The 57,671-nt window shown below is 43.7% G+C and carries 55 protein-coding genes (2 of these 55 cut by a window edge); 10 read left to right on the forward strand and 45 right to left on the reverse strand.

The window, feature by feature from the left end; all coding sequences use genetic code 11:
- From DW015_RS04935 to thrH, 12 genes are all read right to left on the reverse strand, one after another.
- Nucleotides 1–673, reverse strand: the start of a protein-coding gene (locus tag DW015_RS04935; protein ID WP_117904622.1) for an ABC transporter permease. Its footprint begins 1,586 nt before the window's first position; only the first 673 of its 2,259 coding nucleotides appear in the window; it begins with the start codon at nucleotides 671–673; its stop codon lies beyond the left edge, outside the window.
- 11 nt (nucleotides 674–684) lie between these two features.
- Nucleotides 685–1,383, reverse strand: a complete 699-nt coding sequence (locus DW015_RS04940; protein WP_117865143.1) for an ABC transporter ATP-binding protein — start codon at nucleotides 1,381–1,383, stop codon at nucleotides 685–687.
- A gap of 177 nt (nucleotides 1,384–1,560) precedes the next feature.
- A complete protein-coding gene (locus DW015_RS04945) occupies nucleotides 1,561–1,938 on the reverse strand; it encodes a metal-dependent transcriptional regulator (RefSeq protein WP_117877934.1) in 378 nt (125 codons plus the stop codon).
- A gap of 34 nt (nucleotides 1,939–1,972) precedes the next feature.
- Complete coding sequence (locus DW015_RS04950) at nucleotides 1,973–2,131, reverse strand: FeoB-associated Cys-rich membrane protein (protein ID WP_117904624.1); 159 nt, start codon at nucleotides 2,129–2,131, stop codon at nucleotides 1,973–1,975.
- 53 nt (nucleotides 2,132–2,184) lie between these two features.
- The gene (locus DW015_RS04955) at nucleotides 2,185–4,674 is read right to left on the reverse strand and encodes a ferrous iron transporter B (protein ID WP_117904626.1); all 2,490 of its coding nucleotides are present in this window, start codon (nucleotides 4,672–4,674) and stop codon (nucleotides 2,185–2,187) included.
- Between the two features lie 104 nt (nucleotides 4,675–4,778).
- A complete protein-coding gene (locus DW015_RS04960) occupies nucleotides 4,779–5,000 on the reverse strand; it encodes a ferrous iron transport protein A (protein WP_022288589.1) in 222 nt (73 codons plus the stop codon).
- 69 nt (nucleotides 5,001–5,069) lie between these two features.
- Nucleotides 5,070–5,282, reverse strand: a complete 213-nt coding sequence (locus DW015_RS04965) for a FeoA family protein (protein WP_022288590.1) — start codon at nucleotides 5,280–5,282, stop codon at nucleotides 5,070–5,072.
- Between the two features lie 296 nt (nucleotides 5,283–5,578).
- Nucleotides 5,579–5,986: a flavodoxin gene (locus DW015_RS04970; protein ID WP_038671242.1), complete on the reverse strand. Its 408-nt coding sequence runs from the start codon at nucleotides 5,984–5,986 to the stop codon at nucleotides 5,579–5,581.
- Between the two features lie 12 nt (nucleotides 5,987–5,998).
- Entirely contained in the window at nucleotides 5,999–6,571 is a 573-nt protein-coding gene (locus tag DW015_RS04975; RefSeq protein WP_117904628.1) for a DUF3793 family protein, read from the reverse strand.
- Nucleotides 6,572–6,614: 43 nt separating this feature from the next.
- Nucleotides 6,615–6,914, reverse strand: a complete 300-nt coding sequence (locus DW015_RS04980) for a DUF2325 domain-containing protein (RefSeq protein WP_022288593.1) — start codon at nucleotides 6,912–6,914, stop codon at nucleotides 6,615–6,617.
- 252 nt (nucleotides 6,915–7,166) lie between these two features.
- Nucleotides 7,167–8,411: an SGNH/GDSL hydrolase family protein gene (locus DW015_RS04985; protein WP_117904630.1), complete on the reverse strand. Its 1,245-nt coding sequence runs from the start codon at nucleotides 8,409–8,411 to the stop codon at nucleotides 7,167–7,169.
- 26 nt (nucleotides 8,412–8,437) lie between these two features.
- Complete coding sequence (thrH, locus tag DW015_RS04990; protein ID WP_117904714.1) at nucleotides 8,438–9,040, reverse strand: bifunctional phosphoserine phosphatase/homoserine phosphotransferase ThrH; 603 nt, start codon at nucleotides 9,038–9,040, stop codon at nucleotides 8,438–8,440.
- 241 nt (nucleotides 9,041–9,281) lie between these two features.
- On the opposite strand from thrH, the gene DW015_RS04995 reads away from it, so the two are divergent.
- From DW015_RS04995 to DW015_RS05010, 4 genes are all read left to right on the forward strand, one after another.
- Nucleotides 9,282–10,001, forward strand: a complete 720-nt coding sequence (locus DW015_RS04995) for a TetR/AcrR family transcriptional regulator (RefSeq protein ID WP_242993217.1) — start codon at nucleotides 9,282–9,284, stop codon at nucleotides 9,999–10,001.
- A 35-nt stretch (nucleotides 10,002–10,036) separates the two neighbouring features.
- Nucleotides 10,037–14,524, forward strand: a complete 4,488-nt coding sequence (locus DW015_RS05000) for an NPXTG-anchored protein (protein ID WP_207659357.1) — start codon at nucleotides 10,037–10,039, stop codon at nucleotides 14,522–14,524.
- A gap of 164 nt (nucleotides 14,525–14,688) precedes the next feature.
- Nucleotides 14,689–15,264: a phosphate propanoyltransferase gene (locus tag DW015_RS05005; protein WP_038671236.1), complete on the forward strand. Its 576-nt coding sequence runs from the start codon at nucleotides 14,689–14,691 to the stop codon at nucleotides 15,262–15,264.
- Nucleotides 15,265–15,520: 256 nt separating this feature from the next.
- Nucleotides 15,521–16,537, forward strand: a complete 1,017-nt coding sequence (locus DW015_RS05010; RefSeq protein WP_117904634.1) for a CPBP family intramembrane glutamic endopeptidase — start codon at nucleotides 15,521–15,523, stop codon at nucleotides 16,535–16,537.
- A gap of 64 nt (nucleotides 16,538–16,601) precedes the next feature.
- On the opposite strand, the gene DW015_RS05015 is transcribed toward DW015_RS05010, so the two are convergent.
- A complete protein-coding gene (locus tag DW015_RS05015; RefSeq protein ID WP_181979838.1) occupies nucleotides 16,602–18,020 on the reverse strand; it encodes an extracellular solute-binding protein in 1,419 nt (472 codons plus the stop codon).
- Between the two features lie 447 nt (nucleotides 18,021–18,467).
- On the opposite strand from DW015_RS05015, the gene DW015_RS05020 reads away from it, so the two are divergent.
- Together DW015_RS05020 and nrdR are read left to right on the forward strand one after the other, a co-directional pair.
- Complete coding sequence (locus DW015_RS05020; RefSeq protein WP_117904638.1) at nucleotides 18,468–19,643, forward strand: glycosidase; 1,176 nt, start codon at nucleotides 18,468–18,470, stop codon at nucleotides 19,641–19,643.
- 420 nt (nucleotides 19,644–20,063) lie between these two features.
- A complete protein-coding gene (nrdR, locus tag DW015_RS05025) occupies nucleotides 20,064–20,516 on the forward strand; it encodes a transcriptional regulator NrdR (RefSeq protein WP_022288601.1) in 453 nt (150 codons plus the stop codon).
- An 87-nt stretch (nucleotides 20,517–20,603) separates the two neighbouring features.
- On the opposite strand, the gene DW015_RS05030 is transcribed toward nrdR, so the two are convergent.
- From DW015_RS05030 to DW015_RS05035, 3 genes are all read right to left on the reverse strand, one after another.
- Entirely contained in the window at nucleotides 20,604–21,923 is a 1,320-nt protein-coding gene (locus DW015_RS05030) for an aspartate kinase (RefSeq protein WP_117904640.1), read from the reverse strand.
- Nucleotides 21,924–22,121: 198 nt separating this feature from the next.
- Entirely contained in the window at nucleotides 22,122–22,268 is a 147-nt protein-coding gene (locus tag DW015_RS13395; RefSeq protein ID WP_158455080.1) for a hypothetical protein, read from the reverse strand.
- A 131-nt stretch (nucleotides 22,269–22,399) separates the two neighbouring features.
- The gene (locus DW015_RS05035) at nucleotides 22,400–24,319 is read right to left on the reverse strand and encodes a bifunctional diguanylate cyclase/phosphodiesterase (protein ID WP_117904642.1); all 1,920 of its coding nucleotides are present in this window, start codon (nucleotides 24,317–24,319) and stop codon (nucleotides 22,400–22,402) included.
- Nucleotides 24,320–24,792: 473 nt separating this feature from the next.
- On the opposite strand from DW015_RS05035, the gene DW015_RS05040 reads away from it, so the two are divergent.
- Both DW015_RS05040 and DW015_RS05045 read left to right on the forward strand, forming a co-directional pair.
- On the forward strand, nucleotides 24,793–25,041 hold the full coding sequence (locus tag DW015_RS05040; RefSeq protein ID WP_117896486.1) for a DUF1490 domain-containing protein: 249 nt from the start codon (nucleotides 24,793–24,795) through the stop codon (nucleotides 25,039–25,041).
- Nucleotides 25,041–27,140, forward strand: a complete 2,100-nt coding sequence (locus DW015_RS05045) for a heavy metal translocating P-type ATPase (protein ID WP_117904643.1) — start codon at nucleotides 25,041–25,043, stop codon at nucleotides 27,138–27,140. The genes DW015_RS05040 and DW015_RS05045 overlap by 1 nt, the downstream gene beginning before the upstream one ends.
- Before the next feature lie 77 nt (nucleotides 27,141–27,217).
- Here DW015_RS05045 and DW015_RS05050 read toward each other — a convergent pair whose 3' ends face one another.
- The 23 genes from DW015_RS05050 to DW015_RS05160 form a co-directional block, all read right to left on the reverse strand.
- Nucleotides 27,218–31,186, reverse strand: a complete 3,969-nt coding sequence (locus DW015_RS05050; protein ID WP_181979839.1) for a X2-like carbohydrate binding domain-containing protein — start codon at nucleotides 31,184–31,186, stop codon at nucleotides 27,218–27,220.
- A gap of 420 nt (nucleotides 31,187–31,606) precedes the next feature.
- Nucleotides 31,607–32,389, reverse strand: a complete 783-nt coding sequence (locus tag DW015_RS05055; RefSeq protein ID WP_117904647.1) for a ZIP family metal transporter — start codon at nucleotides 32,387–32,389, stop codon at nucleotides 31,607–31,609.
- Entirely contained in the window at nucleotides 32,386–32,760 is a 375-nt protein-coding gene (locus DW015_RS05060; RefSeq protein WP_117904649.1) for a metal-dependent transcriptional regulator, read from the reverse strand. Before DW015_RS05060 ends, DW015_RS05055 begins: the two co-directional genes overlap by 4 nt.
- Before the next feature lie 269 nt (nucleotides 32,761–33,029).
- Entirely contained in the window at nucleotides 33,030–33,284 is a 255-nt protein-coding gene (locus DW015_RS05065; protein WP_022288609.1) for a heavy-metal-associated domain-containing protein, read from the reverse strand.
- A 92-nt stretch (nucleotides 33,285–33,376) separates the two neighbouring features.
- On the reverse strand, nucleotides 33,377–34,831 hold the full coding sequence (locus DW015_RS05070) for a nicotinate phosphoribosyltransferase (protein ID WP_117904651.1): 1,455 nt from the start codon (nucleotides 34,829–34,831) through the stop codon (nucleotides 33,377–33,379).
- Between the two features lie 95 nt (nucleotides 34,832–34,926).
- A complete protein-coding gene (locus DW015_RS05075; RefSeq protein ID WP_046439686.1) occupies nucleotides 34,927–36,705 on the reverse strand; it encodes a Na/Pi cotransporter family protein in 1,779 nt (592 codons plus the stop codon).
- A gap of 156 nt (nucleotides 36,706–36,861) precedes the next feature.
- Entirely contained in the window at nucleotides 36,862–37,263 is a 402-nt protein-coding gene (gene atpC, locus DW015_RS05080; protein WP_022288612.1) for an ATP synthase F1 subunit epsilon, read from the reverse strand.
- A 116-nt stretch (nucleotides 37,264–37,379) separates the two neighbouring features.
- Nucleotides 37,380–38,789 (reverse strand): F0F1 ATP synthase subunit beta, encoded by a 1,410-nt coding sequence (gene atpD, locus DW015_RS05085; RefSeq protein ID WP_117904653.1) that lies wholly within the window; start codon nucleotides 38,787–38,789, stop codon nucleotides 37,380–37,382.
- A gap of 153 nt (nucleotides 38,790–38,942) precedes the next feature.
- Entirely contained in the window at nucleotides 38,943–39,806 is an 864-nt protein-coding gene (gene atpG, locus DW015_RS05090; protein ID WP_117904655.1) for an ATP synthase F1 subunit gamma, read from the reverse strand.
- 13 nt (nucleotides 39,807–39,819) lie between these two features.
- Nucleotides 39,820–41,334, reverse strand: a complete 1,515-nt coding sequence (gene atpA, locus DW015_RS05095; protein ID WP_022288615.1) for a F0F1 ATP synthase subunit alpha — start codon at nucleotides 41,332–41,334, stop codon at nucleotides 39,820–39,822.
- 20 nt (nucleotides 41,335–41,354) lie between these two features.
- A complete protein-coding gene (gene atpH / locus DW015_RS05100; protein WP_117904657.1) occupies nucleotides 41,355–41,903 on the reverse strand; it encodes an ATP synthase F1 subunit delta in 549 nt (182 codons plus the stop codon).
- Entirely contained in the window at nucleotides 41,903–42,418 is a 516-nt protein-coding gene (gene atpF, locus DW015_RS05105; protein WP_038671185.1) for a F0F1 ATP synthase subunit B, read from the reverse strand. The genes atpH and atpF overlap by 1 nt, the downstream gene beginning before the upstream one ends.
- A 55-nt stretch (nucleotides 42,419–42,473) precedes the next feature.
- On the reverse strand, nucleotides 42,474–42,728 hold the full coding sequence (atpE, locus tag DW015_RS05110; RefSeq protein ID WP_022288618.1) for an ATP synthase F0 subunit C: 255 nt from the start codon (nucleotides 42,726–42,728) through the stop codon (nucleotides 42,474–42,476).
- 59 nt (nucleotides 42,729–42,787) lie between these two features.
- The gene (locus DW015_RS05115; protein WP_117904659.1) at nucleotides 42,788–43,516 is read right to left on the reverse strand and encodes a FoF1 ATP synthase subunit a; all 729 of its coding nucleotides are present in this window, start codon (nucleotides 43,514–43,516) and stop codon (nucleotides 42,788–42,790) included.
- Nucleotides 43,517–43,900, reverse strand: a complete 384-nt coding sequence (locus DW015_RS05120) for a hypothetical protein (protein ID WP_117904661.1) — start codon at nucleotides 43,898–43,900, stop codon at nucleotides 43,517–43,519.
- Nucleotides 43,901–44,236: 336 nt separating this feature from the next.
- A complete protein-coding gene (locus DW015_RS05125; RefSeq protein ID WP_117904663.1) occupies nucleotides 44,237–44,509 on the reverse strand; it encodes a hypothetical protein in 273 nt (90 codons plus the stop codon).
- Nucleotides 44,510–44,639: 130 nt separating this feature from the next.
- Nucleotides 44,640–45,614, reverse strand: a complete 975-nt coding sequence (locus DW015_RS05130; RefSeq protein ID WP_117904665.1) for a hypothetical protein — start codon at nucleotides 45,612–45,614, stop codon at nucleotides 44,640–44,642.
- A 270-nt stretch (nucleotides 45,615–45,884) separates the two neighbouring features.
- A complete protein-coding gene (locus DW015_RS05135; protein ID WP_117904668.1) occupies nucleotides 45,885–46,736 on the reverse strand; it encodes a hypothetical protein in 852 nt (283 codons plus the stop codon).
- A 132-nt stretch (nucleotides 46,737–46,868) separates the two neighbouring features.
- Nucleotides 46,869–47,867 (reverse strand): efflux RND transporter periplasmic adaptor subunit, encoded by a 999-nt coding sequence (locus DW015_RS05140; RefSeq protein WP_117896506.1) that lies wholly within the window; start codon nucleotides 47,865–47,867, stop codon nucleotides 46,869–46,871.
- A gap of 150 nt (nucleotides 47,868–48,017) precedes the next feature.
- Nucleotides 48,018–49,115, reverse strand: a complete 1,098-nt coding sequence (gene hemW / locus DW015_RS05145; protein WP_117904670.1) for a radical SAM family heme chaperone HemW — start codon at nucleotides 49,113–49,115, stop codon at nucleotides 48,018–48,020.
- The gene (locus tag DW015_RS05150) at nucleotides 49,112–49,585 is read right to left on the reverse strand and encodes a hypothetical protein (protein ID WP_242993218.1); all 474 of its coding nucleotides are present in this window, start codon (nucleotides 49,583–49,585) and stop codon (nucleotides 49,112–49,114) included. The genes hemW and DW015_RS05150 overlap by 4 nt, the downstream gene beginning before the upstream one ends.
- 199 nt (nucleotides 49,586–49,784) lie before the next feature.
- Nucleotides 49,785–51,587, reverse strand: a complete 1,803-nt coding sequence (gene lepA, locus DW015_RS05155; RefSeq protein ID WP_117858531.1) for a translation elongation factor 4 — start codon at nucleotides 51,585–51,587, stop codon at nucleotides 49,785–49,787.
- A 128-nt stretch (nucleotides 51,588–51,715) separates the two neighbouring features.
- The gene (locus tag DW015_RS05160; protein WP_117904671.1) at nucleotides 51,716–52,573 is read right to left on the reverse strand and encodes a hypothetical protein; all 858 of its coding nucleotides are present in this window, start codon (nucleotides 52,571–52,573) and stop codon (nucleotides 51,716–51,718) included.
- Between the two features lie 203 nt (nucleotides 52,574–52,776).
- Between DW015_RS05160 and DW015_RS05165 the strand changes: the two genes are divergently transcribed.
- Both DW015_RS05165 and DW015_RS05170 read left to right on the forward strand, forming a co-directional pair.
- Complete coding sequence (locus tag DW015_RS05165) at nucleotides 52,777–52,998, forward strand: helix-turn-helix transcriptional regulator (RefSeq protein WP_022288629.1); 222 nt, start codon at nucleotides 52,777–52,779, stop codon at nucleotides 52,996–52,998.
- A gap of 179 nt (nucleotides 52,999–53,177) precedes the next feature.
- On the forward strand, nucleotides 53,178–53,681 hold the full coding sequence (locus DW015_RS05170; protein WP_181979840.1) for a CarD family transcriptional regulator: 504 nt from the start codon (nucleotides 53,178–53,180) through the stop codon (nucleotides 53,679–53,681).
- A gap of 91 nt (nucleotides 53,682–53,772) precedes the next feature.
- On the opposite strand, the gene DW015_RS05175 is transcribed toward DW015_RS05170, so the two are convergent.
- The 6 genes from DW015_RS05175 to rimM all read right to left on the reverse strand — a co-directional run.
- Nucleotides 53,773–54,087: a hypothetical protein gene (locus DW015_RS05175; protein ID WP_022288631.1), complete on the reverse strand. Its 315-nt coding sequence runs from the start codon at nucleotides 54,085–54,087 to the stop codon at nucleotides 53,773–53,775.
- Between the two features lie 160 nt (nucleotides 54,088–54,247).
- The gene (locus tag DW015_RS05180; protein WP_117904719.1) at nucleotides 54,248–54,982 is read right to left on the reverse strand and encodes a 16S rRNA (uracil(1498)-N(3))-methyltransferase; all 735 of its coding nucleotides are present in this window, start codon (nucleotides 54,980–54,982) and stop codon (nucleotides 54,248–54,250) included.
- 472 nt (nucleotides 54,983–55,454) lie between these two features.
- Nucleotides 55,455–55,727 carry an HPr family phosphocarrier protein gene (locus DW015_RS05185; protein WP_022288633.1) on the reverse strand — a complete coding sequence of 91 codons (273 nt, stop codon included), beginning with the start codon at nucleotides 55,725–55,727 and terminating at the stop codon, nucleotides 55,455–55,457.
- Between the two features lie 283 nt (nucleotides 55,728–56,010).
- Nucleotides 56,011–56,751: a tRNA (guanosine(37)-N1)-methyltransferase TrmD gene (gene trmD, locus DW015_RS05190; protein WP_117859593.1), complete on the reverse strand. Its 741-nt coding sequence runs from the start codon at nucleotides 56,749–56,751 to the stop codon at nucleotides 56,011–56,013.
- Between the two features lies 1 nt (nucleotide 56,752).
- Nucleotides 56,753–57,256 carry a hypothetical protein gene (locus tag DW015_RS05195; RefSeq protein WP_117904674.1) on the reverse strand — a complete coding sequence of 168 codons (504 nt, stop codon included), beginning with the start codon at nucleotides 57,254–57,256 and terminating at the stop codon, nucleotides 56,753–56,755.
- Nucleotides 57,256–57,671, reverse strand: the 3' portion of a protein-coding gene (rimM, locus tag DW015_RS05200) for a ribosome maturation factor RimM (RefSeq protein WP_117904676.1). Its footprint extends 91 nt past the window's final position; the window shows 416 of its 507 coding nt (coding positions 92–507); the start codon falls outside the window, past its right edge; it ends in the stop codon at nucleotides 57,256–57,258. Before rimM ends, DW015_RS05195 begins: the two co-directional genes overlap by 1 nt.

Raw genomic sequence — 57,671 nt, forward strand, 5'->3', positions numbered from 1 at the left:
TGACCTTCTCAGCCATATCCTGAGCTTCCTCGTCGTCTGCCGGGGTTTTATCATATTTCCACGAGTAGCTGTAATGAAGATCAGCCTCACCATAATCGTCAAAAAGCGTATCGGTAACGATTGCTACACCGAACTTCAAAGCGTCAAACATCATATCAGATGGATTAGAATACAGTGCGCTGTAATCTGAAAGTGCAACAAGACCTGTTATCTTAAGCTTCTTTCCGCCGACCGTCAGGCTGTCGCCGACTTTAAGCTTGTTATTGTCAGCATACATTCTGTCAATAGCGATCTCGTCATCAGCAGAAGGAAGCTCACCGTCCATTATACATATCTTGTCAATATCCTTACGATTTTTGAAAAGCCTGATAGTGCTGTCAACTTCTTTTGTTTCTTTGTCAAGATAAAAATTTTCGTATACCTTTATCTTCTCCTCACCGTCCTCTATCTTCTTGATAGCATCATCATCGGCTTTTTGAAGAAGTTCAAAATTTCCGCTTTCGATATTGTATTTCTCAAAGCTTTCGTCATAAGCAACAGACATACTGCCTGCCGCAACAAGAAAGCCTGATACTATGCCTATCATCATTGTGATGAACAAAAATAGAACGATGTATTTTCCTATTTCGCCCTTAAGCTCTCTGGGCAAACGCTTGATAAGAGGGTTTTTCATGCTGCCCCTCCTTACCAATCAAGCTCTGCGGCTGTGAGCTTAGTTTCATTAAGATAATTCTTTCTTATCATACCATCTCTAAGCTTTACAACTCTGTCAGCCATTTGCTTGATAGCGTCATTATGTGTTACCATTATGATAGTGTTGCCATACTTCTTGTTTACGTCCTCTATAAGCTGTAATATCTCCTTGGAGGTATTGTAGTCAAGCGCGCCTGTAGGCTCGTCGCAGAGCAGGATATCAGGGTTCTTTACGATAGCTCTGCCGATAGCAGTTCTCTGCTGCTGACCTCCAGAAAGCTGATTAGGAAGCTTGTGACGATGTTCGTAAAGCCCAAGGGTTTTAAGCAGGTCGTCAACGTCAAGAGGGTTGTCGCTAAGATATGCGCCTACCTCGATATTCTCCTTGATATTCAGGTTAGGTATAAGGTTGTACATCTGGAAGATATAACCCAAGTGCTTTCTTCTGTAAAGGGTCAATGCCTTTTCGTTCATGTCGGCTGTTTTTTCGCCGTTTATTGAGATATACCCCTCGTCAGCGGCGTCAATTCCTCCTATAATGTTCAGAAGTGTTGATTTACCTGAGCCTGACGGTCCGAGAAGCACGCAGAACTCTCCTTTTTCTATTTCGATATCAATGCCCTTAAGCACTTCAACTCTGCTCTCGCCCTCGCCAAAATGCTTTTTTATGTTCTTTATTTCAAGAAACACATTCATTCCCCTTTCCAACTATTTATTTTAATAATGTATCTTTGCCGTCTTTAAACGTCATATTATACATATTTGTATGTCATAACTTACTTCACATTGTGGTTAATCACAGCTAACCGATATATCTGATAAATCCCGCCGAAAAAGGCGGGATCTAACGATATAAATATTACTGATTTAGCCGTTTGTCGTGCTTTGCAAAGCAAAGCTTACAAGCTTGTCGAGAGCGTCCTCAGATATCTGAGAAACAATAGCCACCGAGTCATTCTCGGCATTTTTTCTCTCAACGCCCACACGGTTTTCAAGAAAATCCTGAAGTATCACACTTGGAGTATAAAGCTCATTAGCTGCCTTTATGCCCTCAGATGTCAGTGTGATCTCACGGTAAGGCTCTTTGATTATATAGCCCTCGTCTATAAGCTTCTGAGTCATCTTGACGGTGCTTGCCTTTGTCACGCCCAGAACAGAAGCTACCTCTGTGGATTTGACAGGTCTGCCGTTCTGACCCAGTCTGTATATGGCAAATAAATACCTTTTCTGTGATTTAGTCAGCATTCAGATGACCTCCCCGAAGTTTATTACTGTTTTATCACGATTTGTGACAGCGAGAAGAATTTGGACAACAGCCACAGCTGCCTCCACAGGAGCTTTTGCCCTGCTTCTTATCCTTTACGAGCTTGTAAATTATAGCTGCCACGATAACAGCAAGTATAACTGCAATCAGAATCGTACCGACTACTGTGTCCATAATTATCCTCCCAACTGTTTATGCAAGATCAGTGATGATGAAATTTTCTTTTATTAAGCCTTAGCTCCTACCTTGACTTCCTTTTCAAGCTTTGTGCTTTCCTTATAAGGTCTAACGAGCATATAGATGATAAGGGCGATAAGAGCTATTGCAAAGATAAGACCGATAACATTTACCTTACCTGTGAAAAGACCGCCAAGCTGATTTACGATAAGTGCGATAACATAAGCAAAACCACACTCGTAGCCAATAGCGAACCAGAACCACTTTCTGCTGTTCATCTCACGCTTGATAGCTCCCATTGCTGCGAAGCAAGGCGCACAGAGAAGGTTGAAGATAAGGAATGACATACCTGTGATGCCAGTGAATGCAGCACCGATAGCAGAGTAAACTGAACCATCTCCGCCGCCGTAAAGGATACCCATTGTACCAACGATGTTCTCCTTAGCAACAAGACCTGTAACAGCTGCAACAGTTGCCTGCCAGTTGCCCCAGCCAAGAGGTGCGAAGATCCAGCAGATAGCCTTACCAATGTGAGCCAGGATACTGTATTCCATCTGGTCTTCTGTGAGCATACCGAATGAACCGTCTACCCAGCCGAAGTATGAAGTGAACCATACGAAGATAGTTGACAGTGTGATGATAGTACCAGCCTTCTTGATGAATGACCAGCCACGCTCCCACATTGATCTGAGTACGTTGCCCACTGTAGGAATATGGTAAGCAGGAAGCTCCATAACGAATGGTGCAGGATCTCCTGCGAACATCTTTGTCTTTTTCAGCATGATACCTGAAATGATGATAGCTGCGATACCGATGAAGTATGCGCCTGTTGCTACCCAAGCAGAACCGCCGAAGATAGCGCCTGCGATCATTGCAATAAATGGTGTCTTAGCACCGCAAGGAATAAATGTTGTTGTCATGACAGTCATACGTCTGTCACGCTCGTTCTCGATGGTTCTTGAAGCCATGATACCAGGGATACCGCAACCTGTACCAATAAGGATCGGAATAAATGACTTTCCTGAAAGGCCGAACTTTCTGAAGATCCTGTCCATTACGAATGCAATACGAGCCATGTAACCGCAAGCCTCAAGGATAGCAAGGAGAATGAAAAGTACGAGCATCTGTGGTACAAATCCGAGAACCGCACCAACACCGGCAACGATACCGTCAAGGATAAGACCCTTGAGCCAATCTGCGCAGTTTACTGCGTCAAGACCGCTTTCGATAAGTACAGGGATACCAGGTACCCATACGCCGTAATCAGCAGGATCCGGATCAGCGAAGTTATACTTCTCAGCGGCTGCAACTGCAGCTTCCAGATCAGCATACTTAGCTGTTTTTGTTGTTTCTTCTAGTGTTTCCTCGTCCTCTACTGTATAATCAGCAGTTGCGGACTTATCTACTGTAGCAAGCAGGTTGTCTGCTGTTGTCTTTGCAGCGGCAACATCAAAGTCATCAGCTTCGTTGTCGATAGCCTCGCCGCCCTGCTGCTCGATGAATGCGTTGATTATGTCAAGCGAGCTGCCATATTCGTCAGCAGCGTCCTCAGCGTCAGATGAACCGATGCCGAACAGATGCCAACCGTCACCAAAGAGTCCGTCGTTTGCCCAGTCAGTTGCGGCTGAACCTACTGTTACCATTGAGATATAGTAAACAAGGAACATAACCACTGCAAAGATAGGAAGACCGAGCCAACGGTTCGTTACGATCTTATCAATCTTATCTGATGTTGTAAGACCGCCCTGATTTTTCTTTTTATAGCAATCCTTGATTATTGAAGCTATGTAAATGTATCTCTCGTTTGTGATGATACTCTCTGAGTCGTCGTCCATTTCTTTTTCAGCGGCACAGATATCCTTTTCGATATGAGCCTTTACCTGCTCAGACATACCGAGCTGTTCGATGACCTTCTCATCTCTCTCGAATATCTTTATAGCGTACCATCTCTGCTGTTCTTCAGCAACATCATGGAGAAATGCTTCCTCAATATGAGCAATAGCGTGTTCAACAACGCCGTTGAATGAATGCTGAGGTACCATTGGAACTTTTGACTCAGCAGCCTTTACTGCAAGCTCAGCAGCTTCCTTGATACCGGTGCCTTTAAGTGCGGATATCTCGCAGACCTGACAGCCAAGCTCCTTAGCAAGCTGATCTGTATTTATCTTATCGCCATTCTTTTTAACAACGTCCATCATGTTGATAGCAACAACAACAGGGATACCAAGCTCAACAAGCTGTGTTGTAAGATAAAGGTTTCTTTCGAGGTTTGTACCGTCGATGATATTGAGGATAGCGTCCGGACGCTCGCTTATAAGATAGTTTCTTGCAACTACTTCCTCAAGTGTGTAAGGCGAAAGTGAGTAGATACCAGGAAGGTCCATGATAACTACGTCCTTATGACCCTTGAGCTTACCCTCTTTCTTTTCAACTGTTACGCCCGGCCAGTTACCTACGAACTGGTTTGAACCTGTAAGAGCGTTGAAAAGAGTTGTTTTACCGCAGTTAGGGTTACCTGCGAGAGCAATTTTGATCTCCATACAATTCGATCCTTTCAGAATTTCGGCACTCTGATATGTCCTCATCTTCTAAGCACACATCAGCTCTGCCGATGAATTTTTTTGCTGTTTGCCTGAACTATGTATCAGACCGTTTCGATCATCTCAGCGTCAGCCTTTCTGAGCGAAAGCTCATAGCCTCTGACCGTTACTTCGATAGGGTCACCCAAAGGTGCAACCTTTCTTACATGAACCTCAACACCCTTTGTGATGCCCATATCCATGATCCTTCTCTTTACAGCACCAGTGCCGTTGAGCTTCTTCACGGTAACTGTTGAACCGATCTTAGCTTCTTTCAATGTTGCCATAACCTGATCCTCCTAACTATACAAAATATCTTCAAACATATTTATCATGGCTTGACCGCCAAATGTTTTCTATACCATTATCTTCGCAGCCATTTCCTTTGAAACAGCTACTCTTGATTCTTTGACCTTAACGATAACGTTTCCTCCGATAGTGCTTACTACCGTTACCGTTCCACCTGCGACAAAACCCAGATTTTCAAGAAACTTTCTTGTTTCAGGTTTTCCGCCTACTTTCTTTATCATGTTTTCTTCCCCTACGTTTGCAAATGTCAGCGGCATCATTCAGACCCTCCTGTTCTTTTGTCAGTATCAAAAGTTAGATTAGTCTAACTTTCAGGCTTATTTAAAGGGTTAGCATTTTCTAACCCGTAATATAGTTTAGCACGGCTAACCGAATTTGTCAAGACTAAATGTGCCACTTTTTCAATTTTGTAAGCTTGCACAAAATCTCAAGTTAGTTTCAGGTAACTTTAGTTAGTTTTTAATAACCCGATTACTGCACAAACGCAGACAGAAAAGCAAAACTGCCTTTTTCCGCCTGCGTTTGCAGTTTACATTATTACATTAGAGATATATGCTTACTTAGCAAGAGCCTCGCCCAAAGCCTTGCAGCTTGCAAGAGCGTCGTCGTCAGGAGTTTCGTTTACAATAAGTCCCTCGCCATTTACAAGCGTTGCACCGTCGCCCGTAACTCTGTCCTGCCACTGACGCATCCACTCGCCGTCACCCCAGCCGTACGAACCGAAGAGTGCTATCTTCTTGCCTGAGAGCTTGCCCTCTATGCCTGCGAAAAATGGCTCGAACTCGCTGTCCTCAAGCTCCTCTGCACCCATTGCAGGGCATCCAAGAGCTATTGCGTCATAATCCTCAACATTGCCGCTGAACTCAGAAACTGCGAAGCACTCTGCGCCTGCACCCTCTGCAACTGCCTTTGCCATAGCCTCTGTGTTGCCTGTACCGCTCCAATAAATTACTGCTGTTTTCATTATGATTACCTCCTAAGAAATTTTCAGGGCTTGGTAAATGCTTTCGCCCTGAGCAAGTTTATTACACAGATAATTTCTGCACTTGTCATAATTGCTGAAAATACGTCTTGCTCTGTTTTCGTCAGAGTAGACTTTCCAATATCCGCAAAGAAGATAGTTTCTTCCCTTGTTCTGTATGAACCCTGTAACATCGTCAACAGGATAGCCAAGAAACAAACCTATCTCATGAGGAAAATCCTCACTTGCGGATATTCTTCCAGACAGCCTTTCAAGCTGCTGTTCAAGGGTCATACGGCTGTCATAGCCAAAGCTTTCAAGAAGCTTTCTTACTCTGTTGTTTGCAAGTCTGTCAGACAACAGCTTTTCGTTATAGAGAAAAAGCAGCTTTCTGCTTTTGCACTCGCAAAGCACTGTTAGCTTCATGCCCTTTGTATATGCCATGCTGTTAAAAAGCTCGACATTCTCTTCAAGCCCGTCCTTGTTTTTTTCCATTGACATAAGACAGGCAGGCTTTATTCCAAGCATTGCAGGGGCAAGATGATAAGCCATGCTTTTTTCAAAATTTCTCAGCTCAGACTGTGACATAGTCCCTCCTTTGGTTAGAAATCCCTAACCTATACATATAGATCTATGCGTTTACAACGCCTTTAGTACAATATTTTTCAAGCACGTTCTTCAAAGCCGAACAGCTTGATGAATGGCATATAGCCACGGGAAAATCAAGTTTGCTTGCTCTTTGGTTAAGACCATTGAGCATTTTATGTGACACTGTATCAGTAAACACCACTGCCAGATCAGGACTGCCTATCTTCTTATCAAAACCTGTAGGATATTTGATGAACACCTTAGCCTTGCAATCATATGATTTGCAGATATCCTTATAGCGTGTTGCCATACGGTCATTTCCGCCTACTATTATAACGCTCATACTTTTCTTAACTCCTCCTTTACAATAATTTAGGTTAGTATTTACTAACCATATTCATATTAGCATAAACTAACCACGTTTGTCAAGGGAAACTTATGTCAGAAGTATAAACTTTTCATATGATAAAATATTCACGGCAAAAGCGAAGATACTATATATAATATGCGTTAAATATCGCAGATTATGTTTGGTATTATTTTGCCAAAAAAAACGGCGAAGTGTCAAAAGACACAACGCCGTAAAAAACAAATATTATTTGCCTAAAAGCTCAGCGAACTGTTTCATGAATGCCTTGCATACTGCCTCGCCGCCCTCGCCGTTTGGGTGACCGCCGTAAAGTGCAGCTGACGGATCATCAGTCGGAGAAAGCAGTGACGCAAAATCAAAATACTCTGCGCCGTATTTCTCAGCCGTCTGCTTTTCAGTATCGTTAAGTGCTGTTCTCACCGCTTCGTGTTCCTCGTCATAATCCTGTGGAGGAGCATTGAAAAGTATGGTCTTGCAGTCTGCTGCCTGAGTTTGCTCAAGAATGGTGCTTATATAGCCGTTCACCTCGTCAGCATTGTTTCCGCCATCTCCACCGTATTCGCCTGAAACTATGTCGTTCGTTCCGAAAGCAACTATCATGATGTCACTGTTGAGCGCTCTTCCGAGCCAATTGCCTTTCTGTGCGCAATCGCTCGCTCTCGCCCAGCCAAGACCGCAGTTCCAGAAAGCATAATCAGAACCAAGCTCTTTTGCAATGCGTGCCGCCCAGAACTCATACGCCATGAAGTCTGTCATACAGCCCTGTGTGATAGAGTCGCCGATAGCCGTAACACGATATTTCACATCACGCTTTGCTCCTATAAGAAGCGGCAGTGGCACATCGTCACAATAAGTGAAATCGCTGCCGTTTTTCGATGATGTGGTAGACGTGAGGTTTGACATCTTGTTGCATGGGATATCTCTTCCCGTCACCGTCCACTCCCACACAAGATAATGATCCTCAGGGATATTCAGCGTAACAGGGTCGCTCCAAAAAGTTTCCGCAGGTGCGACTTTCTTTGAGCCTGTACCGTCAAATGTTACCTCAGTGCGTGAGGTTATCTCGTCATCCGGACCTGTTCCACCGTCGCAGACATAAGCCGAGGAAATCTCATACTCTCCGCCCTCTTTGCCTGCAAAAGCCTGCTTGCCGTCAGCGTTGTATGTAGAATCCACAGTATTTGAAAAATAGAAAGCATATTCAAGCTCTCCGTATTCCTCCAGTGGAAAATAAGCTCTGTATGTTACCTCATTAGCTTTCTTTACCACAAAATTGTTTCCCGTGGCAACGTAAGTATTCGACACATATGTATCGAACTTATCATCAGCTATCTTACAGCTCTCCACAGCAGGCTTTTCATCAGCCTTTGAGCTTGACTTATCAGCCACGCTGCTGTCAGAGCTTTGACCGCAGGCTACCGCAGACAGTGACAAAGCCGCTGCCATTATAAGTGATATTACCTTTTTCATCTATGTTTTCCTCTGTCTAAAGACTATTAGTCCATAGCAGCCTTTATTGCAGCCATAAGCTCATCATATGTTTCATAAGCAGGAAGCTCAGGATATTCAGCCTTTATGCTGTCGGTACTTCTGAAAAGGAAGCCGGCCTTGCTTGCCTGAATCATACCGAGGTCATTGTGGCTGTCGCCGCTTGCGATAGTTTCAAAACCGATAGACTGGAGAGCCTTTACAGTTGTGAGCTTTGACTTGTCACATCTCATCTTGAAGCCTGTTATCTCGCCGTTGTCAGCAACTTCAAGTGTGTTGCAGAAGATAGTAGGATAACCAAGCTTCTTCATAAGAGGACCTGCAAACTGTGAGAAAGTATCGCTGATGATTATTACCTGTGTGAAGCTTCTCAGCTCGTCAAGGAACTCCTTTGCGCCCGGCATTGGGTCGATAGTTGCGATAGTATCCTGGATCTCTTTCAGACCAAGACCATGCTCCTTAAGAATGTTGATACGGTATTTCATAAGCTTGTCATAGTCAGGCTCATCTCTTGTTGTTCTTTTAAGCTCAGGGATACCTGTAGCTTCAGCAAAAGCTATCCATATCTCAGGAACGAGAACTCCCTCAAGGTCAAGACAAGTGATATACATACTCATAATTATTTCCTCCTTAAAAATATACAATAAAATTCGTAATTTGATTATACCATACTTTTTATAATAATACAAGAGTTTTGCTTTAAATCATTAAGGCAAAAATAATACAAAAAATCGTTGCCCATTGTAAAATTTCGCTGTTACCCCTTTCTGATACTTGACAATTTGTGTTATATATGTTATAACTAATACACATACTAATTTATAAATCATTATTAATAAATAATGAAAAGAGGTGATACATATTTCTACAAGAAAAGACGGTATCGAAACGAAAAAAAAGATACTCACTGTATGCGTCCAACTGTTTCTGGAACAGGGGTATAAACAGACAACTATCTCACAGATAGTGAAAAAAGCTGGCGTTGCAAGAGGAAGCTTTCAGAACTTATTCTCCACAAAAGACGCTATTCTGATGGAACTTGTGGGCACGATGTTCAGCGGACAATTTGGAGTGGCAAAGAACATTGTTGGTGATAATATGTCGCCGATATACACATATGCAGTGGAAACTGCCATACAGATAACCCTCACTGAGCTGAATGAAAATCTCCGAGAGATCTACATTGAAGCTTACACTATGCCTGAAACGGCTGAGTATATCTATGTCCACACTACGGCGGAACTGAAACAGATATTCGGCTCGAATTTTCCGGGCTATACCGAAAGCGATTTCTATGAAATGGAAATCGGAACATCAGGAATAATGCGCAACTATATGGCAAGAAAATGCGATATCCATTTCCCGCTTGACCACAAGCTTAGACGTTTTCTGACGGCGGCAATGCGAGTGTATAAAGTACCAGAGGAAGAACAGGCAAAAGTGCTTGCATTTATCAGATCGCTTGATATTAGAGCTATCGCCACTGAGGTCATGTATAAGCTGTTTGCAATGTTGGAAATGACATTCGATTTTAAACTTTTAAAAGACGACGAAATGGGGGAAACAAGGTGAAAAAACGGTTATTGAGCATCATACTTACTCTATGTATGGTAATGTCCATTACACCATTGAACGCATTTGCGGTCACAGAATATGGCATATGGATAGGCGAAGAACAGGTAACATCTGATAAAACATGGAGCAAACAGGGCTGGAAATACGATATACAAAGCAAGACCCTGACGCTTCTTGGTTACAATATGGCGACTATAGGCAAACGCATAAACGGCAACAGCGAAAGACCCAGCCGATTTGGTCTTATATACGTTGAAGGCGAACAAGATCTGAACATAAAGCTTGTCGGCAGCATTGATCTTGGCGACAGCCCATTTTCAAGCCAAGCCGCAACCAAATACAATGAGAGCTACAGCGGAATTTATGCTCCTGACAGTAATATCACTATCATTGGCAGCGGAACGTTTTCAGCAGTAACACATGACGCAGCAATATACTGCTCAAATCTTACTATCGGCGACGGTACTGAACAAAACGCTACTAATGTATCGTGCGAAAGCTTCGGCGCTTGCATTATCGTAAAGTATAATATGATAGTTAATGACTACAGCACTGTCTGGGCTTGCGCAAACGGATCAACTGTGGGCATGAACGGCATTTATGTCGAGGGGTCGCTTTATGTAAACGGCACTAATACCACCGTAGAGGGTCGTGCTACATACAGACCTGTTAAGGGAGAGTGCACCAATTACACACACTACAGACCAAAAAATCTCACTTCAGGCGGATATTTAAACAATGCCGGTTCGACTATTGCAGGAATAATGGTATATGGAATTTTGACAGTTGACGGCAGTAAGGTCGAGGGTAACGTCTTTAAAGAGATATACAGACCACAAGAGCATGATGCAGAAAATACCTCAGGCCTTGAAGCAGGCGGTATCGTAATAAAGAACAACGCTACAGTAGAAGGCAGAAACATTAATCCGTCCACGCCGGGATACATGGAATATGGCGTAAGAGTTCACTATCACGCAATAAAATTTTTAGGCAGAGGACGTGTCCGTGCCGGAACGCAGTATGTGAATTATCAAAGCGTCAATCGTGGTTTTCTTAAACCAAGCAGCGGCATAATAACATTTTCAGGACGGCTGAAACTCTATGAAAGCCATACTTGTCCCGCTGACTTCAAGAAGTTTGCGCAGTATGGCTTCGGAGGGTATACAGAATATTATACAGAAAACATGGATGACATCTATATAAAAGATGATAATGGCCGTGGTAAAATGTCATATTTCAAGGATATGCATGATTATGAAACATTTAATTTAGCAAGCGGAATAGATCTAAAAGATATATATGAAATGGATCTGGACACCAAAGTTCCATTTGATGTAAACATACTTTCAGGCGATATCAAAATGAACATAGATATCAAAAGCGGTTTTGAGCTTCCGAAGATCATTGTCTATGACGGCGCAACTTTAAAATTAAAGACCTCCCCTGATAAAACATATAATTTCACTTATCCTATCGAGCTGAAAGGCGGCACGATAGAATTTACAAACAGTGCGATCGTGCGAGGACTTAACATTGTAGGAGAGGGCAAGGTCATCATTGATAGCGGAAACTACTCTGGAACGCTTGGCGACAACGTGGTCTTGCAGATATCAGGCGGAAGCGCTGACTTCAATGACAACGGCAAGGCTGTGGACGCAAAAGGAAACTCGGTACACAAGTACACCTATGTTGCAAGGGGTGCAGATGGCAATGAGTTTATAGGCAGTGCTAACACACGTCAGCCGCCATATGACGATTTTTATGGCTATAACCGCTCAGAAATATTCCATGACGGAAACAAGCTTCATCTCTGGCTCAAGTCACAGGATTCCATTTATGGCGTGAATGCTTTTAAAATAAAAGCTGACGGCACTCTTGAAGATGAGAACACCTATTTTAATCTGCGTTATGGAACGAATATCTTAGAGCATAGGATACCTTTTGATCCTATAACATTAAAATACTTTGTTGTGAAAAAGAACGACGTCGTTACGCTGAAAACAATGGAAAACGAGCCGTCCTCACTGCAAGACAGTGATATCCGAGTAGAATGGTACAGTGTTGAAAACGACAAGCGCACAAAAATAAATGCCCATGGCACAAGCATGTATGTGGGGCGTATGGGCAACAGTGACAATGGTACGCATTATCAGGCAGATGTATATTATTTAGGCTGGGATTCCAAGCTCAATCATTCATATACCTATGACGCATATATCTTCATTGACGAGCCGGTATTTACTGCTCCTGACAAATTCCACTTGGATAAAAAGGCAAAATTCGAGGTCACAAACAATACACCAAATGGCGCAGTACGGCTGAATTACCTATGGGAAGTGAGCAAGGACGGCGGAAAGACTTTCACCGCCATTGACGGAGAAACTTCTTCTGTTTACGAGCCTACTATAGAAAGCCAAATGAACGGCTGGCAGATAAGATGCAAAACATGGGTATCAACAGGCGACGGACAAAAAACTGAGCCGACCGTTTTCGGCCCTGTTACGATAAACTTCTCCGAAAAAGCACCGGTCATAGTAAAACACCCGCAAAGCGGTGCAACAAACGCTCCTAGCCAGCCTAAACCTGTTAAGCCCGGAGAAATAACTATCGTAATTGAACGTTACTATTTCTTCAATGTAGAAGCAACAGGCAGTGAACCGCTCCAATATCAGTGGCAGGAAAGCAGCGATAACGGAGAAACTTTCGTTGATATCCCATATACCAACGACAATTCACATTCATTAAAAGTGCGAAAAGAAAACAACGGAAAGCTTGTGCGCTGTGTTGTATCAAATGAATACGGCTCTGTAGTTTCAAATGCGGCAAAGCTTACAATATATTATTCTCCTGAGTTTACAGCCTCACTCGGCAATAAGACCATAAACAGCGGAGAAAAGGCTACGTTCACACTTCCTATCGCTCAGGGAAATCCTTACGGAGCTGAGGTGATATGGCAGGTGAGCAAGGACGATGGAAAGACTTTTGCAGACGTTACCGAAGCTGACGGAACGTTCTCTCTTGATTCAAAAGTCGTGGACGGCAAAGAAAAATGGTCGACTACATTCACCACCTGTGCAACGAACATAAGCTTTAACGGATATATGTACCGATGTACGGTCAAGAACGCTGAAAATGCGGACTATGTGGGTACTTGGGTATCAGAAAAAGCAACGCTTACAGTAATAAGAAACTGCGCAGTAGACGGACATATATTTGACGAGGGAACGATAATCTCCGAGCCGACTTGCATCAATAAGGGTGTGAAGAGGTTTAATTGCTCCGAATGTTCACAGTACAAAGATGAGCCTATAAACCCATTGGGACATGATTGGAAAGAAGCGACCTGCACAGCTCCAAAGACCTGCAAACGCTGTCAGGCTACTGAGGGCGAGCCTATCGAACACAACTTCGGCGATTATATATCCGACGAAAACGGACATTGGAAGCAGTGCAGTGAGTGCGGAACTGACAGCCAAAAGGAACTTCACGCCTACAAGTGGAATACGGAAGACGGCGAATATTGGCAGAAATGTACAATTTGCGGATATGAAACGAAAAAATCAACTATTTTGAAGATATCCATAAACGGAACTGACGAGACCTGTCCTTTAGGTGATTATGAATTTACATTTGCTCTGCCTGAGGGCTGTACTGACGTGACAGCAGGCTTCAGATTTGCAGGCGACGGTACGGAATTGGCGTTTACCGAAAAAGACGATCTTTACACCGCAAAGGTAAGTGCGTCAGATCTTGAGAGCGGAACAATGACGGTTTATGCTTCGGCAAAACTCAAAGACGGTTTTGTCATCACAGGTGAAAAAGAAGTAACCATGCTCGAAAACCATGTGGGCGGCACTGCGACTTGTATTGAAAAAGCAAAGTGCAAATTCTGTAATAAAGAATACGGCGACCTTGACTCGACAAATCACACAGGCAAACCTGTTTGGGACTTTGACAGCAAAGAACACGAGAAAAAATATGATTGCTGCGGCGAGGTGACTATCGAGAGAGAACCCCACGAATGGAACGCAGGCGAATGTACAGAGTGTGGATACAAGTGTACACATTCCGGCGGCAAGGCGACCTGCACAAAGAAAGCAACCTGCGATATCTGCGGCAGTGAATACGGCGATATCGACCCGAACAATCATGGAAAGCTCACACATATAGATAAAGTTGACGCAACACATGACAAAGAGGGAAATATCGAGTATTGGTACTGCGAAGAATGCGGCAAGTATTTCGGTGACGAGGACGGCACAAAGGAGATACAAAAGGCAGACACTATTACAGATAAGCTGAAAGACACTCCAAGTGATGACAAAAAAGATAACTCAAAGCCAGATAAGCCGAAAAACGATTCAAGCGAAATCAAGGCAGACAGCTCCACGGCTGATAAGCCTAAGAGCGAGCAGAAAAATCCACAGACCGGAAGCGGCAGTGGTATGAGCCTTTGGCTTGCAATGCTGTTGATAAGCGGCGGTGCGGCAATGGGAATAAAGAAAAAACACAAGAAATAACTGATCTCTTAACTGCACACAGCGGTTGTCTCAAACGGCAGCCGCTGTTTTTTTGATCAACATGACAAAAAATTTGTTACCCAAAGTTAAATTACCCCTTGACCTGTGGCGAAAATAGTAGTAAAATAGAAATGTAAATACAATAATTGAAAGGAATGTTCATCATGCCAAAGTTTATCGTTGAAACATCTGCACGTCACGTTCACGTTACTCAGGAAACTCTTGAAACGCTGTTCGGAAAGGGTGCAACACTTACAAAGAAGAAAGATCTTTCACAGCCTGGTCAGTTTGCTTGTGAGGAGAGAGTTACAGTTGTAGGTCCTAAGAAAGAGCTTGCAAATGTTTCTATCCTCGGTCCTGTAAGAAAAGCAGACCAGATCGAGCTTTCAGCTACAGACGCACGTTCTATCGGTGTTGCCGCTCCTATCAGAGAGTCAGGCGACACAGCAGGCTCAGGCGCTTGCAAGCTTGTTGGCCCATGTGGCGAAGTAGAGTGTTCTGAGGGCGTTATCGTTGCTAAAAGACATATCCATATGACACCTGCTGACGCTGAAACATTCGGCGTAAAGGATAAGGATATCGTTGCAGTAAAGATAGAGTCTGCAGAAAGAACAGCTATCCTCTGCGACACTGTTATCAGAGTAAGCGATAAGTTCGCTCTTGCTATGCACATTGATACAGACGAGTCAAACGCTGTAGGCGCAGGCAGAGAGCAGTACGGCGAGATAGTAAAGCTCTAATATCGCAGTACATACAACTGTTGATTTGTAGGGGCGAACAGTGTTCGTCCACCTTTTAAAAACTTTCAACCAAAAGACCGCTCATCAAAAAGCGGTCTTTTTTCATACAAAAAATACATCGCCGCAGGCGATACCATAATTCCTCACTCCTCACTCCTCATTCCTCACTAGTAGTACAACGTTTCGATTGACACAAAACTCCACCTGTGATATAATTTTCTTGTAAAACACATAACGCAAATATGGAGATCATAAAATGAATAACGATACAATAAAACTTATACGAAAAACCTCAAACGTAAATTCACTTATGGTGATAATTTTCTATATGCTTGATATCGCACTTATAAGACTTGGCGACTTAGTGGTGTACCATATCGCAGGAAAGTCCGCCTACTATGATGATATCGCTCAGCTTGTGAGCTACTGCATACAGTATCTCGTGGTTGTGCCAATAGTTCTTGTTGTATTCAGACTTGTGAGTGGCAAAAAAGAGGGGCTTAAAATAACAGCCTGTTTCAGAAAGCCCTCAATGCCTGCAAAATGGGTCGCAAAATGGATCGTCATATCATTCGGGCTTATCTACGCCGCAAATTATATCAACACATTTATTTTCTCATATGTTCAGAAAGCTTCGGGAACGAGCCTTAAAGGCGTTGACTTCACCTCAAGCGGCACTGCTCTGGGCGGCGTAACGAGCGTGCTGGCAATGTCAGTGCTCGCACCGTTTTTTGAGGAGCTTATGTTTAGAGGTACGCTTTTCAGAAATGCTGAAAAATGCGGACAGCTCACATGCATTATAATGGTGGGGTTGACATTCGGACTTTGGCATGGAAGCTATCAGCAGATACTCTATGCGGCTGTTATGGGAATGTGTGCCTGCTTTATGGTTGCAAAAACAGGGTCTATCTTCCCGTCTCTGATACTTCACTTCACCATGAACACTATCGGAGCAATTCAGAGCGTCGCACTTGGTTCCATAGACTTTGACAAGTTTGCCGCAGATCTTGAAAAAGGTCAGATCACAGGCACAGCACCAATGATAATAATTGCTGTCGCTCTTCTCTCTTTCGGTCTTATGATAGTAGGACTTGTGCTTTTCGTAAAAGAGCTTAGATATCATCGTGACAGCTTCAGGCTCATAAACTTCTGCCCTGACGTTTCACAAGGCAAAAAGATAGTCATCTATCTCACCGCTCCTGTTACCATACTCGCCTTTGCCGGGCTTATCTTCATCACAGTCCGCACAGCTTTAGGTCTTGGGATATTATAAAATACGCATAAAAATAACGCAGACTTTTTACAGCCTGCGTTATTTTTTTATCAGGAGTTATTTATTATGATTTAAGGCTTGCGATCTTCTGGTTGAGTTCCTTGATCTCGGAATCTACAGTTGCAGAATACTTCTCACGAACCTGCGTCCATGTGGACTGTACACCCTCTTCATTAACATTTGAAGCATCACTGTAGAGTGCGTCAACAAGGCACTGGTTTCCGTCAAACTGCTTTCTGTCACCGAGAGCGGAAGATATACCGTAAGCATAGTCGAAGAGCATAAGGTAATCGTCAGAAACAACGTCCATTTTCACATCATACATCTCGTCTGTCCAATTAGGGTTGTTCTCCATGAACTTGTCCTTGTTTGTCTGCTCATACTTAGGATCTGTCTTTGAAGCTCTTACGCACTCGAACCAGCACTTAACAGCTTCGCTTCTTGTTGAGCCTTTTACCCACATGAAAGCTGTCATATCAGAAGTTGTTATCTTCTGCTGATTATCGTCATACTGAGGGATAGGAACAACGCCCCAGTTCTCGCCCTCCTTTGGAGTCTGGTTGCCTGTGTAAGCCCACTCGCCCATTGCATAGAACAAGCAGTTCTGATTGAAGCAATCTCTTGCAGAGCCTACCCAGCCGTTGAGGATAAGTCCATCCTTCATCATATTATAAAGGAAGTTCTGAGCCTTTTCGATATCAGGGTCGTTAAGATTGCTTGAAAACTCGTTTGTTGCAGGATCATAGTTTACAAGACGCTTGCCTGTCTGCTGAACAACGTGCGCTCTAAAGAAGCCGTTTACACCGTAACGCTCAGTATCAGCCGGTGCGTTGCCAACATATGAGGACATGATATCCTCCCAATTTTTCCAAGTCCACTCATTGTTTACATAAAGCTCATATGGATCGTCAAGACCCTCTGCGTCAATGATATCCTTATCATAGCAGAGCATAGCAGAAGCAGAATAGCCAAGAGGTGCAACATAATGCTTTCCATTGAGCATGAACTGATCTGCTGTATCCTTTGTTGCAGACCACAAAGGCTGGCTGAAATCAACTATGCTGTCGATAGGCTGATACATATCCTTTACTACCTGTGAAGGGAATGCAAGCCACTCATACTTGAATATATCAGGAATATCCTTGTTAGCTGTGATAGCAGCGGCAAGATTATCAAACCTGTCCTCATTTGAAGTCTGCTGGAATCTTATCTTTCCGCCCTTGCTCTCAAAAAGCTGAAGCTCTGTACTCTTCTCAGGGTTGCCCTTAGTAGGGTTAAGGTCGCCCTCACCGAGATAAAGTATCTCTTTTTCAGCACCCTCAGGGATAGCCTCGATAGATTCCGTGTCAGCTACCGCAACGTTCTCTGTTGCAGAAAAATCGTCCTCCGCCTTGCTTGAAGAGTTTGATGAGCTTCCGCAACCCGCTACTCCTGTTGCCATTGACAAAGCCATTACAGCCGCTATGTACTTTTTGTAATTCATAAAATATTCCTCCATAATTCAATATTTTAGCATTATAGCTACCCATATGTAGTTAATGAGTTCATATATTAAATCTTGCTATAATTATACAACACATATAAAGCTATTGTCAATCACCATTATAGCACAATTATCAGCAATTTCATTGTACACTTTGCACAATAAAATCCATATGTATTGTTAAAGCGCAATATTACAATCAGTATCGTTTAAAATATGCGCATAAAGTTCAAATATTCAATATGCCCGTTTTGAATGAATATAAAACAGATACAAGAGCTTTTTGTAGAAAACATTAACCAAAACAGCAAAATATGTACAGCATTTATGCAGTTCGTAAAACTTTTTTCATGTAATCGTTTGATGTTTTCAGTGGTACTTGTAATTGGCGAATTATTATAGTATACTTGTTTAAGAAGATTTTTTACCGAAAGGAAATTGCTTGATATGACAGATTTTGAAAGAAACAAAACAATGGTGACAGCCAAATATGAGGCTCTCATCAACAGAAAAAACATTGTGTCAGACAGCTACAACGGAATTTATGACAGATACGTTTACCCTGTTCTGACAGCCGCACACGCACCTATTATCTGGAAATATGACATGAACCCTGAGACAAATCCATACTTCATGGAGAGATTGGGCATAAACGCAGTACTGAACTCTGGCGCTATTTATCTCAACGGCAAGTATTATCTTGTTGCAAGAGTTGAGGGCAATGACAGAAAGTCATTTTTTGCAGTAGCAGAGAGCGACAGCCCTGTTGACGGCTTCCGTTTCTGGGACTTCCCTGTTCAGCTTCCTGACACTGAACCGGAGGAAACAAACGTATACGATATGAGACTTACTCAGCATGAGGACGGCTGGATATACGGTGTATTCTGCTCAGAGAGCAAGGACAAGACTTCAAACGATCTTTCTGCCGCTACAGCTCAGGCTGGAATCGTAAGGACAAAGGATCTTAAGACATGGGAAAGACTTCCTAATCTCAAGTCCAAGTCACCACAGCAGAGAAACGTTGTACTTCACCCTGAGTTCGTTGACGGAAAGTACGCATTCTACACACGTCCACAGGACGATTTTATCGAAACCGGCTCAGGCGGAGGAGTATGCTTCGGTCTTTGCGAAGACATCACAAACCCTGTTATCTGCACAGACGAAGTTGTTATCTCACCAAGGCAGTATCACACAATCACAGAGGTAAAGAACGGTGCAGGCGCAGTGCCTATCAAGACACCAAAGGGTTGGATACACATTGCACATGGCGTAAGAAACACAGCCGCCGGTCTTAGATATGTAATTTATGTATTCGCAACTGACCTTAAAGACCCTTCTAAGCTAATCGCTTCGCCGTCAGGACTTTTCATTGCACCACACGGCAGTGAAAGAGTGGGTGACGTATCAAACGTTGCGTTCACAAACGGCGCGATCGTTCGTGAAAACGGTGACGTGTATATTTACTACGCTTCATCAGACACAAGACTTCACGTTGCGGCAACAACGATCGACAAGCTTATGGATTACACATTCAACACACCGTCAGACCCACTGCGTTCTGTTGACTGCGTAAAGCAGAGATGCGAGCTTATCAAAAAAAATCTCGAATATCTTAACAAGTAATATATCAAACACAAACAGACGGCTTCTGCTGTCTGTTTTTTTGTACACTAAAACTTTCTTTAAGTCTGCCATATCCGTGCATAAATATTGCACTACCCATGTAGGGGACGTCGTTTCGACGTCCCGTGGTTGTTTGCCCGACGAACTATACGTTATCCGCACAACGTTTTCCGCACGGCATGTCTACACAAATCTGTGAAAAAGCCAAAACTTTGACACTTCCAGAAACGGGACGTCGAGGGCGCCATCCCCTACAATTATGCTATGGTTTGTCTGCCGCAAAATTGCTGAGTCCCTTTACCGCAACTTTTTTATATACCCTCTTGCAATCATCCACAATCTATGGTATAATTAATCAATAAAAGCACAATATATGCAATATCACGCACAAAATTTTCTCTTAACTAAGGAGTGTTTATAATGAGATGTCCTTTTTGCAACTATGAAGATACAAGAGTAATAGATTCACGTCCAAGCGAGGGAAAAAAGCGTCGCCGCCGTGAGTGTCCGAAATGCGGAAAGCGTTTCACTACTTATGAGGTGGTGGAAAAGCCACAGCTTATGGTATACAAGCGTGACGGCTCGTTTGAGCCTTTTGACAGACAGAAGCTTATAAAAGGCATTCAGAACGCTATCAAAAAGCGTCCAGTCAGTGTTGATGATATGAAAAACCTTGTTGACGATATAGAGAACACCTTTGCAAACAAAATGCAGACTGAGACCACCACCAGCGAAATAGGCGATATGGTGCTTATGGGTCTTAAAAAGCTTGACCACGTTGCATATGTGCGTTTTGCTTCCGTTTACAAGGACTTCTCTGACGTTGATTCGTTCATTCAGATAATCACTGAGCTTTCTGACAAGAAGAAATAAATAAGAGCGTTCCGATAATTTTCGGGACGCTTTTTTGCACAAAAAAAGCGGACAGCCAAAGCCGTCCGCCATATTTTTCATATTGTATTAAAGCTGTGTATCAACAAAAATTGTATAGATAGCCTTCATTGCAGATTCAAAATCAGCCTCGTTTACACCGATGATGATGTTAAGCTCGCTAGAGCCCTGATCTATCATCTTTACGTTTACATGAGCGTGTGCAAGGGCTGAGAATATTCTGCCTGCTGTACCTCTGTTTGACTTCATTGCACGTCCCACAACTGCAATAAGCGCAAGGTCTGTTTCAATATCAATTGTATCAGGGTGACAGTTTCTGTGCAGACCTGACATTATCTCCTGCTCCTTTGGAGCAAACTCTGCCTGATGAACAACGACAGACATTGTGTCGATACCCGATGGCATATGCTCAAAGCAGATTCCGTTCTTCTCGAATACTTCAAGCACTCTTCTGCCGAAACCAAGCTCTGCGTTCATCATATCCTTTTCGATATTAACTACAGTAAAGCCCTTCTTTCCTGCTATACCTGTGATCGTGAATGCAGGCTTCTGAGATGTGGACTCAACGATCATTGTACCCATATCCTCAGGCTTGTTTGTGTTCTTGATGTTTATTGGGATACCTGCTTTTCTTACAGGGAAAATAGCGTCCTCATGAAGTACGCCTGCACCCATGTAAGAAAGCTCTCTCAGTTCCTTATATGTTATGGTAGTTATAGGCTGTGGGTTGTCGATAATTCTAGGGTCGCATACCAGGAAGCCTGATACGTCTGTCCAGTTCTCATAAAGATCAGCGTTTACTGCTGCGGCAACGATAGAACCTGTTACGTCAGAACCGCCTCTTGAAAATGTCTTGATAGTATCGTTTGGCATTGAGCCGTAAAAACCGGGGATCACCGCATTGTCAAGTGTAGCAAGTCTTTGAGGAAGCACCTCGTTGGTTCTTGCAGAATCAAACTGACCCTGATCGTTAAAATAGATAACATCGGCAGCGTCAATAAAGTTATATCCAAGATATTTAGCAAGAACGATACCGTTAAGATACTCGCCACGGGAAGCCGCATAGTCACGTCCTGCCTTTCCGATAAAGCAAGCCTTGATAGTTTCAAACTCCTTTTCAAGAGAAAGGTCAAGACCCAGATCATTGATTATGCCGTAATATCTTTCCTTGATAGCGTCGAACTCGCTGCTGAAATCCTTGCCCTTTGCAGCAAGATCATAGCAGCCGTAAAGCATATCAGTTACCTTTGTATCGTTTGAAAATCTTTTACCAGGAGCAGACGGCACAACAAATCTTCTTGAGCTTTCCGCTGTGATTATCTCCTTTACCTTTTTGAACTGCTCAGCACTTGCAAGAGAGCTTCCACCGAATTTTACAACCTTTGTCATTTCACAAACCCCTTATAAACTATAGAATTATTCCTGTCTGCGTACTTTTCCCACGCTGACGTTACAATAAATAGTATACCGAATTTGCGTGATTAAGTCAATGTATAAATGGACTAATTTTTATAGTTTTTTTGGTGTATGTTTGTGAAATACGCTTGTATTTGTATGGCGGACAACTCATACTTATCTGTCTGCCTATTATCTGTAATGTTCGTCTATCCACTTATCATGTTTTCGTGAAAGAAAACCCCAGCGTTCTTCAACACAAAATGCAGCAGATAAAACAAGCGGCAAAGAAAGCAGCACAGCCGCAATAATAAGAATAGCCATATTACTTACGTTCACAAGAACGCCTCCCGTCTCGGTTTTGTTATGACTATATTATAGCGTTCCTCACTTAAACAGACCTTAATGCAAAGTGAAAACCATGTGAAAAAAAGCCCCGTCCGAAGTCAGGGCTTTTTTCATCAGACTGCTTAAACCGTCACAGCCTGAGTATTATTCTTTTTAAGCACCTCAATAAAATCTTTTTCAGGAACAGGCTTTGAGAAGTAGTATCCCTGAATGAAATCACAGCCCATGCCAAGAAGCGTGTCGAGCTGATGCTTGTCCTCGATACCCTCGGCGACTATCTGCATATTGAGCTTCTTTATCATCGCCACTGTACTCTCAATGGCGATATGCGCCTTTTCGCTCTTGAAACATTCCCAGACTATTTCCTTTTCAAGCTTGATAAACCTGAAAGGCAGGCTGAGAAGATATGTCATATTTGAATATCCCGTACCATAATCGTCAAGTGCAAACTTCACACCATAATCGGAAAGGGTCTTGATGTTTTTCTCCATAATGTGCGGAGTATACACCGCCGCAGTTTCCGTTACTTCAAGACAAATAGACGATGGGTCTACCTTGTATCTGTCCATAATGCTGAGAAGCTGCTCTACAAGGTCAGATTGCATACACTGGACTACCGACAGGTTTACCTGCACATATTCGATACCAAGTGAAGTTCCCACGCCTTTCTTTATAAAACGGCAGGCTTCCTCGAAAACATATTTGCCTATTTTGAGTATCTTGCCGTTTTCCTCAGCTATAGGAATAAATTCCTGTGGAGGGATAAATCCAAGCTTTTCATCCTTAAGCCTAACAAGGGCTTCACAGGAAACTATCTTGTTTCTTGAACTTGAATATATCGGCTGATAGTATACCTCAAAGCCACGATTATCCAGAGCCTTGTCTATTGCATTCTCTACCTCGCTTCGACGTTTGCTGTCATAAAAGTTTATGTCAGTTGCATGAAGAAGTCTTTCCGTTTCAGGTTCACGATGCTTGAACTGCTCGATAAAGTCCACCAGCATATCTGCATTGTCAACGTCCTCAGGGCAGTCGATACGCATAAAGCAGGCTGTTATCAAAGTATCAACAGTACCTATATTCCAGTTTTCAGACAGCTTTTTCCTTATCGCACGATAGGTTTCCCCCACCTTTTCAGAATCCTTCGGGAACATAAGAGCAAAGCATTCGTCCTCCAAATAAAAACCATCGCCCAGATTAACAAAGTTATAAAGATAGTCGGAAAAGCTTCTTAACAGAGAGTTGGAAAAACGTCCGCCAAAGGTTTTCATAAGCATTTTGAAATCCGGTATCCTTATGAGCAATAATGTAAAATCAGAAGCTGAGGCATATTTTATGGAACACCTATTGACAAAGCTGCTCCAGTTGAGCATTTTTGTTCCCTGGTCTATCATATCGTCCTGACTTTGCAAAGTGAACATTATTAGAAGCATACATACAGACGCCGCAAAGCACTCCACAAGAAGATGTTTATTGATCATCTGAACAATCACTGCCACTACCGTCATTGAGATAAAGGCTGTTATAGAAGTGACCACCTGTCTTGAGAGCATACTTCTATTACCCATTGCGTAAACGATGCCAAATATAAGATAATAAATCGCCACAATGTATGTAAATGGCTGAAGAGTGCCGCGATGATAACCGCCTTGACTATCCACATAGATGATAAAATGTGTTGCAGGCGTCGTAATTACCAACAAAAGATCAACGATCATCGGTGTATATAAAAAGCTTTTGAAAAGTGCCGACATCTCTTTAAAGCCGTCCGTCAGGAAAAGTATATAGATCACAAATAGAAACGGAATAAGATTATGTGTAAAATAATAAGCCGTATGGAAGAAGGTTTTAAGCCCTATGCCCCATTCACCGGTAGACAACACGCTTAAAATATCCAACACAGTTGACAAAGCCGAGTCGCCCACGAGAATGCCAAAGACCTTATTCTTACTGCACGGAATACGCTTTTTGAAATAGAATACCACTCCTGTGATAGCATATATCACAAGGGCACATATATCATAATGGATAACATAACCCACAACGCAGACCTCCCCATATTATTATGATAATATTTTAACATAACTCTGTTATGGCTTCAACCGATTTAACAAAAAGTTATATTTTTTTTGTTTGTGTGCATAACTTACATATAAATAGAAGTCCGAATTTATAGGTTTTGTCAATTATTATCTATTCGTGGTAATGCTTATTCCTGCTGTTTGTAAATCAGATATCACAAATATTTTAACATCATCCAAAAGCTTTACTCCAAAAATGAAAAGTTAGAAAAACGACAATAAATTAACTTGCGACAAAAAATTATACATAGTTTTAAATGATTTTTAAATTTGTCGGTTTGACTTGACTAATAAACATCTTGGGATTATAATAAAAACGTGGTAAGAATCTGTCATAAGACTTGTAAAAAACCGGTCTTTTGACAGAGTTTCTGTATATACCTAAATAATTAGTTCTTACTAATCTTTAAAGACGAAAACAGGAGGTAATAATTATGTTAAAATGTTTTAAAGACGAGAAATTTTGGTGTGCAGTAGGCGGAGCAGCCGCAGTTATTCTTGGCAAGAAAGTCGTAAAGGCTAAGAAAACAAGGGAGCTTGCCGTTACAGGTCTTGCAAAGGGAATGAAACTCAAGAGCGACGCTCAGTCAGCATTGAGAAGCATGAAGGACGAAGCGTCAGACATCTGCTATGACGCTAAGGTCGAGGCAGGAATAGATAACGAGGAAGAAGTAACTGAATAATGAAAGCTCAGATCGTTTATGACAAGCCCTGCCGCATACGTTTCCGCTGTGGTAGCAACGCTTTCACAAAAGAACTTGAACGGTCGATACATAAGCTTGTTATGTCAAACCCGTGGGCGATCGCCTGCGAGGCTCACTATGAGAACGGCGGAATACTTATACGCTATAAAGAGGGTCACAGAGCCGAAGCTGTCGAACTTGTAAGAAAGCTCAGAGGAAACGACCTAGCACCTGTCAGCGACAATCAGTATGACACCGAGGAGATAGACAGAACATTCAAATCTGACCTTGCAAAGCTTGTGATGCAAAGATATATAAGAAAAGCTATTCTACCTGCACCTATAGGCGCAGCACTTATCGTGTACAGCGGACTTAAATACATAGCAAAGGGCGTAAGCGCACTGTTTGACGGCAAGCTTACAGTTGAAGTGCTTGACGGAGCGTCAATAAGCGCTTGTCTTATCCAGAAAAATTACAATACGGCTGGCACTGTCATGTTCCTGCTTTCTGTATCAGGCTTGCTGGAGGATTACACAAGAGCGAGAACAAGAGCCGCCCTTACCGACAGCTTGGCGATAAAGGCAGATCAGGTATGGCTGGCAGGCAAGGACGCTGATACTCTTATACCAATGTCACAGCTTCAGGTGGACGATTGCATAAGAGTTCGCACAGGAAGCGTTATTCCTGTTGACGGTCAGATAACCGAGGGCGAAGCTTACATAAATGAAGCTTCCATGACAGGCGAGCCTCTTGCGGTCATGAAGAGCGCAGGAGCAAGCGTATTTGCGGGAACAGTTGTCGAGGAAGGCTCAGTTGTGATAAAAGTTCGCAAGCTTTCTTCCGACACAAAGATAAGCAAGATAATCGAGCTTATCGACAACTCAGAAAACCTTAAAGCAGGGGTGCAGAGCAAAGCGGAGCGTCTTGCGGACTCTATCGTGCCGTACAGCTTCCTTGCCTTTGGTCTTACACTGCTGTTTACTAGAAATGTCACAAAAGCAGTTTCCGTTCTTATGGTGGACTATTCCTGCGCTATCAAGCTTTCAACGCCTATAGCCGTTATATCCGCTATTAAAGAAGCCGCTGATGACGACGTTACGGTAAAGGGTGGAAAATATCTTGAAGAATACGCACTTGCCGATTCTATCGTTTTTGACAAGACCGGCACTCTTACAAACGCTGAGCCTGTGCTTGAAAAGGTAATATCTCTTGGGGATTACTCCGAGGCGGAAACGCTGAAAATTGCGGCTTGCCTTGAAGAGCACTTCCCTCACAGCGTAGCGAGAGCTATAGTAAAGGGTGCGGCCGACAGAGATATCGACCATGCCGAGGAACACGCCGAAGTGCAGTATATAGTTGCCCACGGAATTTCAACAACGCTTCACGGCAAACGTGCTATCATAGGAAGCAGGCATTTTGTCTGCGAGGACGAGGGCATAGAGATAACAGACGAACAGCAGGCCGAGATCGACGAAAAGTCGGGAGCTTGCTCAGTGGTTTATCTTGCTGTAGGCGACAAGCTCACAGGTGCGCTCTGCATAAGCGACCCGCCCAGACCTGAAGCTGAGGAAGCCGTTAAACAGCTCAAAGAAGCAGGCATAACAAATATCATTATGCTCACAGGCGACAGCGCAAAGACTGCCGAGATAACTGCGCAGAAGCTCGGCATATCAGATTTCAGGGCGCAGGTTCTCCCTGAGGACAAGCACAGATATGTGGAACAGCTCAAAGAGCATGGACACAGAGTAATAATGGTAGGCGACGGAATAAACGACGCTCCAGCCCTTGCGGCGGCGAACGTTTCTGTTGCAATGAGCGATGCTTCCGATATAGCAAAGGAAACTGCCGATATCACAGTTCGTGGTGCAGACCTTACACAGCTTGCGGCTATAAGACAGCTTAGCGAAAAGCTAATGCACCGAATAAACAGTAACTACAGATTTATACTGCTGTTCAATTCAGTGCTTCTGCTGTCTGGAGCTTTCGGGCTTTTACAGCCGTCAGCCTCAGCGCTTCTGCACAACGCTTCAACAATGGCGATCTGTGCAAAGAGCATGACTCCTTTAGAGGATAAAAAACGCAAAAAGAAAAACAAGTAAACAAAATATAAAGAGCGAATGATCGTAACGTCATTCGCTCTTTTTGCATCTTAATAAATGTAACGCTTTTTCTTAAATTACTTAGCAGGTGTACAGTAGCAAATAGAATAAACTGTTATATCACCGTTTTTTGCCGCAGCATGAAGCTGATCCAGCTTATCAAAACCTGCACCAAGCTCCTTTACACAGTCTGCATATGTGAACTTAGCATAGTAATGATTATTCGCTCTGCCTGTTTCGCTAGGCTGAACTCTTGCCCAGTTTGCTCCTCCTGACCAGCTCTGGAGAATAAGCTCAAGCTCGTTCTCTGCACCCGAATACTCAACATAGAAATAGCCATTTGCAGAAAGATACGAAACATCAAAACTGCCATAATTTTTTGAAGTCATAACTGAAACTGCCTGACCCCATGAGCCACATGATTTTGCACCCCAGAAAATAGATACATATGGATCCTGCTCCGGCTTATCAGGGTCAACAGGATCTACCGGATCAACCGGCTCTGTTGACTTTCCGACAATATACTTAACACTAAGAACTTCGATATCTCCGTTAGCCGCACCAACATGGAAGCGGTCTACTTTAGAGAAATCTGTTGTTCCGAACGCCGCCGCAACATCGTCGTAGCTGTACTTTGCGTATACAATGCCGTCCTTTTCTGTTACCTCAGTTGGTGAAACTCTCGCCCAGTCTGCACCGCCTGACCAACTCTGGAGAATGACCTCCGCCTTGTCTGTGCCGCCCTTGAACTGAACTTCAAAATATCCGTCCTTTTCGATAACTGAGCTGTCAAAGCTGCCGCCCTCCTTAGTTGTGGAAAGTGTGATAGCCTGACCCCAGCCTGATGTCTTTGCCGAGCCTGTGAAGATAACAGTTTCCTTTTTGTCACTTACCTCGCCAGTTGCAGGGATAACATCTGTCTTTATAACCTTGCCGCAAGTTGTACACTCAGTGTGCTTTGAGCCATTTTCTGTCGCAGTAGCCGCCTTGTCGATTATCCATGCGCTTTCGCTGTGACCTGTCGCAGGGATAGTTTCAGTGTACTTTTCACCGCATGAGCAAGTGTATACCTTTTCGCCGTCAGCTTCGCAAGTTGCAGCCTTTGTTGATGTGAGGGTATAGCTGTGTCTGTGACCGATAGGGTCGGTGTAATCGTCCTTCTTTGTCTCGCCGCATGAAGCGCAGGTGTAGATAGTGTAACCCTTTTCGTTCTCTGTAGGAGCAACTGTCTCGCCCTTTACCCAGCTGTGACCCTTTGCAGGGATAGTTTCAGTGTACCTGTCTCCGCAAGTACAAGTGTAAATTCTCTCGCCATCTGTTGTGCAAGTAGCTCCTTTTGTTACCTTTGCGGTGTAGCTGTGAGTGTGTGATGACTTAACATTCTTGACAGTGAGTGCAAATGTATCTGTGCTTCCGTCTGAGAATGTGTAAGTAAGTGTGTAATTACCATTTGTAAGCGTCTTGAGCCAGCTTTCGTTGAGCATTATCTGACTTCCGTTTGTGGAATAATCTAAGCCGCCTGCAAGCTTCTTGCCGTTTGCTGTGATAGACTCAACGCTCTTTCCATAAAGCACAAGGTCTGTTCTCACACCGCTTGGAGCATCAGCGTCAAATATGCCTGACTTTGTGGAAAGGTGTGGCTTCTCGATCTGTCCGTCCTCATAGAAAACAACATCGTCTATGTAAACTGTACCTGTCTTTTGAGCAGAATCTCCGCCCATATAGAACGAAAACTGGTTAAGCTTTGATGTATCAAGATTTCCGCCCGACTGCCAGCTTGGCGCTTTAAAGTCAGCGAATGGTATCTTGATAGTTTTTCCGCCTGCGAAATCAAGTGCTATCTGCGCTTCAAAATAATTGTCGTTTGCGTCTCTAAGCTGAACAGTAAGGCTGTTGCCTGTGCCGTCCCCCTCTACCCAAAGCTCAACGCCTGCAAATGATGAAGCATTTCTTACTGCAATAGGGTGGTTTACTCCGCAGTAGCCGTTTGGCGAGCCGATATCATATCCGAAAGCAAGCGCCTTTGAACCGTTCTTTGCAGCAAGAGAAAGTGAAACTTCATTGCCGCCTGTGTTTCTTGAATAAGACGACCAAAGTGCCTTATCATTTGAATAGCTCTCAAATGTGTCAAGCTCATCAAGGCCTGTGGTGTCGGAAACATTTATTGTAAGCTCCCTATCCTCGCCCTCATAGAAATCGAACTTAAGCGTCACAATGCCTGCTGAAAGCGTCTTGAGATATGCACTTTTAAGGGTCACAGTGTCGCCCGAAGTTGTGTAATCTGTACCCTCTGCGAGTGCTTTTCCATCAGCAACAATGCCTCTGAACTCGCTCGTCTTGCGATCCATGGTGATATCAACATCACTGCACTTCTTAGGGTTTACGTCAACAGAGATTATCTCAGGAGAGATAATAGGCTTAGGGATAGAGCTGTCGCTCACCGTCAGATTGAACTTAGGCTGATTGCCGCCTGTTGTGAGTATCCTGCACGAATACTTTGCAAGCTCCTGCCTTTTAAGATAAGAAGCCTTGATAGTAACAGCGTTGCCACTTATGGTGTAATCGTCTGACGAGAGTTTCTTTCCGCCGACCTCAACACCGCTTATGCTGCCCTCTTTCATAGAAACATTCACCACAACGTTACCTGACTTACTTCTGTCAAAACTGTATGTAGACTTGTCAGTGGTGTTTACAATGTTCTTCTTTTCCATTTTTGCAGCAGCGTTCATCATAAGAGTTCTTGTGCTGTCCGTCTTTTCGATACCCTCAGGGCCGTAAACGGTGTAGCCGTCGTAGTCCTGATAAAGAGTGCCGTCATCAAGATAGGAAGCTATCATCCAGTAGTTGAAGCCCTGATATTCGACACCCTCATAGTAGTCCCCTGTTACAATATCCAGCCAATCGGAATAAGCGGCGTCACGCTTTGTTTTGTCTGTAAGACCGAATTCCTCAAAGATAATAGGCTTGTCAGCGGAAGATGTGGTCTGGGCATGGCGCTTTATCCACTCGAGGTCATCATCGCCAAGGTCAAAGCCCCACTGATCAACGTACATATGCGGTGTGCCAAAGTCTACAGTGTCGATAGTCATAAGCTTGTCAAAGTCAACACCGTAGTAGCCTGAATATGCGGAAGACGGAAGATCTTGCCTTGCAGCTTCCTGATAGCCAAGGTTATAAAAGCCCTCGTCGCCAACAGATACCATGTGATAAGGGTCGATAGACTTTACATATGCTGACATTTCCTTTGCCCAGTTATAAAGAATATCGTCCTTGCAGAACTCGTCAACAGTACATCTCGGCTCGTTTGAAAGCTCCCAAGAAAAAACAGCTTCAGAATCCATAAGCTTCTCGCCTGTGTAGTAGTTGGTGTGATTTAACAAAGTCTTGATATAATCCTTATACCAACCCTTGATAGTTTCATTAGTGTAAAAATCGCAGGTGTCCTTTTCGTCCACTTTGCTATTGCCAACGCTCTTGCCCTGTGACATCTGATACCACTTTACATACTGACCCATTCCGCCGAACGCTTCCCAATAGTTCGTGAAAGTGATAACAAGCTTCATATCATGTTCTTCAGCCTGCTTGATAACATAATCAAGATGTCTCAGGCCGTCCTCGCCCTCATTCACAATAGGCTTGCCAGCCTCATCGTCCCAATACTGGAAGTAAACTCCGTCCTTTTCGCCCGTTCCGTCATTGTTGCCCTCAAAGGTCTCATGACCAGACTGCGAGTCGATCTCGCCTGTTTTCTTACCAACGTCAAGATTTCCCCAAATTCTTATTACTTTAAGCCCCATTTTTGAAGCGTCATCGAAAACATTCTTTACCTCACTCTTTGACTTATAGGTGAGATAATAACAGTTCGTGCCGCCGTAATAGTAAGGGCTTCCGTCACACATAAACTTTGAGCCGTCAGCGTAAACAAATCCCTCTGGGTGTGTCGCCGCATACTCCGCATATGCGCTGATATCTGCGAAAGGCACAATGCTAACAGCCATTGCAGCAGCCGCCAGAGCCGCAGAAAATCTTCTCATTACTCCTGTCATAACCATACTCCTTTTTCATTACTTTAGCTAATTTTGATTAATTTAGCTTGTCGAATTATTGCGTTTTAACTTTATCACAAACTTAATTTAATGTCAATCTCTTAAAACGATTAAGTAAGCAAGTTTTTAAAAATCAATGTTTTTCACAAATAAAGAAGCATGAACTTAGTACATTGTGCTATAAGTAATCATCATTTTATATTATTTTTGTCTTTCATTGCCAAAGAAAACAATAGTTAAAAAACGTTTACATTTCATATTAACATCAAACGTTTAAGATAAACAAATTAACAAATGCAATTTACACGCAAAACAAAGCCGAGCATATCACTTCAAAATGATATGCCCGGCTATACAAAAAAGATATTCAATACACTTACCATGCCTAAAGATGAGCCCTATGTAAACATAAAAAAACACCTATCCAAGTGCCACATCAAGTATCATCATAAGCACAAAGCCCAGCGCAAAAACTATAGTTCCAATATTGGAGTGTGGTTTTTCCGACATTTCAGGAATAAGCTCCTCCACCACGACATAAATCATAGCACCTGCCGCAAAGCTTAGAAGATACGGCAAAACAGGGATTATAAACTGTGCCAAAAGTATCGTCAGCACAGCCCCAACAGGCTCGACAACTCCCGATAAAACGCCGTAAACAAAGGCTTTTCCCTTTCCCATACCCTCCGAACGCAGTGGCATGGATATTATCGCACCCTCTGGAAAGTTCTGTATTGCGATACCAAGGGATAATGCCAACGCACCAGCGGCGCTTATAGCATGATGGTCAGCCGCCCAGCCTGCATATACAACGCCAACAGCCATTCCTTCGGGGATATTGTGAAGCGTCACCGCAAGCACAAGCATCGTTGTGCGCTGAAAACTGCTTTTCGCTCCCTCAGGCTCGGTGGCATTCATGTGAAGATGCGGTATAACTCTATCGAGAAAAAGCAGAAAAAACACTCCAAGCATAAATCCAACCGCCGCAGGAACAAACCTCAGTCTACCCATTTTCGCTGATTGCTCCATAGAGGGTATTAGCAAGCTCCACACGCCTGCCGCCACCATTACTCCTGCCGCAAAGCCTGTCAAGGCTCGCTGGACAAGATAATGCAGATTTTTCTTCATGAAAAGCACACACGCCGCACCAAGAGATGTACCCAAAAACGGTATCAGAATGCCTTTAAAAATAGTCATGCTCATTGTTCTTCACTGATATGCTTCTTCAATGCCGCAAAGCTCTCGTCAGACAAAACGTGTTCTATCTTGCAGGCGTCATGTTCAGATATTTTTCTGTCAACACCAAGACTTACAAGCCACTCTGTCAATACAAGGTGCTTTTCGTAGATCTTTTCCGCAACATATCTGCCGTCGTCAGTAAGAGTAATGAAGCCGTTTTCGTCCATTGTGATGAACCTTCCCTCACGAAGTATCTTCATAGCGTTTGATACGCTGGGTTTTGTAACGTTCAGCTCCCTTGCAACATCAATGCTCCTCACCTCGCCGTTTTGCTTGTTCCATAAAACAAGTATCGCCTCCAAATAGTCCTCCCCTGACGTGTGAATGTTTCCCATTTGTATGCCCCTTTCTTTGTTAGCTATAGCTAACTTGTATCTTAAAAATTACTGCACGCCACGAAGCTAAGCCTATCAAAACAAAATGCCTTTTCAAAAAAAGCTTTTTGCAAACTTAGCCGCACTCTTCTCGTGCAGTATCAAAAGTATAGAACATCAGTTAATGTATGCTAACTGATGTTTATTATATCACAGAAAATATGTTTTGTCAAGCAAACAAAAAAGCCGTGACAAACCTTTTCATCTGCCACGACTTTATGCATAGCTATTTACTTGAATCTTGCAAAAAATCCTTTTTTCTCATAAGGCTCTCTTTCAGCGGAAATAAAAGTGTAGCCTGTTTTCTCAACTGCTTCTTTAAGCTTTTCATCAGGGATATCCTCATCAACTATAGCCACAGTTTCGCCCTTTGCATGGGAAGAGCTAACCTTTTTCACCTTGAAATTCTGCCTGAAAGTGTCATTCATATGCGATTCACACATTCCGCACATCATTCCGTCTATTTTTACAGTTATCTTTTCCATTTCTGACCCTCCAACGCTTATTAGGTTAGAATTTGCTAACCATGCTTATTGTAACACAGCCTATAGCTTTTTTCAAGTCAATAATGTAAATTTTATTCTGCTGTTTGTCTGTTGTTCTCCGCAAGAAGATAATTCTTCACTTCCCAAAGCTTTTGAGAAAGGTCAACATAATAAGTGTGCGGATTTTCAAATCGTGTGATCTCGTCCCAAAGAGTGTCTATCTCAGCCGCCGCATACTTTACGATATCCTCATATGCAGGCTTCTTGTATACGCACTTGCCGTCCTTGAATATCTGCTGCTGTATAGGCTTTGCCTCAAAGTTTGTGACAACCTTTTTCTTCCATGTGAACTGTGGGTCAAAAAGCGTAAGGGGTCTGCTTTCATCTATCACCTCGTCATGAACACACAACAGGTCAGCCACAGCCTTGTGGTTGTCCTTGTCATAAATTCTGTAAAGCTTTTTGAAGTGCGGAGTGGTTATCTTCGCCACGTTTTCAGAAATCTTTATCTTAGGCTGAATATTGCCATCATCGTCCTCCACAGCCGCAAGCTTGTAAACTCCTCCGAAAACAGGCTCGCTCTTTGCAGTGATAAGTCTTTCGCCCACTCCGAACATATCCACCTTAGCGCCCTGATATATCATATCTCTTATGAGATACTCGTCAAGGGCGTTTGAGGCACATATTTTGCAATCAGGATAGCCGGCATCATCGAGCATTTTTCTTGCTTTCTTTGAAAGATATGTTATATCTCCCGAGTCTATCCTTATTCCCACAGGACGGCAGCCCATAGGCTTCAGCACCTCGTCAAAAGCCTTTATTGCGTTAGGCACACCGCTTTTCATCACATTATAAGTGTCCACAAGCAGAACAGTGCCATTAGGATAGCACTTACAGTAAGTCTTGAAAGCTTCAAGCTCGCTGTCAAACATCTGCACCCATGAATGTGCCATTGTGCCTGTTGCATTAAAGCCGAAAAGCTGGTCTGTGATAGTGCAGGCTGTGCCTGAGCAACCGCCTATGCCTGCGGCTCTTGCACCAAGTATGGCAGCGTCTGCACCATGAGCACGTCTTGAACCAAACTCAGATACCGCCCTGCCCTGAGCTGCCCTTACAATACGGTTAGCCTTTGTTGCAATAAGCGTCTGATGATTTATGCAAAGCAGAAGATACGTTTCCACAAGCTGCGCCTGAACAGCAGGGGCTCTAACTGTGATGATAGGCTCGTTTGGGAACACAACAGTACCCTCAGGCACAGCAAATATATCTCCTGTGAAGCGGAAATCCTTAAGATATTCAAGGAAGCCTTCGTCAAAAATGCCCTTTGAGCGCAGGAACTCTATGTCCTCTTCGTCAAAATGAAGATTTTCGATATAGTTTATGACCTGCTCAAGACCGCAGGCAATGGCGAATCCGCCGCCGTCAGGTATCTGTCTGAAAAACAGATCAAAATAAGATATCTTTTCCTGCATACCGCTTACAAAGTAGCCGTTTCCCATTGTCAGCTCATAAAAATCGCACAGCATAGTGTAATTGAATTTGTCCATTTTGCTCTCTCCTTTTCAGCTTATAACAAGAGGGACTAATGTCCCTCCTTGCTGTTTTACAATATTATATCACGCCACAGGTGCAAAAACCTGAACTAAAGCGCAAACTTTTCTGAATATTCAGCCAACAGCTTCTCGTAATAGTCAGGACCGTTTCTGTGAAGCTTATCAAGATATTCATGCTTTTTAAGGCTGTTATATTTCTCTTGGTTTGCAATAAGATAGACCGCAATATTTGAGCAGTGGTCTGATATTCTCTCAACATTTGTGAGTATATCAAGGAAGTTCACACCCACCTCGATGTTGCAAAGACCATTCTTAGACCTGTCGATATGAACAGCCTTAAGCTCCTCAACAAGTCTGTCTACTACTTCTTCAAGTGGCTCGATCTCCTTGAGAACGTTCATATCCCCTGTCTTTGTGGCTTCGATAGCAAGCCCGATTATCTCCTGAATGGCGTTGCACACAACGTCAAGCTCGTGCTTCGCCTGCTCAGAAAAACCGATCTCCTTTTCATAAAGAACATCCGCAGTTTCATATATGTTTATAGTATAGTCACCTATTCTCTCATACTCTGAAATAAGGTGGAAAAGTGCTGTAACAGTTCTCGACTCATCCTCGTTCAGACCGCAGTCGTTGAGCTTTATAAGATATGAACCTACTCTGTCCTCAAGCCTGTCGATAAGCTCCTCACGCTCTTTTATCTTGTCGATAGACTTAAGGTCATACTTGTCATAAAGCTCTCTTACCGATATGAAATTCTTCTGTGCCAGCACGCCCATTTGAACAACTGCCTCTGTAGCCTGTGCGATAGCAACGTTTGGAGTAACAAGAAATCTGTCGTCAAGAAGATCCTCCTTAGTGAAAGTATCATCGTCCTCAGCGTTCTTCTTATCTCTGATAGTCCATTCGGCAAGCTTTTCAAGCACTGTATAGAACGGCAGAAAGATTATAGTTACCACAACATTGAAGATAGTATGGAAGTTTGCGATGCTTCCCGTTGTAAAGCTATTATTCCAGAACGGAAATCCTATTGTATACTGAATGATATAAACGCCGATAAGAAAGATTATAGTACCGATAAGGTTGAAATAGAAGTGTATCATAGCGGCTCTCTTGGCGTTCTTTGAAGCACCTATACTTGAAATAAGAGGTGTAGCACAAGTACCGATGTTAGTACCCATTATGATAGGAAATGCGGAAGCGAATGTGATAGCGCCTGACACTGAAAGCGCCTGCAAAATGCCTATAGAAGCGGCCGATGACTGTATGATAGCCGTGAATATCGCACCCACCAATACGCCCAGAACAGGGTTTTTAAGCACCGCAAAAAGCTGCTCGAACTGCGGAAGCTCTGCCAGCGGAGCGATCTTCTCCTGCATAAGTATCATTCCGGTAAAGAGGATACCTATGCCCATCATTATCTCGCCCACGTTCTTTGTCTTGTTCTTCTTTCCCACCATTATGATGATAAGACCGATAACGATAAGTATAGACGAAAAATTCGACGGCTTGCAAAGCTGTAATATAGCAGGACCGCTGCTGTCGCCCTCAAGGTTTGTGAGCCTTAATATCTGCGTTGTCATGGTCGTTCCGATATTTGCGCCCATGATTATTCCAACTGCGCCCTTAAGCTTCAAAAGGCCTGCGTTTACAAGTCCCACCACGATAACAGTAGTTGCAGACGATGATTGCACCGCTGCTGTTACCAATGCACCGAAAAGTATTCCTGAGAACACATTTCCCGTCATTTTCGCAAGGACCTTCTCCATAAGTCCGCCCGAAGCCTTTTCAAGTCCCGAACTCAATATGGTCATTCCGTATAAAAACAGACCAAGTCCGCCCGCCATTCCGATAATGTTAAAGATACTCAAATCAATTCATTCCTTTTCTTGTTTTTTCCACTGCACAACGTCCGAGCACGCCCCTGCGCACCCCATTACTTACCTTACCTTTACGCCGATTTTACTTAATAAATAAAACAAAGCCAAAGCCTGCACGGATATCCCGCAAGGCTCTGACTTTGATAATTATTTCTTTCCTGCCACCACAAGTCTGTTCATGGCACGTCGCAGCTTCTGCTCCGCCCTTTCAAACTCTTTCTGGCTAGCATTTTCTCTGAGCTTGTTCTCTGCCGCCGCCTTTGCCTTTTCGGCTCTTGCAACGTCTATCTCATCAGCCCATTCGATAGCAGATGTCACCACTGTCACACCGTCAGCAGACACCTTTATAAGCCCTCCCGAAATAGCGGCTGTTCTGAACTCACCTTCTATTTTGATACGGAAAGGAGAAGAAACAATATTTGCCACATATGGCGCATGACCTGCTAGTATACCGATATCACCTGATACGGTCCTCACAATGATCTGCTCAGTATTTCCCTCAAAAAAAGTTTTTTCAGGGGTTATTATCTTAAGATCAAAAGGCGTCATAATCTTTCTCCATAAGTTTTTTACAAATCAGCGTGTGCGGCACAAAATTGCCACATACATTCACTATATACTATAATCCGACTCTTGTCAAGTATTTTTCTTTAAACGTTCTGTTACTACTGTTCACTTTCTGCGATCTGTCTGCCCTTTTCAACAGCCTCGTCGATAGTGCCCACGAACAGGAAAGCAGATTCAGGCAGATCGTCATGTTTGCCCTCTATAATCTCCTTGAAACCTCTGATAGTCTCCTTGACAGGCACATATTTGCCCTTCATGCCTGTGAACTGCTCAGCAACAGAGAACGGCTGTGACAGAAAACGCTGTATCTTTCTTGCTCTTGATACCGTGAGCTTATCCTCGTCAGAAAGCTCGTCCATACCCATGATAGCGATGATATCCTGAAGCTCCACATACCTCTGCAAGATAGACTGAACCTGTCTTGCCACCTGATAATGCTCGTTGCCCACTATCTCAGGGGAAAGTATCCTGGAGTTTGACTCCAACGGGTCAACGGCAGGATAGATACCAAGTGATGAAATGCTTCTTGAAAGCACAGTTGTTGCGTCAAGGTGAGCAAACGTAGTTGCAGGTGCAGGGTCTGTCAGGTCGTCCGCAGGCACATAGACTGCCTGAACGGAAGTGATAGAGCCTTTTGTTGTTGAAGTGATACGCTCCTGTAGCTGACCCATTTCAGTTGCAAGGGTAGGCTGATAACCAACGGCTGACGGCATTCTGCCAAGGAGTGCCGAAACCTCAGAGCCTGCCTGAGTGAATCTGAATATGTTGTCGATAAAAAGCAGTACGTCCTGATGCTCAACATCTCTGAAATACTCTGCCATTGTAAGACCTGAAAGTGCAACTCTCATTCTCGCTCCGGGCGGCTCGTTCATCTGACCATACACAAGCACGGTCTTGTCGATAACGCCCGACTCTTTCATCTCATAATAAAGGTCGTTGCCCTCACGGGTACGCTCTCCAACTCCTGTGAATACAGAGATACCGCCGTGCTGATTGGCAACGTTATTTATAAGCTCCTGAATAAGCACCGTTTTGCCTACTCCCGCACCACCGAAAAGACCTATCTTTCCGCCTTTCAGATATGGTGCGATAAGGTCGATGACCTTGATACCTGTTTCCAGAATCTCGTTTGAAGCAGACTGCTCTTCATATGTCGGCGGTTCTCTGTGTATCTCCCAACGCTCCTTAGTTTCAGGGGCAGGCAGATTGTCAACAGGCTCACCCAGAAGATTGAACATTCTCGAAAGAGTTTCCTTGCCCACCGGAACGGAAATAGCTTTGCCTGTATCAACAGCGTCGATACCTCTCACAAGTCCGTCTGTAGAGCCCATGGCGATACATCTTACTATATCGTCGCCTATATGCTGAGCCACCTCAACAACGAGCTTTTCGCCCTTGTTGTCTATCTCAATGGCATTGAGCAGGTCAGGCAAGCTGTCCTTTTCAAAGCGGACATCAACTACCGCACCAACTATCTGGACTACCTTGCCTATGTTTTTGCTTTCCATTTATTTACCACCTTTCAAAAAGGGATATCATAGCTTGATATGTTTAAAAGCCTGCAAAATGCAGACGAACGCTGTTCGCCCCTGCAAGACTTCTCCAACAATATCCACAACATTTACTTTTGAACGCCCACATTCGGGGCATAATTATTATTTCTATCTTCCGATAGTTGCCGAGCTTATCTCTGTAAGCTCCTGAGTTATCTGCGCCTGTCTTGCTCTGTTGTAAAGAAGCGACAGATTGTCTATCATTTCTCCTGCGTTGTCCGTTGCAGACTCCATTGCAGTACGTCTTGCCGCCTGCTCAGAAGCGTAAGAATCCACTACCGCCGAATAAAGCATACCGCCTATATACTGCGGTATCATGCCGTCAAAGACCTCCTCAGGGGACGGGTCATAGATAGTTGACGGGTGCTTTCTTCCCCCAAGCTTGTCAAGATCCTCCACGGGAAGTATCTGCAAACTGCAAGGCTCCTGTGTCAGTGCCGACACGAATGTGGTATACACAAGCTCTACCTTGTCATAATCCCCATGTCTGAAGCCTGCGATAATATCCTCCGCAATGTCCATAACAGTGTCAGCGTCAATGCTCTCCGCTATCTGCGGATATTTCCACACAAGGTCATAATCACGCTTCTCAAAGAACTCAACAGCCTTTTTGCCCACAGCCATAACACGAAGCTGACCGCCTGATGACAGCACATCGTCAGCCTTTGCCTTAGCCATTTTCAGCACGTTGGAGTTAAATCCTCCTGCAAGTCCCCTGTCGCCTGCCACCACTATAAGCAGTGTGGAATTAAGAAACTTCTTTTTTGTATACACCGACTTGAAAGCTCTGTCGCAGGATATATCGCACATTGTCTTAAAAAGCGTTTCAAAGAACGGCTGAACTGCCACCGCCTTGTCTTTGGCACGTCTGAGCTTAGAAGCCGCCACAAGCTGCATGGCTTTTGTTATCTGCATGGTGCTTTCAACGCTTTTGATACGTCTTTTGACGTCTTTCATATTAGCTGTTGCCATTGCTCAGCGCTCCTTATCTGCTTTGAAGAAACTTCTGTGAATACTCCGCAAGCACGTCCTTTATCGCCTGTTCATTCTCTTTTGTAAGCTCTCCTGTTTCTCTTATTGATGAGAAAATATCAGGGTGAGTTTCATCTATATACACAAAAAGATCTTTCTCAAATTCAGCGATATCCTCAACTCTGATATTTTTCAGATAGTTGTTTACCACCGCATAGATTATAACCACCTGCTTCTCAACGTCAAGCGGTGAGGTCTTGCCCTGCTTGAGCACTTCCACTATACGTTCGCCCTGTGCAAGTCTTTCCTTAGTGTCCTTGTCAAGGTCAGAGCCGAACTGCGAGAACGACTGCAATTCTCTGTACTGTGAATAAAGCAGTTTCAGCGAGCCTGAAACCTTTTTCATAGCCTTTATCTGTGCCGAGCCGCCTACACGGGATACTGATATACCGGGGTTTACCGCAGGTCTGACGCCTGAGAAGAACAGCTCAGATTCAAGGAATATCTGTCCGTCAGTGATAGATATAACGTTTGTCGGGATATAAGCCGAAACATCGCCTGCCTGAGTTTCGATAATAGGCAGAGCGGTTATAGAGCCTCCGCCGTAGTCTTTGTTAAGACAGCAGGCTCTCTCCAAAAGTCTTGAATGGAGATAGAATACATCTCCCGGATAAGCCTCTCTGCCTGTTGGTCTTTGAAGCAGAAGTGACATAGTTCTGTATGCCACAGCGTGCTTTGAAAGGTCGTCATAAACGCACAGCACGTCCTTGCCCTGAAGCATGAAATACTCAGCCATTGCAACTCCTGCATATGGAGCAATATACTGCAAAGGCGCCATTTCAGAAGCCGTTGCCGATACAACTATAGAATAATCCATTGCCCCATGCTTAGAAAGGGTATCCACCACGTTTGCCACAGTAGACTGCTTCTGACCTATCGCAACATAGATACAGATAACGTCCTTGCCTTTCTGATTTATTATAGTATCAAGTGCTATAGAAGTTTTACCTGTCTGTCTGTCGCCTATAATAAGTTCACGCTGACCTCTGCCTATGGGTATCATAGAGTCGATAGCCTTGATACCTGTCTGCAATGGTCTGTTTACCGACTGTCTTGTAATTATTCCGAAAGCAGGGCTTTCCACAGGTCTTGTTTCAGTTGTAAGCACAGCGCCCCTGCCGTCGATAGGTGCACCGAGAGCGTTCACAACTCTGCCAAGCAGTGCGTCGCCAACAGGCACAGAAACTATCCTGCCTGTTCTCTTTACTCCAGACCCCTCTTTTATTCCGTCCTCAGAGCCGAGAAGTACACAGCCTACAAAATCCTGCTCCAAGTTCATTGCCATGCCGTATGTTCCGTTAGAAAATTCAAGAAGTTCACCCGACATACACTTGTCAAGTCCATGAACTCTTGAAATTCCGTCGCCAACAGTGCAGACCGTCCCCACATCGTCAAGCTCCAGCTTGCTGCGGTAGTCCTTGATCTGCTGTTTTATCAAGCCTGTTATTTCATCAGGACGTAATTTCATGTTAAAATACCGTTCCTTTCCTATGCAATGACCCCGTCGATCTGAGCCTTGATATCATCAAGCTTAGTTCTGACGCTGCCGTCTATTTCTGTGTCTGAATATCTCAGCACGATACCGCCCATAAGGCTTTTATCCACCTTTTCCACAAGCACTATCTTTGCCCCCGAAACAGCTTCCAGCTTAACCACAAGCTTGTCCCTGAGCCTTTCAGACAGAGGCATAGCCGTCACCGCAGTGACCTCTATGATATTATTATGCTTTTCATAAAGCTCCTTGAACTTTGCGCATATCTCAGGCAGAAACCTTATCCTGCCCTTTTCGCTCACAAGGCAAAGAAAATTAAGCGTAACAGGCTGTATCCTGCCCATAAACACCTTTTCCAGTGCCGCCCTTTTTTCGTTCTCCGTCACCAGCGGTGACGCAAGAAGCTCCACATATTCCTCCTGATCCTGAGAGAAAATTATATCCCTTATGCTCCCAAGCTCACCATAGACTTCATCAAGGCAGTTTTCCTCGCAGCACACCTCGAAAAGTGCATTGCCGTAAATATTCCCGATACTGTCTGCCATTACATCTCACCCACATTGTCAATGAACTTCTCGATAAGACGTTCGTTGTCCTCGCCTGTCATATCCTTTTCCACAACTGCCGCCGCAGCCGAGAAAGCAATATCGGTGATCTCGTTCTTGATCTGGTTGACAGCGATCTTCTTTTCTCTTTCGATCTCTCTCGAAGCGTTGTCCACAAGGCCCTTTGCCTCAGTTCTCGCTTCGCTGATTATCTCGTCAGAACGCTGTTGAGCCTTTCTTGTTGCCGTCTGTATAATCTGTGCAGACTCTTCCTTTGCACCCTCTAATCTGCTTGTATACTCAGCTTCAAGCTTCTCGGCATTTTCTTTTGCCTCGTCAGCCTGCCTGTAAGTTTCCTTAACATCATTTTTCCTGTCCTCGATGACCTTGTTCACCTTATCGAACAGAAAATGCTTGAGCACCAAAAACAGTATGAGCGTATTGAGCAAAGTCGCAATTATCGTTGTCAGATCTATTGACAGAAACTCTGTCACATCGCCTGCTGCCAATACCATTTATCCAACCTCCCCTCCGCACCAATGCAGAGCAAATCTTGTTTGAAGCTTTTTATTAAAGCTTTCCGATAAATGGGTTAGCAAAGAGCAGGATAAGTGCAACTACGAATGCGTAGATACCTGTTGACTCAGCCATAGCAACGCCTATGAACATTGTTCTTGTGCAGTCGCCCTTAGCCTCAGGCTGTCTTGCGATAGCCTCGATAGTCTTTCCTACTGCGTAGCCCTCACCGATACCAGGTCCGATACCTGCGATCATTGCAAGTCCTGCACCGATTGCTGAACAGCCAAGAAGAATAGCCTTTTCCATAATGATAAACCTCCGTTATTTACTATTTACTTTTTTATACTTTCCGCCAAAGCGGTAAATTACTCTGTTTCCGCAGCCGCACCAACGTTTACCATGGTGAGCATGGAGAAGATATAAGCCTGTATACACCCTGAGAACAGGTCGAAATACACGCTGAGCACCGCAGGTATACCTACCTGAAATACACTGAACGCCCATGAGCCTGCCTCAAAAGTCAGACCCAGTGCAGATGACAGTGAGCCGAGCGCACCATAAAGCAGTCCCGTTATTACCATGCCGCCTGCAACGTTGCCGAACAGACGGAATGCCATAGACGCAGGCGTTGCCACCTCGCTGATGATATTGAGCGGCAGGATAAAAGCCACAGGCTGTGCAAAGCTTTTAAGATAGCCCTTGAAACCATTCGCTTTTATCTTGTTGTATGTGATAAGCACGAATGTCATAAGAGCCCACGTTGCCGTAACATTGATGTCCGCAGTCATAGACCTCAGACCTATCATACTGATAAGAGCGCCAAACACCGCATAAATAAGCAGCGTAGCAATATAAGGGGCATACTTCATCATCTTAACGCCCATATTCTCTTTGACCATGTTGTTGACAAAGTTCACAAACATCTCAACGACTACCTGACGCTTTTTCTCAGGCACTTTTTTCAAATCGTGTGTGAGCCACAAGCACAGTATCAGCACCGCAACTATAATAAGCCAGCCCATCACCACCGTTTCGGTGATCCTCAGACTGCCTATCTCAAACACTATCTTAGGGCCGTTTCCTATACCCGTCATTTATTTATCCCTTCTTTCTCTTATCTGTATGACATACAGAATTATCCTCGGATAAAACTGCGGCAGAAGTATCCCCACCGCACTCACAGCCTTCGTGAGCATAGCCCCAGCACAGAGCACAAAAAGCACTCCATACCTAGTCATGTAACACCCAAGCATTGTCCGCTTAGCCTTTTTGCCCTCAAGCTCCACAGCCTTTTCGCAGGTCACACCAAGGTAGTACATACAAAGGCACATATAGCCCCAGCCCAATGCAAAGCCCGCAAGCTGTGTGATGTCAAAGCCCCACAGCAAAGTAAATGCCCAGCATACAGCAGCCATAACACCGCCCCATAAGCATATTTTTTTCAGCAAGCCGCCAAGCTCAGAGCCTATATTTTTCACTTATTTTCTCCGATTTTCATAAAGAAATCCACCATAAATCTTTACATTTTCTTAATAGCAGAAAATATCTGCCTGATGTATTTCATTATACCACACAGCCCTATATTTTTAAAGAGCAAACCGCAAACTTAAACATTTATTTTACATAGGCTTTACATTTCGTTCACAGTTAGTCAAATAATTAGTTAATTATGATTTGACGTTAATAATTTATCAATAGTCAATCATTGATTTTTGACATTGTTTGAGTTTTGTCATACGATTTCACAATAAAAAACGGACTGCCGCAAGCCGAAATAATATCACGGCTGAGCAGTCCGCAAGCATATGTGCAGCTTATCTGATGATATCGTCAACAACGCTTTCTACAGTGCTTACAGTATCATCAATAATATCCGCACCACCGCTTACAGTGTCCTTGATACCATCGCCAACACGGCTCACAAGCGTGTCGCTGTCATCACGTCTGCTTGTGACCTCATTTTTAGAAGTTGTGGTCGCAGTAACGCCGGAAGATGTCGAACCTGAGTTATCGTCATTTCTTGAACAGCCTGCGAGCATAATGCCGCAAAGGCCAAGACAAGTTAGCATAGCGATCAATTTTTTCATAATTAAGTTCCTTTCAGTATAAGATATGCCATTTTAGGCTAATGCTATTATTTCTCGGAGATGAGGATTTATTCATAAAAAAACAAAAAAGAGATGAGCCAAAAGCCCATCTCTCTGTCAGATCAAAAAATCAATAGAACTGCGATCTCTTTTTCTTGATAACGAAAATAACAGCACCGACAATAACAACCGCAACGACCGCAATAACTACAATGCCTACTACTCCGATACCCTTTGAAGATTCAGCCTCAGATGACGAAGTGCTGCTCAGTCCGTTTGACTTAGGCTGTATCTTTAAGCCCTGCACGATCTCCTGTGCCTTTGCACTTTTATTGTAGCCATCGAGATTCATTACCTGAAGATCTTCACCGTTCTTCTGCAACGGAGTATCTATTACAAGATTATCAATATAAAGCACATCTGTCTTATCCATTTTCTTTATAACCGGTATCTCAAATACGAACTTTGTTGCTCCGCACTTGTCAGGTACCGGTATAAGCGCTGTCGCATACTGAGTAACATTATTGCTTGCATCTGTATTTATTTCAAGTTGAACACTATTGCTGGTCACCGTTTTGTATTCCTCAGTACAAGGAAAAGCAAACACAGAATCTCCCATAAGCTTGCCCTGAGCGTCCTGATTTATCCTGTACTTGAAAGAAACCATACAGCCGTCAAAACAAGTCATACCAAAATCTTTGGCGTCGATCTCAACGCCCATCGTTATATAAGGCGTATCTTCAGAATCAGAGCCGGGATAAACCAAATTCTTATCGTCATCTCTTATAAGCGAAGCAAAAGTACAATAATCGCTTATGTCATTAGGCTGTGTTGCTGTTATCTTAAGGCTCGCACCCTGATAAGCATAGGTCTTTTCTTGGGATGCTCCCACTGATATCTTCTCACCGTCAGGAGTCACCTTGATATATCTCTCCCAATCCTTCATATCAAACGACAAGGATGGTGCTGAAGTATCTGTTGTAAGGATACTCTTGTCGGCACTATATTCAGGTATTTCAGCCTCACTGTCGGCATAAGCAGGCACAGCACAAACGCCAAGCATCATTATCGCTGATACCATGCCAAGTATTCTCTTTGATCTCATCTTAATTCTTATCCTCCCTTGATACTATTGTATGTAAACGCTTTCATGGCCGTTCACACAAGTATCGAAACGCTATAAAACACTATAAATATTTTACACCTTTTTAACAAAACTGTCAAGTGTACTATGTGTTTTTTCATATAATGTAACTGTTTTGTAATACAAGCTAAGCATTTTCACCAAAATAGCCACACGCTTTTTATGAATAAGCTCTTATTGACAGCCATTTTCATCAAAAAAAAGACCGCCTTCTCAGACGGTCCTGCGATCTTATTGAATACCAAGGAACTGGAAATACTGCTTATCCGGCATTGTTGTGACAGAAGTAGCTCTCAGATCATCAGCCTCCGAAAGTCTGTACTGCACCTTGAGAACTCCGTCCTCCTCTACCCAGCCAACATCAGGAACTGTTCCTCTTATACCCTTGTTGGAAATGGTCTTTTTGATACCTTTCTGCTTAAGAGTAAAGAATTTAAGCTCGATATCCTGATTGTATGGCACTACGCATATCTTTACAGCACCCTTGTCGCTGTCCTTTACATCATAAAGTATTATCTGATACTGGCCGTCTGGCGATATGGTATTTGATTCTGACGTTACTTCAGTGAGCTTCTTGAAGTTATCTCTGTAGAGAGCATAAACGCTTGACGATGTGTCAAGATCTGAATTTAGCACAGTTTCAACAGACGTGCCTCCGAAAAGGATATTAAGCACAAAGTATGCAACTATTCCAAGAACATACATAAGCAGGTATATCGTACCCATTATAACCTTTACAGTTTCGTTCGTGCCTGCCGCAAAGAACATTATGATAGCAACAACGAACGGAGGAACTATCAATATCCAATCGCCCATGTTGAAAAGTATCATGCAGAACACGACCGGAAGCATGAGTATGCTCAGTATCTCCGTCACAAGCTCACGTCTTGAAAAGAGCATAAGTCCCATAAAAACTACGTTAAGCACCACATACACTGTGAAAAACGATTTTTCTCTGCCTGCCGCAAACTCCAGATCATACAGGAACGTTGCATAAGTGAGCAGAGTTATTACAGCAAAGTAAGCGACATTGAAAACTGATACCGCTCGCTTTACCCATACGTTAGATAAAAAATCCTTCATTTTTAGTCCTCCCTAGACACTCTGTTCTTTTATTTTACACGAAATTACGCAAAAAATCAAGTGCTTTATTTCTTTATTTTTTCTTAAAACACAAATCAGCCAATCAAATAGTATTTAATTGGCTGAATGCCGTCAATTGAGTATTATCTCTTCACCGCCGCTGAGTCCCGAAAGTATCTCAACGTTGTCGTTGTCCTCAATGCCAAGCTCTACGTCCTGCTCTATCTTTACACCGTCCACAAGCAGGTTCACATAGTTGCGTCCATCAAGCTTCTTCACCGCCTTCTGCGGAACTATCACAGTATCAAGCCTTGAATACACGTCAAAGACGACCTCTATGCCGCCAAGATCCAGCATATCATTCTCCTCGTCAGGGGTGATAACATAAACATATGCCGAGAAATCTCCGCTCTCATTATAGATTATATCCGTCACAGTGCCGCCCATTGTATTGGCACCCTGCACTATCTGCACTGCAGTGCCAAAATTGACGTTTGTGAGCGCGTTATCAAACACAGACACGCACAGAGCCTTTTGTGATTTATCGGAAGTATACCCAAGCACCTCGCCCTTATTCACCGGCATGAACGCTGTCAGCTCCTGACCACGTCTGTCTGCAAGATCAAACTGTCCGTCGCATGGAGCGTAAACCTTATAATCCTCCAAGGACGCCACAAGGCTGTCATATTTGAGCTGTTCTATCTGTAAGTCATACTGAGAAAGCTGTATCTCACTGTAGTCAGCACCGTTCGCCTGCAATGTAGCGACTGTCTGCTTTGCCTGATTGAGCCTTATTTCTTCCTCTTCTATCTGTTCGTCCACATCGTCAGAATAAAGTGTGCAAAGCAGGTCACCCTTTTTCACATCACAAGGCGACTCCACATCTATAGACTTTATCTGACCGCTTGCCTTGAAGGTGACGGTTTCACTGTAAGGGTAATCATAAACACCCTCCTGATGATACTCCTGAGATATATCTCCTATCTCAGCTTTTACCGTCTTATATGTTATATCCTTAGTTTCAAGAATAGGCACAGCTATCTCGTCTTTTTTCTCCGACTTTCCGCAGGCGCAAAGTCCGAAACACATTGCCGCTGCTGAGATCAAAGCAATAAATCTTATACTTTTCATAAAAAAAGCCCTCTCGGTAATATAAAACTGCGGACACACTCCGCCGCAGTGAATTATACCACATTTTCCGTCATTTTTCAAGCTTATCCCCTACATATCGTATATCTATTGTATAACTGCACAACACTGTCTGCCTATATTTATACAGGTTTACCACAGCAGCTCACCGATAATAGAGTTTGAAGCCAGAAATCCCGCAGGCGTAAGCCTTAAAATACCCTTTTCGACCACGCAAAGCCCCTGTTTCTGAAACAAAGCCGCCTTCTTGCGGATATTCTCCCCAAGCTCTTTACCACCAAGTTCCTCGGCTTTACCTATGTCAATGCCCTCCGTGAGCCTTAACCCCAGCATGACATACTCCTCTGCCTTGTCAGGGTCGTCCTCAAGCACCACCATGCTCTGCACCTTGTCAGAAATAAATTCCTCAACATCGCTCTTGCAGTAATATCTCTCATTATCAAAGAAAGAATGTGCCGACGGGCCAATTCCTATATATTCTTCCCCGTGCCAATATTTAAGATTGTGCCGTGATTTTCCGCCTTCTTTGGCAAAATTTGATATCTCATACTGTAAAAAGCCCTTGCTTTCAAGCTGTCCCACAGTTTGCAAATACATATCACACAGCATATCGTCATCAGCCACAGAGTTTCTCATCTCATCACAATCAAAAGCCGTACCCTTTTCTATTTTCAGCATATAAGCCGAAATATGATCGACAGGGAGTGCCGTAAGGTTCTCTATGCTATCCCAAAGGCTTTCAAGGGTCTGACCCTTTACCCCGAGCATGATGTCGCAGGAGATGTGCCTAAATCCCACCTGAGCCGCCGTTTCCACAGCCGACTTTGCCTGAGAAAAGTCATGAAGCCTGCCCAAAAAGCCAAGCTCTCTGTCATTAGCCGATTGAACGCCAAAAGAAAGCCTTGTTACACCTGCTTTTCTCCACCCTAACATCTTCTCCCTGTCCACAGAGCTGGGATTAGCCTCCAAGGTTATTTCGGGCTTACAAAGATCAAAGCACTTTCCTGCCGTATCTATTATCCTGTCAACCTGTTCAGCCGACAGCACAGAGGGCGTACCGCCACCGAAGTAGATAGTATCGCATTTTATGTCCCTGCCCCTGAAAGCCTCAATATTGCGGCACACAGCCTGCGTGTAGTCCTTATAAAGCTCAGGTCTGCAAACGGAATAGAAGTCACAGTAAGGGCATTTTCTTTTACAGAAAGGCACATGGATATAAATTCCTGTCATAGCATATCCTCGTCATCATCAAAAGCCTTGTCGATATACTCTCCTGTTTTTTCACGGTTGAGCCGAAATCTCTCTATCGCCTTTTTCACGCCAAATATGCCGCCCCACACAAGGAACATACAAAGGCTTATAAGCACCGCATAAAGCACGAAATAAGCCTGCTGTTTCAAACTGAGCTGAAAATACGCCGACCGCCTGTTTAGCATATCGGAAACTTTGGGGTGGATAACGATATAGCAGATAACGCCAAGAATACCTGCATAAGCAAGTGTGCATACCATGCCCATAAAAGCTTCCTTGAATTTAAGTGCCGAGAATTTAGCTCCTGCACACACCGCCCACACAGCGATAAGCACAAGCCCAGCCGCCGCAGAGATATTGGCATACACCTCATAAAGCACAGGCAATATCACCGCACCGCTCAGCCCGAAAGCCAGCGACAATTTCATAGACTTTTGTATATCAGGCATAGCTGCTCCTTTCAAAAAAATGTTGATATATTTGTATAAACCAAAACCTATCCACTCTCCGAACGGGCTGTCGAGGGCGCCAGCCCCTACACCAAAATTCTACCACCGCAAAATCGCTCCGCTCGGTGTTTTCTCTACTTTGTATTGGTGATTTGCTCGGTATGGCTCCGCCATTCCTCACTCCTCACTAAAGAATCCGCTACTCGTCCAGTTTCAGCACCGACATAAACGCTTCCTGCGGTACTGACACAGATCCAAGCTGTCTCATTCGCTTCTTTCCCTCTTTTTGCTTCTCCAACAGCTTCTTCTTTCTTGTAATATCTCCGCCATAGCACTTAGCAAGCACGTCTTTTCTCATAGCCTTGATAGTTTCTCTGGCTATTATCTTTCCGCCGATAGCCGCCTGCACAGGTATTTCAAAGAGCTGTCTTGGTATATTCTCTTTAAGCTTCTCCGTCAGCCTCCTGCCTCTTGAATAAGCCTTATCCTCGTGTACGATGAATGAAAGTGCGTCAACCACCTCGCCGTTAAGGAGTATATCAAGCTTCACAAGCTTAGACTTCGCATAGCCCATCATCTCATAGTCAAATGAAGCATAGCCCTTTGTGCGTGATTTCAATGCGTCAAAGAAGTCATAAACTATCTCGTTGAGGGGAAGCTGATAATGCAGGTCAACTCTAGTTTCGTCTATATACTTCATATCCTTGTATACGCCTCGTCTGTCCTGACAAAGCTCCATTATATTTCCAACATATTCAGACGGCGTATAAATATGTGCATTAACTATCGGTTCCTCTGCCGAAGCAATATTTGCCACGTCTGGATAATTTGTCGGGTTATCTATAAACACAGTTTCGCCGTTAGTCAGATTTACCTTATAGATAACAGACGGCGCAGTTGTGATAAGGTCGAGATTATATTCTCTCTCCAAACGCTCCTGGATTATCTCCATGTGCAGAAGTCCGAGGAATCCACATCTGAAACCAAAGCCCAGTGCAATGGAAGTTTCAGGCTCGAAGGACAGTGAAGCGTCATTGAGCATAAGCTTTTCAAGGGCATCTCTGAGGTCAGGATATTTTGCCCCGTCCGCAGGATAGATTCCGCAGTATACCATAGGGTTTACTTTCTTATATCCGGGGAGTGCCTCAGCGCAAGGCTCAGCCGCATTTGTCACAGTATCGCCCACACGAGTGTCGCCGATATCCTTTATAGATGCCGCAATGTAGCCTACCTCGCCTGCATGAAGCTCGCCCACAGGCACAAGGTCAGTTGCTCCCATATAGCCTATCTCCACCGTCTGAAATTCAGCCCCCGTAGCCATAAGCCTGATGGTATCTCCAGCCTTGATATGCCCCTCTTTCACACGGCAGTATATTATAACTCCCTTGTACTGGTCATAATAGCTATCGAAAATAAGAGCCTTAAGCGGAGCGTTCTCGTCGCCCTTTGGGCATGGTATATCCTTTACAACACGTTCAAGCACCTCTTTGACGTTCGTACCCATTTTAGCTGATATCCTCGGAGCGTCCATAGCAGGAATGCCTATAACGTTCTCTACCTCTGTGCAAGCCCTTTCAGGGTCAGCGGACGGCAGGTCTATCTTGTTTATAACAGGCACTACCTCGAGGTCATGTTCGATAGCAAGATAAGTGTTTGCAAGGGTCTGCGCTTCTATGCCCTGAGAAGCGTCAACGATAAGCAATGCACCCTCGCAGGCGGCAAGAGAACGTGACACCTCATAGTTGAAGTCAACATGACCAGGGGTGTCGATAAGGTTGAAAACATAGTCCTGCCCGTCGTCAGCATGATAATTAAGGCGCACCGCACGAGCCTTGATAGTGATACCTCTTTCACGCTCGATATCCATATTATCGAGAAGCTGATTTTCCATATCTCTCAGCTTCACAGTATCCGTAAGCTCCAAAATTCTGTCGGCAAGAGTAGATTTGCCGTGGTCTATATGAGCTATAATGCAGAAATTTCGTATATTATTTTCGTTCATTTACTGTTTTTCCTCTCTCAGACAAGTATACTTTTCCATAATATTTTATTATAACACGCTTGCCCCACATTGTCAATTTCTCCGCAAAGAAAAAAGGCAGACACAACGTGCCTGCCCCAAAATACATATTATTCTGCGCTGATATATGCCGTTACAGCGTCATCAGAGCTGTCAGAAGTTGTTCCCTCTGGATAAGAGCTGAATGTGAACTTGTAATCCTTGTAGCCCTTTACCATAAGGAAAAGGTTTACATACTTGTATGTATTTCCAACAAAATATTCGTTCTTTTTCTGTGTAAGAAGCTCAGTAGTTCCGCCCATGCCGATATAAGTAGAAGCACCGTCAGCAGAAGGTATTCCTCCGCCGCCCTTGTTAGAAGCAGAATAGTTTACATCAGGAGAGATTATGCCCCAATCATTGCTAGGGAAATCCTCCGGAACATATACCTCATATTCCATAACGCAAAGCTCGCAGTCATCAGGTATTTTCAGCTCGCTCTCGTCTATCTTATAAAAATCACTGCCAACAGAATTGTTAAGCTCGATAGCCTTGTTTACATAATCTGCATCCTCACTTTTGCTAACTACCTTTGTTATCCTTGTATAGATAGTGTGGTAGATCTTGTCTGTAGCGCAGTATCTGGTAGTCTTTATCCACTGACCGATAGGTGCAAGATTTTCCTCGCTTGTTTCAGACGGCTCTATAGCACTAGCCGCAATATCGTTGCTGTCACCGCTTGCAGGCTTGTTTTCGTCAGCTGTGCTTGTGTCAACCGCCTCAGCCTGTGACGATTCCGTTACCGCAGGAGCAGTTGTTGTGGTAGTTGTCGTTGCTGTTGCATCTTCTGATGAGTCAGCGGCACTGCTTTCCGTCTGCACAGCCGCAGCCGAGCTTTCCTTATCACTGTCGGAAGACCCGCTGTCAGAACAGCCTGCCATGCCAAAAGCCATTACCACTGCCAATAAAAGAGCAGATATTTTTTTCATAATGTTACCTCCATATTTCTTTAATAAATTTATTTTACAACATTCTCCTATGCAAGTCAACAATATTTTCGACATTTATAAATATTTTGTTAAATACCCACAAACAGCCATAGCGTTTTTACAACATAATGTAGTAAGAAAAGCACAACATAATGTTGTATGATATATTAAATATAGACTATCAGAAAGGAATGGAGCGCCGCATGGTTTTTCAAAGAATACGAGATATGCGAGAAGACGCAGACCTTAAACAAAACGATATGGCAAAAATACTCCATTGCTCACAGCAAGCTTACAGCAACTACGAACTAGGACAGCGTGATATTCCCACGGATATCCTCATAGCCCTAGCTGAATATCACAAAACAAATGTAGACTATCTTCTGGGACTAACCAAAAACAAGACCTACTATAAAGATATGTAAAGCGGAAAGAACATCTCTTTCCGCTTTTTTGCAACCCATTTCATACACATTTATACAATCCTCTTCTATGCAGGATTTGTTAAAATTGCCTATGACATTTTTAGAAAAAAAGTGTTATAATGTATATAAGAAACAAAATAAAGTTGTATTCACGATTTAATGTGGAAGGAGCGTTAAAAATGCTTAAAAAAGGCGACATCATATCATACGGTACAACCGGAGTGTGCAAAGTCGAGGGCGAGTGCGAACAGACCGTCAAGGGTCAGAAAAAGCGCTACATAGTTCTAAAACCTGTCCACCAAATCAATTCCACCTTGTATGTGCCGGTAGATAATGACGAGCTTAAAACAAAGTTCAAACCTCTGCTCACAGGCGATGAGATAGAGGAAATCATAAAAGAAATGCCCGAGGAGAGCTCCCTTTGGAAAGAAAGCAGCAGCGAGCGTGCCGAGCTTTATTCACAGGTACTTGAAAGCGGCGACAGAAAGCGACTTGCACAGCTTGTGAGAACATTGTATCTCAGACAGAAACATCTTATTGCGAAGGGCAGACATCTCCATTCATTAGACGAACGTTTTTTCAAGAATGCGGAAAATCTGCTCTTTGACGAGTTTTCAGCCGTCCTGGGCATATCCCAAGACGAGGTCTTCGACTTTATAGAAACCCGTCTGAGCAAAGCCTAAATACATACAAATGACACAAATAATATCGGCAAACTAAAAAAAGGACAAACCACAGTGGCTTGTCCTTTTTATTTTCATAAACAATACTCGATTATTCCTTGTCAACGTCCTCAACAGGCTCCTCGATAGCGTCGAGCTGAACTTCAACGTCAGCGTCCTCCTCAGTTGCAGCCTCGTCCTCAGCTGGCTCTTCAGCCTTTTCCTCAGACTTCTCAGCGTCCTCTGCCTTGTCAGCTTCATCAGCCTCGTCAGAGCACTCGTCGCAGCCGCAGCAATCGTCGAAATCCTCGTCGAGATCTTCGTAATCGTAGTTTTCAAGCTCCTTGTGCTTTTTAAATGCAAAAATAGCAGCAGCTCCTGCAGCGATCGCACCGAGTGCAGCTATAACTTTCAATCCGCTTGCCATAATAAAACGCTCCTTTTCTGAATATTCCACTCTGAACTGTGTTCAGATTATCTACAGTATAGCATATTTGTTATAAAAAATCAAGACGTTTACAAAAAATACTGATTTTTTATACAACCTGCTCAAAAAATCTCAGTAAGCTTTGACAAATTGCCCACCGCTACATATTTCCCGTAAGGCTCATTATCACGCTAAGAGCCGCCAGTGGAGCGGTCTCACAGCGCAGTATCCTAGGTCCAAGACTCACTATAGTGACCCCTGCCTGACTGCAGCTCTCCGCCTCATGGCTCTCGAAACCGCCCTCACAGCCGATAAACAAGCCAATAGTCTTTTCCTCGCCCTCACTGACAGGGGCAATGCCTGTCTTGCTAAGGCTCACACCGCCCTTTTCGTAACACATAAAGCTCTCATCGCACTCTTTAAGTTCACCAAGGCACTCCTCAAAGCTGATAAAATTCGTCACCTCAGGCACATATCCCCTGCCTGACTGTTTCGCCGCTTCCAAAGCTATCTTATTGTATCTCTCCACACGCTTTTCATAGCCGCTTTTTGCAGGTCTTGAAACGCACCTCGCCGTAATAACAGGCACTATCTTGTACACTCCAAGCTCCACAGCCTTTTGCACTATAAGATCCATTTTATCAGACTTAGGCAACGCCTGATAAAGCACCACATTCACAGTAGGCTCGTTTTCGCTTTTCTCAGCAGAAAGCACATCACAAACCACTTCCTTATCAGAAATGGACAGAATTTTTGCTCTGTATTCCACCCTGTCCGCACAAACAGTGATGATATCTCCAAGTCTCATACGCAAACTTCTGCCGATATGATAAGCATCATTACCCCTGATAGAAATCGTATTCCCCGATACGCTGTCAACAAAAAATCTAGGCATATTCCCAACCAGTGTCAAGCACTGTCCTCCAATCTCAAATCACGATTTTACGCACTTTCACGACGCTTCCGTCGCTTCTTGGTATAGTATACCACACCTTCAAAAATTGTTCAACAAAGTTCACATAACTAACACAAAACTTTCATACGCAGTACATACGGGCAGGGTATTATATAGTTGTCGCAAGGGACAAGACCCACCGAGGAAAGTTCCAAGGGCGGCAGTTGATTTTGGTATGTAGGCTTTTACCCCAAGCCTTCATATATACAGCTTGTAGATTAATTTCTACTAGCTTCTCCCCTATAATTTTTTATTTTTTGGCACCCACAGTTTTCTGTGGGTGTTTTTTTGTCCTGTCGAGGATATCGCAGGACGAACCTACTTTATGACACATGACGCAAAAAGCGGAACGCCCCACACAGGACATTCCGCTTAAATCAAACTATTCTATTTAGTTATATTCAGGGAGCGATTATCTTGCACCCTCAGCAAAGCCGCTGTCTACAAGATCAACAAGACCCTTTACTGCTGCTTCCTCATCTGGACCGTCTGCAATGATCCTGATAGTTGTGCCGCCTACAATGCCAAGCGAAAGAATTCCAAGAAGGCTCTTTGCGTTTACTCTTCTCTCCTCTTTCTCTACCCAGATAGATGACTTGAATTCATTTGCCTTCTGGATGAAAAATGTTGCAGGGCGTGCGTGAAGTCCTACCTGATTCTGTACTACTACGTCTTTTACGAACATACTGATCTCTCCCATTCATTATAATGCTGTTAAACTCCCTAATTAAGGGACTTTTTCAAGATACCCTCAGGTTATTTGATATACTTATTATACTCGACAAGTCTGCCTTAGTCAACGCAAAATTTAGACAAACAAGCGAAAAACCCTTAATTTTCAGCACAATGCTCTAAACTTTGCAACTTTTGCAATTAAACTTGTGGCATATCAACAACACAGATTTTTACATTATATCACTTTGTACAAATTCATTTAACAATTATGTGAAAAGTGTTGAAAACCAATATCACTTTTTATCCTCTTTTTCTTCTAATTTGTGTATAATAGCCAAATCTTTTTCCGTCAGCGGACTTCTTTCCAACAGCTCAGGACGCTTCAAATAGGTGGCTTTTACAGCCTCCTCACGGCGCCATTTCGCTATCTCAGCATGATTGCCCGATAGAAGCACTTTAGGCACTTCCCTGTCATGCCACACCTCAGGACGTGTGTACTGTGGATATTCCAGCAGACCATTATAATGGCTCTCGTCCTCATAGCAATCCGCCTGCGAAAGCGTTCCCTCCAGCATTCTCACAACGCAGTCCACCAGCACCAACGCAGGAAGCTCTCCGCCGGTAAGCACATAATCCCCCACAGATATTTCTTCATCAACTATTTCGTCAATGACCCTGCTGTCCACTCCCTCATAATGACCGCATAATATAAATATGCTGTCAAGCCGAGAAAGTTCCTTTGCACGCTTCTGGGTCAGCGTTTTTCCCTGTGGGGACATATAGATAACGTGGGGCTTAGACTTGCCCTCAGTCACCGACTTGTAGCAGTTGTAAATAGGCTCGCACTGCATGAGCATACCCTGTCTTTCGCTGTAAGGGGTATCGTCTACTCTGCGGTGCTTGTCCTGAGTGTAGTCCCTGATATTATGACACGTTACCGTGAAAATATTCTTAGCCCTTGCCCTGCCTACTACGCTTTCAGAAAGATAATTCTCAAGCATTTCAGGAAAAAGCGTTGCAATATCTATGTTCAAATCAATTCCTCCATATCATGTCAAAAGACTGGTAAGCCCAGTTTTCCACAGCGCTGTTCAAATGCTCCTGTACAGAACCGCCGCTTTTTTCATAGTATCCTATGCCCTGCACAACACCGATAGTCACCACAATAGCGATTATTATCACCACAAATAAGCTCCACAAAGCAGACCTGCGCTTCTTCGGCTTGTTGCCCTCGTTATTATAGTATACCCTCAGACTTGTGAGCATATTATCAAGCTCCATAAAGCTCAGCCCCTCGCCCTTATATGTGTTGGCAAGCCTGTTGAATCCGCTCTCTTTTCTCAGCCTTTTTATGAGCCATTTTTCCTCAGCCCTGGGACTTCTCAGCCGTGGGCTTTCGTCTATGTATGCCGTAAAGACTTTTTCGATACATTTCAGCGACTTTTCACGGCTGTTCACCTTTGGAAATATCAGGCTGAACATTCCGTCAGAATAATCTCTGACAAGCCTTTCCAAGTCCTCATATTTACAGAACCTCATTAGTCAAAAAGCCCCTCCAGCGGAGTTATCTTCATCACACCGCTCTTGATATCCGTTTCAGCCACCACCTCAGGTATCGCAGGGATAAGTCTTACATTTCCCTTTTCATCGGTTATGTGGTAAACATCGTTAGCACCCGTCTGACTTACGTCTGTTATCTTGCCGTAGCTTTCACCGCTGTCAGCGTCGACCACTTCAAGACCTATAAGATCCTGAACAAAATAGCAGCCCTCATCAAGCTCCACATCGTCACGGTCGATATAAAGCACCCTGTTGCGAAGCTTCTGGGCCTCCTCCACAGTGTCAACGCCCTTGACTTTCATTACAACGATATTCTTTGCAACTCTCGAACGCTCTATCTCCACAGGAGTACCGCTCTTATAATATAGTGTGTCAAATCCGCAGAGAAATTCAG

The sequence above is a fragment of the Ruminococcus sp. AF37-20 genome, from assembly GCF_003460465.1.
In the GTDB taxonomy this organism is placed as follows: Bacteria; Bacillota; Clostridia; order Oscillospirales; family Ruminococcaceae; genus Hominimerdicola; species Hominimerdicola aceti.

Bases quoted from the DNA above. Each gene is read 5' to 3' on its own strand.
- DW015_RS05180 (WP_117904719.1), bottom strand. From the start codon at position 54,982: ATGCCTAGATTTTTTGTTGACAGCGTATCGGGGAATACGATTTCTATC.
- DW015_RS05150 (WP_242993218.1), bottom strand. From the start codon at position 49,585: ATGCCTGATATACAAAAGTCTATGAAATTGTCGCTGGCTTTCGGGCTG.
- DW015_RS05175 (WP_022288631.1), bottom strand. From the start codon at position 54,087: ATGGCAAGCGGATTGAAAGTTATAGCTGCACTCGGTGCGATCGCTGCA.
- DW015_RS05040 (WP_117896486.1), top strand. From the start codon at position 24,793: ATGTTAAAATGTTTTAAAGACGAGAAATTTTGGTGTGCAGTAGGCGGA.
- atpF (WP_038671185.1), bottom strand. From the start codon at position 42,418: ATGGTATTGGCAGCAGGCGATGTGACAGAGTTTCTGTCAATAGATCTG.
- DW015_RS04970 (WP_038671242.1), bottom strand. From the start codon at position 5,986: ATGAAAACAGCAGTAATTTATTGGAGCGGTACAGGCAACACAGAGGCT.
- DW015_RS05115 (WP_117904659.1), bottom strand. From the start codon at position 43,516: ATGACGGGTATAGGAAACGGCCCTAAGATAGTGTTTGAGATAGGCAGT.
- DW015_RS05160 (WP_117904671.1), bottom strand. From the start codon at position 52,573: ATGAAAAAAATATCTGCTCTTTTATTGGCAGTGGTAATGGCTTTTGGC.
- DW015_RS05140 (WP_117896506.1), bottom strand. From the start codon at position 47,867: ATGAAAAGTATAAGATTTATTGCTTTGATCTCAGCAGCGGCAATGTGT.
- DW015_RS04980 (WP_022288593.1), bottom strand. From the start codon at position 6,914: ATGAGCGTTATAATAGTAGGCGGAAATGACCGTATGGCAACACGCTAT.
- DW015_RS05000 (WP_207659357.1), top strand. From the start codon at position 10,037: ATGGTAATGTCCATTACACCATTGAACGCATTTGCGGTCACAGAATAT.
- DW015_RS04955 (WP_117904626.1), bottom strand. From the start codon at position 4,674: ATGGAGATCAAAATTGCTCTCGCAGGTAACCCTAACTGCGGTAAAACA.
- DW015_RS05030 (WP_117904640.1), bottom strand. From the start codon at position 21,923: ATGACAAAGGTTGTAAAATTCGGTGGAAGCTCTCTTGCAAGTGCTGAG.
- DW015_RS04965 (WP_022288590.1), bottom strand. From the start codon at position 5,282: ATGATGCCGCTGACATTTGCAAACGTAGGGGAAGAAAACATGATAAAG.
- DW015_RS05135 (WP_117904668.1), bottom strand. From the start codon at position 46,736: ATGAAGGATTTTTTATCTAACGTATGGGTAAAGCGAGCGGTATCAGTT.
- DW015_RS05125 (WP_117904663.1), bottom strand. From the start codon at position 44,509: ATGAAAAAATTGATCGCTATGCTAACTTGTCTTGGCCTTTGCGGCATT.
- DW015_RS05015 (WP_181979838.1), bottom strand. From the start codon at position 18,020: ATGAATTACAAAAAGTACATAGCGGCTGTAATGGCTTTGTCAATGGCA.
- atpH (WP_117904657.1), bottom strand. From the start codon at position 41,903: ATGGCAGACAGTATCGGGAATATTTACGGCAATGCACTTTTCGAGGTG.
- DW015_RS05045 (WP_117904643.1), top strand. From the start codon at position 25,041: ATGAAAGCTCAGATCGTTTATGACAAGCCCTGCCGCATACGTTTCCGC.
- DW015_RS05165 (WP_022288629.1), top strand. From the start codon at position 52,777: ATGGTTTTTCAAAGAATACGAGATATGCGAGAAGACGCAGACCTTAAA.
- DW015_RS05005 (WP_038671236.1), top strand. From the start codon at position 14,689: ATGCCAAAGTTTATCGTTGAAACATCTGCACGTCACGTTCACGTTACT.
- atpC (WP_022288612.1), bottom strand. From the start codon at position 37,263: ATGACGCCTTTTGATCTTAAGATAATAACCCCTGAAAAAACTTTTTTT.
- DW015_RS04960 (WP_022288589.1), bottom strand. From the start codon at position 5,000: ATGGCAACATTGAAAGAAGCTAAGATCGGTTCAACAGTTACCGTGAAG.
- DW015_RS05130 (WP_117904665.1), bottom strand. From the start codon at position 45,614: ATGAGATCAAAGAGAATACTTGGCATGGTATCAGCGATAATGATGCTT.
- atpE (WP_022288618.1), bottom strand. From the start codon at position 42,728: ATGGAAAAGGCTATTCTTCTTGGCTGTTCAGCAATCGGTGCAGGACTT.
- DW015_RS04985 (WP_117904630.1), bottom strand. From the start codon at position 8,411: ATGAAAAAGGTAATATCACTTATAATGGCAGCGGCTTTGTCACTGTCT.
- DW015_RS04950 (WP_117904624.1), bottom strand. From the start codon at position 2,131: ATGGACACAGTAGTCGGTACGATTCTGATTGCAGTTATACTTGCTGTT.
- DW015_RS05070 (WP_117904651.1), bottom strand. From the start codon at position 34,831: ATGGACAAATTCAATTACACTATGCTGTGCGATTTTTATGAGCTGACA.
- nrdR (WP_022288601.1), top strand. From the start codon at position 20,064: ATGAGATGTCCTTTTTGCAACTATGAAGATACAAGAGTAATAGATTCA.
- lepA (WP_117858531.1), bottom strand. From the start codon at position 51,587: ATGAACGAAAATAATATACGAAATTTCTGCATTATAGCTCATATAGAC.
- DW015_RS05020 (WP_117904638.1), top strand. From the start codon at position 18,468: ATGACAGATTTTGAAAGAAACAAAACAATGGTGACAGCCAAATATGAG.
- atpD (WP_117904653.1), bottom strand. From the start codon at position 38,789: ATGGAAAGCAAAAACATAGGCAAGGTAGTCCAGATAGTTGGTGCGGTA.
- DW015_RS05060 (WP_117904649.1), bottom strand. From the start codon at position 32,760: ATGGGAAACATTCACACGTCAGGGGAGGACTATTTGGAGGCGATACTT.
- DW015_RS05195 (WP_117904674.1), bottom strand. From the start codon at position 57,256: ATGAGGTTCTGTAAATATGAGGACTTGGAAAGGCTTGTCAGAGATTAT.
- DW015_RS05065 (WP_022288609.1), bottom strand. From the start codon at position 33,284: ATGGAAAAGATAACTGTAAAAATAGACGGAATGATGTGCGGAATGTGT.
- DW015_RS04975 (WP_117904628.1), bottom strand. From the start codon at position 6,571: ATGTCACAGTCTGAGCTGAGAAATTTTGAAAAAAGCATGGCTTATCAT.
- atpA (WP_022288615.1), bottom strand. From the start codon at position 41,334: ATGAAATTACGTCCTGATGAAATAACAGGCTTGATAAAACAGCAGATC.
- hemW (WP_117904670.1), bottom strand. From the start codon at position 49,115: ATGACAGGAATTTATATCCATGTGCCTTTCTGTAAAAGAAAATGCCCT.
- DW015_RS04945 (WP_117877934.1), bottom strand. From the start codon at position 1,938: ATGCTGACTAAATCACAGAAAAGGTATTTATTTGCCATATACAGACTG.
- DW015_RS05055 (WP_117904647.1), bottom strand. From the start codon at position 32,389: ATGAGCATGACTATTTTTAAAGGCATTCTGATACCGTTTTTGGGTACA.
- DW015_RS05170 (WP_181979840.1), top strand. From the start codon at position 53,178: ATGCTTAAAAAAGGCGACATCATATCATACGGTACAACCGGAGTGTGC.
- DW015_RS05050 (WP_181979839.1), bottom strand. From the start codon at position 31,186: ATGACAGGAGTAATGAGAAGATTTTCTGCGGCTCTGGCGGCTGCTGCA.
- DW015_RS05010 (WP_117904634.1), top strand. From the start codon at position 15,521: ATGAATAACGATACAATAAAACTTATACGAAAAACCTCAAACGTAAAT.
- atpG (WP_117904655.1), bottom strand. From the start codon at position 39,806: ATGGCAACAGCTAATATGAAAGACGTCAAAAGACGTATCAAAAGCGTT.
- DW015_RS05185 (WP_022288633.1), bottom strand. From the start codon at position 55,727: ATGTTCGTAAAAGACGTAGTAGTACAGAATCAGGTAGGACTTCACGCA.
- thrH (WP_117904714.1), bottom strand. From the start codon at position 9,040: ATGTATATCACTTGTCTTGACCTTGAGGGAGTTCTCGTTCCTGAGATA.